Annotated in this window: 42 protein-coding genes and 1 pseudogene (1 of these 43 running past the window's edge); 28 read left to right on the forward strand and 15 right to left on the reverse strand. The window is 43.1% G+C overall.

Annotated elements, in window-relative coordinates:
* From ACT3TU_RS02750 to ACT3TU_RS02765, 4 genes and pseudogenes are all read right to left on the reverse strand, one after another.
* Positions 1–536: pseudogene (locus ACT3TU_RS02750) on the reverse strand (esterase/lipase family protein); the annotation flags it as partial.
* 257 nt (positions 537–793) lie between these two features.
* Positions 794–1915 (reverse strand): tetratricopeptide repeat protein, encoded by a 1122-nt coding sequence (locus tag ACT3TU_RS02755; RefSeq protein ID WP_192529001.1) that lies wholly within the window; start codon positions 1913–1915, stop codon positions 794–796.
* A gap of 189 nt (positions 1916–2104) precedes the next feature.
* Positions 2105–2743 (reverse strand): 2-polyprenyl-3-methyl-6-methoxy-1,4-benzoquinone monooxygenase, encoded by a 639-nt coding sequence (gene coq7, locus ACT3TU_RS02760; protein WP_225735205.1) that lies wholly within the window; start codon positions 2741–2743, stop codon positions 2105–2107.
* Between the two features lie 177 nt (positions 2744–2920).
* Positions 2921–4252 carry an MFS transporter gene (locus tag ACT3TU_RS02765; protein WP_192529000.1) on the reverse strand — a complete coding sequence of 444 codons (1332 nt, stop codon included), beginning with the start codon at positions 4250–4252 and terminating at the stop codon, positions 2921–2923.
* Between the two features lie 502 nt (positions 4253–4754).
* On the opposite strand from ACT3TU_RS02765, the gene ACT3TU_RS02770 reads away from it, so the two are divergent.
* Together ACT3TU_RS02770 and ACT3TU_RS02775 are read left to right on the forward strand one after the other, a co-directional pair.
* Entirely contained in the window at positions 4755–8372 is a 3618-nt protein-coding gene (locus ACT3TU_RS02770) for a BamA/TamA family outer membrane protein (RefSeq protein ID WP_192522459.1), read from the forward strand.
* A gap of 124 nt (positions 8373–8496) precedes the next feature.
* Entirely contained in the window at positions 8497–13491 is a 4995-nt protein-coding gene (locus tag ACT3TU_RS02775) for a translocation/assembly module TamB domain-containing protein (RefSeq protein WP_192522460.1), read from the forward strand.
* A 93-nt stretch (positions 13492–13584) separates the two neighbouring features.
* Here ACT3TU_RS02775 and hemP read toward each other — a convergent pair whose 3' ends face one another.
* On the reverse strand, positions 13585–13743 hold the full coding sequence (gene hemP / locus ACT3TU_RS02780; RefSeq protein ID WP_227672156.1) for a hemin uptake protein HemP: 159 nt from the start codon (positions 13741–13743) through the stop codon (positions 13585–13587).
* Positions 13744–14028: 285 nt separating this feature from the next.
* Here hemP and ACT3TU_RS02785 point away from each other — a divergent pair, with 285 nt between their 5' ends.
* From ACT3TU_RS02785 to ACT3TU_RS02875, 19 genes are all read left to right on the forward strand, one after another.
* Positions 14029–15177, forward strand: a complete 1149-nt coding sequence (locus ACT3TU_RS02785; RefSeq protein ID WP_192522461.1) for an NUDIX domain-containing protein — start codon at positions 14029–14031, stop codon at positions 15175–15177.
* Positions 15178–15629: 452 nt separating this feature from the next.
* On the forward strand, positions 15630–16823 hold the full coding sequence (locus tag ACT3TU_RS02790; RefSeq protein WP_192522462.1) for a lipocalin family protein: 1194 nt from the start codon (positions 15630–15632) through the stop codon (positions 16821–16823).
* Positions 16824–17177: 354 nt separating this feature from the next.
* The gene (locus ACT3TU_RS02795) at positions 17178–18623 is read left to right on the forward strand and encodes a glyceraldehyde-3-phosphate dehydrogenase (protein WP_192522463.1); all 1446 of its coding nucleotides are present in this window, start codon (positions 17178–17180) and stop codon (positions 18621–18623) included.
* 331 nt (positions 18624–18954) lie between these two features.
* Positions 18955–20178 carry an Obg family GTPase CgtA gene (gene cgtA, locus ACT3TU_RS02800; protein WP_192522464.1) on the forward strand — a complete coding sequence of 408 codons (1224 nt, stop codon included), beginning with the start codon at positions 18955–18957 and terminating at the stop codon, positions 20176–20178.
* Between the two features lie 70 nt (positions 20179–20248).
* Positions 20249–21421, forward strand: a complete 1173-nt coding sequence (gene proB, locus ACT3TU_RS02805) for a glutamate 5-kinase (protein ID WP_192522465.1) — start codon at positions 20249–20251, stop codon at positions 21419–21421.
* A 235-nt stretch (positions 21422–21656) separates the two neighbouring features.
* Complete coding sequence (gene hemE, locus ACT3TU_RS02810) at positions 21657–22793, forward strand: uroporphyrinogen decarboxylase (protein ID WP_192522466.1); 1137 nt, start codon at positions 21657–21659, stop codon at positions 22791–22793.
* A gap of 55 nt (positions 22794–22848) precedes the next feature.
* Positions 22849–23916 carry an N-acetyl-gamma-glutamyl-phosphate reductase gene (gene argC, locus ACT3TU_RS02815; RefSeq protein ID WP_192522467.1) on the forward strand — a complete coding sequence of 356 codons (1068 nt, stop codon included), beginning with the start codon at positions 22849–22851 and terminating at the stop codon, positions 23914–23916.
* A 103-nt stretch (positions 23917–24019) separates the two neighbouring features.
* Positions 24020–24886: a hypothetical protein gene (locus ACT3TU_RS02820; RefSeq protein WP_192522468.1), complete on the forward strand. Its 867-nt coding sequence runs from the start codon at positions 24020–24022 to the stop codon at positions 24884–24886.
* Positions 24887–25034: 148 nt separating this feature from the next.
* Positions 25035–25442 (forward strand): ATP-dependent Clp protease adaptor ClpS, encoded by a 408-nt coding sequence (locus ACT3TU_RS02825; protein WP_192522469.1) that lies wholly within the window; start codon positions 25035–25037, stop codon positions 25440–25442.
* Between the two features lie 612 nt (positions 25443–26054).
* Positions 26055–28652: an AAA family ATPase gene (locus ACT3TU_RS02830; RefSeq protein WP_444784001.1), complete on the forward strand. Its 2598-nt coding sequence runs from the start codon at positions 26055–26057 to the stop codon at positions 28650–28652.
* Between the two features lie 142 nt (positions 28653–28794).
* Complete coding sequence (locus ACT3TU_RS02835; RefSeq protein ID WP_444784002.1) at positions 28795–29532, forward strand: uracil-DNA glycosylase; 738 nt, start codon at positions 28795–28797, stop codon at positions 29530–29532.
* Positions 29533–30123, forward strand: coding sequence for a tRNA adenosine(34) deaminase TadA (gene tadA, locus ACT3TU_RS02840; protein WP_192522472.1), 591 nt, complete (start codon positions 29533–29535; stop codon positions 30121–30123). It begins immediately after the preceding gene.
* A 172-nt stretch (positions 30124–30295) separates the two neighbouring features.
* The gene (cmk, locus tag ACT3TU_RS02845; protein WP_192522473.1) at positions 30296–31066 is read left to right on the forward strand and encodes a (d)CMP kinase; all 771 of its coding nucleotides are present in this window, start codon (positions 30296–30298) and stop codon (positions 31064–31066) included.
* A gap of 326 nt (positions 31067–31392) precedes the next feature.
* Positions 31393–33081, forward strand: a complete 1689-nt coding sequence (gene rpsA / locus ACT3TU_RS02850; protein ID WP_192522474.1) for a 30S ribosomal protein S1 — start codon at positions 31393–31395, stop codon at positions 33079–33081.
* Positions 33082–33365: 284 nt separating this feature from the next.
* On the forward strand, positions 33366–33671 hold the full coding sequence (locus tag ACT3TU_RS02855; protein WP_192522475.1) for an integration host factor subunit beta: 306 nt from the start codon (positions 33366–33368) through the stop codon (positions 33669–33671).
* Positions 33672–33787: 116 nt separating this feature from the next.
* Positions 33788–34198 carry a LapA family protein gene (locus tag ACT3TU_RS02860; RefSeq protein WP_192522476.1) on the forward strand — a complete coding sequence of 137 codons (411 nt, stop codon included), beginning with the start codon at positions 33788–33790 and terminating at the stop codon, positions 34196–34198.
* A gap of 76 nt (positions 34199–34274) precedes the next feature.
* Positions 34275–34973 (forward strand): orotidine-5'-phosphate decarboxylase, encoded by a 699-nt coding sequence (gene pyrF / locus ACT3TU_RS02865; protein WP_444784003.1) that lies wholly within the window; start codon positions 34275–34277, stop codon positions 34971–34973.
* Between the two features lie 119 nt (positions 34974–35092).
* On the forward strand, positions 35093–35893 hold the full coding sequence (locus ACT3TU_RS02870) for a metallophosphoesterase (protein ID WP_192522478.1): 801 nt from the start codon (positions 35093–35095) through the stop codon (positions 35891–35893).
* 125 nt (positions 35894–36018) lie between these two features.
* A complete protein-coding gene (locus tag ACT3TU_RS02875) occupies positions 36019–36855 on the forward strand; it encodes a histidine phosphatase family protein (RefSeq protein ID WP_192522479.1) in 837 nt (278 codons plus the stop codon).
* Between the two features lie 132 nt (positions 36856–36987).
* Here ACT3TU_RS02875 and rpsT read toward each other — a convergent pair whose 3' ends face one another.
* Positions 36988–37254 carry a 30S ribosomal protein S20 gene (rpsT, locus tag ACT3TU_RS02880; protein ID WP_192522480.1) on the reverse strand — a complete coding sequence of 89 codons (267 nt, stop codon included), beginning with the start codon at positions 37252–37254 and terminating at the stop codon, positions 36988–36990.
* Positions 37255–37912: 658 nt separating this feature from the next.
* Between rpsT and ACT3TU_RS02885 the strand changes: the two genes are divergently transcribed.
* Positions 37913–38614 (forward strand): NAD-dependent epimerase/dehydratase family protein, encoded by a 702-nt coding sequence (locus tag ACT3TU_RS02885; RefSeq protein WP_444784004.1) that lies wholly within the window; start codon positions 37913–37915, stop codon positions 38612–38614.
* Between the two features lie 152 nt (positions 38615–38766).
* Positions 38767–39282 carry a ribonuclease E activity regulator RraA gene (gene rraA, locus ACT3TU_RS02890; protein WP_444784011.1) on the forward strand — a complete coding sequence of 172 codons (516 nt, stop codon included), beginning with the start codon at positions 38767–38769 and terminating at the stop codon, positions 39280–39282.
* A 207-nt stretch (positions 39283–39489) separates the two neighbouring features.
* On the opposite strand, the gene ACT3TU_RS02895 is transcribed toward rraA, so the two are convergent.
* Positions 39490–41124, reverse strand: coding sequence for a BCCT family transporter (locus ACT3TU_RS02895; protein ID WP_444784005.1), 1635 nt, complete (start codon positions 41122–41124; stop codon positions 39490–39492).
* 314 nt (positions 41125–41438) lie between these two features.
* Between ACT3TU_RS02895 and mfd the strand changes: the two genes are divergently transcribed.
* The 3 genes from mfd (at position 41439) to ACT3TU_RS02910 (ending at position 47541) form a co-directional block, all read left to right on the forward strand.
* Positions 41439–45146, forward strand: a complete 3708-nt coding sequence (gene mfd, locus ACT3TU_RS02900; RefSeq protein ID WP_444784006.1) for a transcription-repair coupling factor — start codon at positions 41439–41441, stop codon at positions 45144–45146.
* Between the two features lie 228 nt (positions 45147–45374).
* Complete coding sequence (locus ACT3TU_RS02905) at positions 45375–45806, forward strand: HIT domain-containing protein (protein ID WP_192522485.1); 432 nt, start codon at positions 45375–45377, stop codon at positions 45804–45806.
* 313 nt (positions 45807–46119) lie between these two features.
* Positions 46120–47541 carry an adenylate/guanylate cyclase domain-containing protein gene (locus ACT3TU_RS02910; RefSeq protein WP_192528995.1) on the forward strand — a complete coding sequence of 474 codons (1422 nt, stop codon included), beginning with the start codon at positions 46120–46122 and terminating at the stop codon, positions 47539–47541.
* A gap of 167 nt (positions 47542–47708) precedes the next feature.
* On the opposite strand, the gene fdx is transcribed toward ACT3TU_RS02910, so the two are convergent.
* The 8 genes from fdx to ACT3TU_RS02950 all read right to left on the reverse strand — a co-directional run bounded on the left by fdx (position 47709) and on the right by ACT3TU_RS02950 (position 54832).
* Positions 47709–48047: an ISC system 2Fe-2S type ferredoxin gene (gene fdx, locus ACT3TU_RS02915; protein WP_192522487.1), complete on the reverse strand. Its 339-nt coding sequence runs from the start codon at positions 48045–48047 to the stop codon at positions 47709–47711.
* Positions 48048–48130: 83 nt separating this feature from the next.
* Entirely contained in the window at positions 48131–50011 is a 1881-nt protein-coding gene (hscA, locus tag ACT3TU_RS02920) for a Fe-S protein assembly chaperone HscA (protein WP_444784007.1), read from the reverse strand.
* A gap of 120 nt (positions 50012–50131) precedes the next feature.
* A complete protein-coding gene (gene hscB, locus ACT3TU_RS02925) occupies positions 50132–50713 on the reverse strand; it encodes a Fe-S protein assembly co-chaperone HscB (RefSeq protein ID WP_192522489.1) in 582 nt (193 codons plus the stop codon).
* 147 nt (positions 50714–50860) lie between these two features.
* Positions 50861–51181 carry an iron-sulfur cluster assembly protein IscA gene (gene iscA / locus ACT3TU_RS02930; protein ID WP_025653020.1) on the reverse strand — a complete coding sequence of 107 codons (321 nt, stop codon included), beginning with the start codon at positions 51179–51181 and terminating at the stop codon, positions 50861–50863.
* Positions 51182–51411: 230 nt separating this feature from the next.
* On the reverse strand, positions 51412–51828 hold the full coding sequence (iscU, locus tag ACT3TU_RS02935) for a Fe-S cluster assembly scaffold IscU (protein WP_192522490.1): 417 nt from the start codon (positions 51826–51828) through the stop codon (positions 51412–51414).
* 150 nt (positions 51829–51978) lie between these two features.
* Entirely contained in the window at positions 51979–53205 is a 1227-nt protein-coding gene (locus tag ACT3TU_RS02940; RefSeq protein ID WP_192522491.1) for an IscS subfamily cysteine desulfurase, read from the reverse strand.
* Positions 53202–53711, reverse strand: coding sequence for an Rrf2 family transcriptional regulator (locus ACT3TU_RS02945; RefSeq protein WP_192522492.1), 510 nt, complete (start codon positions 53709–53711; stop codon positions 53202–53204). Before ACT3TU_RS02945 ends, ACT3TU_RS02940 begins: the two co-directional genes overlap by 4 nt.
* 476 nt (positions 53712–54187) lie before the next feature.
* Positions 54188–54832 (reverse strand): hypothetical protein, encoded by a 645-nt coding sequence (locus tag ACT3TU_RS02950; RefSeq protein ID WP_444784008.1) that lies wholly within the window; start codon positions 54830–54832, stop codon positions 54188–54190.
* A gap of 528 nt (positions 54833–55360) precedes the next feature.
* On the opposite strand from ACT3TU_RS02950, the gene ACT3TU_RS02955 reads away from it, so the two are divergent.
* Positions 55361–55633: an HU family DNA-binding protein gene (locus ACT3TU_RS02955; protein WP_045445077.1), complete on the forward strand. Its 273-nt coding sequence runs from the start codon at positions 55361–55363 to the stop codon at positions 55631–55633.
* Positions 55634–56012: 379 nt separating this feature from the next.
* Positions 56013–57671: the 5' portion of a SurA N-terminal domain-containing protein gene (locus ACT3TU_RS02960; protein ID WP_444784009.1), read on the forward strand. 216 nt of this gene lie beyond the right edge of the window; 1659 of the gene's 1875 nt are visible here — the first part of the coding sequence; its start codon is at positions 56013–56015; its stop codon lies beyond the right edge, outside the window.

Below are 57671 nucleotides of genomic sequence, written 5' to 3' on the forward strand. Positions count from 1 at the left end.
TAAAACAAATAGGTATAACTGTACTTGATCGCATCAAACAGCCGTTCTTGATAACCAGTGAGACAACGGTTGTTTTTTTCTTCTTGGGTTTTGGCTTCAGCATCGTCTAAAGGCGCATTGGCATAATAAGGATCAATTGGTGGTCGGGCAAGGGCATTGCGGCAGTCTTCAGAGTCTTTAAGCTGGCGAGCCTTGGTGTAATGAAGCTCTGAGAAAACAGCCAGTGCAGGACGATAGTGTTCATTTAAAATACTGTCGGTAAGCTGAGTCAAGCATAAGTCAAACTGCTGCATACAGGCTTGTTCATTGAGCCCTGCTGATAATAACGCCGATTCCGTGTCGCTGCTGAGTTTTTTGCTAGTGACGATGTTGCCACGCTGCGCCGTAATGGTTTTCGCTGATGCCTGTTTATTCACCGATACCGTACTACAGGCAGGCAATAACGTGACCGCCGCTATCAAGGCTATGGAAATGATAGAAGTAGCGTTATTCTTGGCAGGCGTCGCCATACTTTTAATGGGGTTAGCGAAAGTCATAGGTCAGTCCAGTAAATAATAGTCGTAAAACCATGATTGATTGAATCAGCAATTGGAAAGAAAGAGTGTAGCGTAACTTTTAATATTAAACTATTTAACAGGCACAAATTAACAGGCACAAAAAAACGCCTGTCTTCTATATTGAAATAATATCCATATAAAAGAAAGACGCTCAGAGCTTTTGTTTTAAATGCTGCGAATTATCCTATTTTATCACCATTTTAAAATAAGAACACGCTCTAGTAAATAGGGTACGTTTACGCACTTGGTTTAATATCGATGTCAGGCGCAGGGATATCCCAAATATAGAATTTGCCTTCTTCAACAATTTTGATTTGCTTAGGAATGATTTTATTGTCAGGATGCTGACCTTCGAGGCGACGCAGACGCTCCAAAGCTTCATCACGACGATCACTCAACAAGTCTGACTGAGCCAAGCTTTGCTCGGCTTCGGTGTAGCCCATAGACACTGCACGGTCTAGGTACTTTTGACCTTCTTTAAAGCCGCCGCCTTCTGATAGCATCAAACCATATAAAAAGTTGGCTTCACCACTATCTGATTGTAGCTTAATCGCTCGGTCAATATACCTTCCGCCGCGTATAGTATAGTCTGAGCCCAAATCTAGATTACGTCCCATGCCATTCAGTTTGGCTGCACGAAGTAGTACATCGTAAGAGGCATTTGGCGATTCAGCATAAGGCTGGATCCATTCGGCCAATACCTTGATTTTTTCACGTGTATAGTGGCGCTGCGAGCGGTTAGGGAAGTTTGGCGGATAATGACGGGCGTTAGGTGATACTTCTTTGATGAAATCATCAAGTAAGCTTACGTCTAGCTTATCGATGCTGCCGCCGGTTTGTTGTGGAATCAATGTTGTCGGTACAAAACTCACGTCAGATAGTTCTAGCTGCGGGGTTGGGATATTAGTCAGTTGACCACTACGCAAATCTACGCCAGTCGCCGTCATCGGACCACGCTTATAAACGTGAGTCGCTCCTTTAAATTCAGGCGTTGATGGGACTGATTTGAGCGTTTGCGGCTGCGCTGTACTCATAGGAGCACGGTTTTTCTGAGATTCACTCTTTTGAGTGTTTGTTTGTTCAACATCCTTATCATTTTTCGGTGCATCGTTTTGTTGAGTATCGGCCGTCGTATTAGCTTTAGGGCTAGCACGGCGAATCACACGCTTGCTTGAATCTGTGGCACTAGGGACAGAAGATGTGGTGACGGCATCTTCTTTTGTAGTATCAGTTTCAGCAGCATTTATAGGCGCAGACAGCAGCATGGTACATGCCGCGGCCAATGCTGTTAGCGTGGCAAACTTGGGCGACTTGGTAGATAAATGGCTAGAGAGAGTCGATTGGTTAGTGGCTTTCATAAAAGGTGTTACCTTATTTCGTCATTACTTATTAATGGATAATTATGCGGTATTGTGGCTGCAAAATCGTACAAATTTTTAATACCTTAGCAAAGTAAGCCAAACGCTATCAGTAGTAGGAATGTTAATAGTAAGAATTAATCACGCCCAATCGTATAGACAAAGTGACCAAAGATACATTATCTACCGTTACAAATGATAGGCGGTGGCTTTCATACGATTGGCCATCCAGCGCATGGTATAACGTACAGGTGGTGATAATGCCGCGCCGCCGCTCGCCAGCGCCAGCTCACGATGGTGTAATTCTTCAATATCCATTTGTGCCAGTATTTCTTTTGAGCGCTGATCGTGTTCGGGCAATTGCGTGATATGGTCTTGCAGGTGTTCGCTGACTTGGGCTTCCGTCTCGGCTACGAACCCCAAGCTAAACTCGTTAGAGATAGCGCCAGCTACCGCGCCAAGACCAAAAGACATGCCGTACCATAGCGGGGTAAATACACTGGCATGGCTGCCAAGCTCGTCTAATCGAGTCTCGCACCAGACCAGATGATCGACTTCTTCTTCAGCAGACTGTTGCATGGCTTGCTTGACGCCGTTGTCTTTGGCAGCAAACGCTTGACCATGATAAAGGCCTTGCGCGCATACCTCGCCAGTATGATTGATACGCATCAGTCCAGCGACATGGCGTGACTCAGTGATGGTCAGCTCAGGAATCTCATCGTTACTGACTGGTAAAGGACGGGTACTGGGGTTTGAATGCGGTACGACAGCTCGTAAAGCCTTGTCAACTCCAAGTAATAACTGATCGATTTTGGATAAGGGACGCAGGGCCATGATTCACTCCTGATGGCTTTATGGACAATCAAAAAAAGCTATTTAGAAAATAAGGTTGTTTAGAAAATAATATTATTCAGTTTGTGAGGCAATATAATCGCAGTTTCTATACTACAGCCACTGCCTCACAAACATCACTATAGCAAACAATCCAAATTATCGGCACGAATATTATTGACTGATTTCATCATGCGTTTGGATAACCGCTTTTTTGATATGTTTGTTGAGCTTGATGTATAAAAAGGCACCGAAGACAATATTTAACAGTCCCGTTACCAAAAATAGCTGTGGCAGCGTCAGCCCGAAAGTATTTAAAATCACAATGGCAAAAATCGCTGAAGTGACCATAAATATCGCATTAAAAATATTGTTGGCACCAACAATGCGCGCGCGATGGCTTTTGGGCGCATAGGCCTGCATAGACGCATATAACGGCACGATATATAGACCGCCACTAAAGCCCAAAAAGAACAAGTCCGCAAAGACGCGCCAGCTACCGCTCATCCCAAACAGGTCGCTGATGCCAAGTAGCGTGTCACTACTGACATTGATATTCAACCCTGAAAGCGAAAAGTATAAGTCGATAGCGAAGATGCTTAAGCCGGCAATACCAAAAGGCAGCAGGCGTAGACTCACTTGGTTTTTAGTCAACGATTTACATAACAACGAGCCAATCGACACACCAACAGAAAACAAGGTCAATAAGAAAATGACCACCGACTCATCACCATACAAGATTACCTTACTGAACTCTGGTGTTTGGGTCAAAAACGTCGCCCCATAAAACCAAAACCAGCTGTTGCCAAGGATGACAAAGAATAAAAAGGGCAGAGAGTATAGATAGCGTACAGTCGCTAGACTGGTGGTAAAAATATTCCAATTAATATTTAAATTGGGCTGCATCGCGGGCATGTTGGGTATCGATCGTGCGACAAAATAACCCAATACAGCCACTATTAATACGGTGACGCTAATCCAATACAGCGGCTGCGTTATCTGGGTTAAGAACCCTGCGATAATCATCCCGAGCAAGATAGCTAAGGAGGTGCCCATTTGGAATAAACCATTAGCACCAACCAATTCGTCTTCCCTCATCGCTTGTGGTAAATAGGCATACTTAATAGGTCCAAAAAAGGTGGATTGTGTGCCCATGAGAAATAATGCGACAAATAATAGGGCATACCACTCAAATACAAACCCTACTGTCGCAATCACCATAATGGCCAGCTCAAGTAATTTGATCAATCGCGTGAGTTTTGATTTTTCAAACTTATCTGCAATCTGACCTGCCAATGCCGAAAACAAAAAATAAGGCAAAATAAATAACATCGCGGCCAAGTTATTTAAAATACTCACTTCCATACCCAACTGACTGGCAGCGGTATAAGTCAAAACTAGAATGAGTGCTTGTTTAAAAATATTGTCATTAAACGCGCCCAAAAACTGGGTAAAAAACATGGCGCTAAAACGGCGGCGCTTAAATAACTGAAACTGATTGGCCATGAAAATTCCTACAGATGGGGCGCAGCTGGTAGATTAAAGCGAGACACTGAACGCCGCTTTGAAAGTAAAGGTAGCGGTCGACATGATTCTTGAGCCAACGCTTGTTATAATTATCAATAGTATCAAAAACTTAATAGAATATAGCATAGGTTTTATCATTATTAAGCCGTATAATAGCAAGGCTTTGGTAAAAATACATGCGCTCGACGCTATGATTTCATAATTATCTAAGTTATGATTTGTAAATTTTAAATGCTTGTGTCTCAAAGTGTGGGCGACGGCAAACGCTTTCTAGCACTTAAGACTGTCTGTATATGCTACGATTCCATTATTTGAAATTGCGCTTGAATGGGCGCTGTGATTCGTCCTACAGACCATCGTTATCATAAGTATGATAGTAAATTATTAATCCCAGCCAACTGCTATACGTTTATTCACCGGTGAGATTTAACCATCATTATCGTCAATAATAGTGTGCCGCGTGAGGTGATAGGAAACCAACATGAAACAGCAACCTACAACCCTAGCGCACGATGTAGCGGTTAATAAAAAGCATAATACTGTCAATATTTTTGATGGTATTAATACTGAAAATATTCATCGTCATGCCCCGCGTACTCATTTCACGCGTTCAACACTTTTTACTGCGCTAGCGACCAGCTTGGTAGGTTTTGGTATTGCCCCTACGGCGGTGGCTGACACCGTCAATCAATCAGGTGTCGTAGATGACACTATCAGCAACCAAATCGTTGTGAATGAGCCATCTGCCAGTCAAGCCTCTACTGAACGAGCCCCTGCGAAAAAAACACCTACTAAACAATCAGCCACACTTTCGGAGGATGATACTCAGGTTGATATCGCCTTAGATGCCTTGCGTCTTAAAAAGGCGGTAGAGCAAGGCCTCATCGACCAGTCCGTATTGGATGATTATAGTGAGGAAAGTCTAGGGATTAAAAATTCTAATGCTCAAAAAACGCCTGCTTCTCAATCAAATCCTAATGCCAATGTTGATGCTAGTGTCGATACCAATGTCGATGCAGATTATAAAGATAATTCAGATAGTGTGAATGGTGCTGATAGCAATCCGTCCGATATGCCTGACACCACCAATGAGGATTTGTTGCAGCAAGCGACAGCGATACAGCAACAAGGCTATCAGATGATGACGCCTGAAGAGATTGATCGTGAGCTTGCTGAGCTGGATAGACAGAATGCCGAAGAATTTGATGCTATCAATAATAGCAACAACGCTAATGGCAACGAAATTAGTGCCAATGGCAATGTTGACGACAATATTGACAGTAGTGTTAACGATAATATTAACGACAGTGACTTTGATGCGCCAATCGCGACGCTAGGCAGTACAACCGTACCGATGGGTTTAGATACCGATCTAGATGCCACCAATTTGCCCACCCCTAGTAACCTTGACACCTTAGGTAAGAACGAAACAGCAGCCAAACAGGCCGAAACGTCTGAGGTTGCGTCTCGTCCAGTTAACGTCAGCGACTCCGTCAGTAGTGGGCGTGTTGATGACGTTACAGATAGTAGTGATGATCTTTCAGCGAATGCGAATGAGGCATCAGACAATCAGGATGAGTCGGCGTCAAACGTCATAGATCCCGATGAATATTTGCCAGATTATCAGACAGACAATCAGCCCGTCAGCGAAAGTGTCGAGCAAGCCAGTAAACCTAAGCCGCTGGCTCGCAATAAAGGCAATATCGTCAAGCGCCTTTATAATCGTTTGTTTAAAGGTGGCGTTAAGGCATTACCGCATGTAGAAACGACAGTGTACATGCAAGAAGCCGCTGCTGAAGACACCATTGATGGTAAGCCTAGAATAACCAAAGCGGATGACGATGTTCAGCCAATGAAAAATATCAAAGCCGCTCTTGATGACACTACCGTTCAATCGGTCGTTGACTTTACCGCGGCCTTACCACGTCTACGCCAAACGGCATTAGATGCTGCCAATGCAGTCGGCTATTATGACGTTACTTTGCGTCTGCGTCAGCCTAACAGAGACACCATCGATGTGGTTATTGAAGCATTGGGCGAACCTGTGCTTGTGGACAGCCGTGTTGTCGAAGTTCGCGGTGCAGGCAGTGAGCAACCAGAATTTGTAGCCTTAGAAAAAGAGTTGCCCCCAGAAGAAGGTGATATCTTCAATCATCGCACTTATAAAAACAGTAAAGCGGCACTCGAGTCACTAAGCAGTACTTATGGGTATTTTGACCAATATTGGCTCAACAAGTCTGTTGGTATCATCTTACCAGACAACATAGCGGATGTGTCCTTGGTCTATAATACTGGCGATCGTTATGAGTTTGATGATGTTGTCTTTTTTACTTATGACCGAGAGTCCAACACCTTAACTCGAGATCCTGAAAAGCTGCCTGTTGAGTTGCCTTTGTTGCAGCAATTACTCGATTTTAAACCAGGGGATCCGTTTTATCGCCCAGCCATCACCAAATTTAGTAATGATTTATCAGCGACTCGTTATTTTAATACGGTCAACGTTGAGTCAGTATTACCACCAGATGAGCGCAGTGAAGCCAGTACATTGGCTTTTGATAATGCACCAACTAACGACAATGATACGCCAGATGATGATAGCGATAATGTTAATCTTGATAGTGCTACTCTTGATAATGGTGACATCGAAGAAAGTAAAAGTGACATCGAAAATAAAAGTGGCTCGGAGGTTGTTAGTGATGATGCCAGTAATAAAGTCGATGATGGCGAAATCGATGCAGAGAGTGAAGAGAGTCTCAATGCTGATAGTGGAGAGTCAGTCAATGACGCTGACATTGCCGCAATCGAGTTTGAGGTTGATGAAGAAACGCTCGATAAACTGCAAGCTGTCAAACAAAAAGCAGATCGCTTAAGTCGCTTGCCAAACGATCGTGTATTGGATGAAAAAGACCAAAAAGCAGATAGTGTTTTAGGCAAAATTAGCGACTCAATCAGTAATGTTGCGCAAAAAATCTTCCCTGATGAAGAGACTCTAATTTCTGATGAAAACTTCGTGCCACCGACGCTCGAAGGACGTAAAACACCGCAGCAAGTGGCAGAGAGTAAAAAAGTACCATTGTATGTCTTTGTATCTTCTGATAAACCACGCGATGCTCAAGTCGGTCTGGGTTATGGGACGGATACGGGTGTTCGTGCCACGGCAAAGGTAGATTATAACTTACTCAATCGTAAAGGTTATCAAGCGGGCGTAGAGACAGAGGTGTCCAGAATCACTAAGAATGTGGCCGTCTATGCGAGCCGACCCTGGAAACATCCTCTCAATGATACCTTGGATGCCCGTCTTAGCTATGAAGAAGAGGTGATCGACCAAGGTAAAGGTAACTTCGACTTGTCGACCAAAACGCTAAAAGCAGGGCTGGCACGCAATATTCGCCGTGAAAGTGGTTGGAATCGTGTTTATTCCATGCGCTATCGGTTGGATGAGCTCGAAACGGGCGTTGATAAAGCGGACTTGGACGATTTGCCTATTCGCTTTGTCTCCTCTAAGCCCAAGCAACGAGCGCTGTTATTTGGCTATGGTCTCAATAAGGCAGACGTGGATAGTGCGACCAACCCAACTCGCGGTATACGCCAGTATTATTCGGTCGAAGCAGGGGCTGATAAAGCACTTAGCGACACTGATTTGGCAATCGCTCGCGCAGGTGTTAGCGGTATCTATAGCTTTGGCGAGGACAAAAAACATCAATTACTGGGCAGTGTAAATACTGGCTATATTTGGGCGGATGATTTTAATGAAGTGCCTTATAAATTACGTTTCTTTGCTGGTGGTGATCAAAGTATCCGTGGCTATGACTATGAGAGCCTATCACCAATAGACAAAGGCTATCTAACCGGCGGGCAAATACTGGCTGTCGGTAGTGCAGAGTATAACTATGAGTTTAAACCAGGCTTCCGCGGGGCATTCTTCACCGATGTGGGTAATGCTTACGACAAAAAATTTGAGACTGACACAAAGGTCGGCGTCGGCGTCGGTATCCGCTGGGCATCTCCTGTAGGGGTGGTGCGCGTCGATGTCGCGGCTGGTGTGACAGAAAGTAGTATTCCAGTTAGACTGCACTTCTTTATTGGCTCGCCTTTATAGTTGCTTAAATTAGTGACTTAAATAAATAGCTTAAAGTAACCAATTAGACCCATCGCTTGATTTGTTCCATGTATTATTTATCATACCGATTGCTGGTAATCATTCTTTAACGTAGTTGAGTGTCATGCTGACAAAAAATACCCCGCCCAATAACTCATCAGATGAAGATCCAGCACAACGCGATGCCCGTGCAGTCAAACGTTGGTATCCGCTGTCATTTTTGATCAAACTGTCTGTGCTCATTCTCATCGTATTGGCGATTATGTTCGCCATATTTTTGTATGCGGCTGGGACAGAATCAGGCACCAAGTTTATCCTAGAGAAAATTAGTGTCGAGACGGGTATCGACTTCAAATACGGGCGCGGTAACTTGCGTGACGGTATTTGGGTGTCTGATATCGACATCAAAGCGACCGAAGATCTTGAAATATTGGTCGATAAAGCCTACGTCAAGATAGGCTGGCGCGCCGTATTTGCTAAAACAGTGCATTTGCGTGATGCCGATATACAAACCATCGAGATTATCAATAATGCGCCACCGACAGGTGAGCCGTTCGATTATAAAACGCTACAACTACCCGTCAACTTGCGTTTCGATCAAGCCAAAATCAAAAATATCACTTATAAGCAAGTGACTAAAGAACCTGTCGTTGTCCATGATATTGTTGCCCGTGATTTGGCATGGGTGGGTACTGAAGTCACGGTGGGTCGCGGTAATTTACAGTATGCCGATATCGTCAAGATCAACGCCTTAAAGGGTAAGATTGACTTACAAGGCGATTATCCGCTGGATCTGAGCGCCATTGTAGAAGTTAGCGCACTAGAAAAAGCCTACGTTGACCCACTGAATATTACCGCAAAAGGTACGCTAAAACGCACCGTCGGCAAGGTGCGTAGTCGTTATAACGACAGCGATGTCAGCGGTGATTTTGTGGTGCAAGGATTGGATGACGATGCACCATTTAGGGCAAAGTTGCAATGGGATGACATCCTTATTCCTTATGCCGACAGTCAAGATATTCGTCTAAAAAGTGGTACCGCGACCGCCACTGGTGTCATCTCTGAGATACGTCTGCGTATCAACACCGAGCTGACAGCCAAAGACATTCCGTCAGGTCATTATCAAGGCCGCGCTATCATTGCCAACAGCCAGTTGCGCGTTGATCGCTTAGATGCACAAGTTCCAGCTGGAAACTTGGTACTGCAAGGTATTTTAGATTGGAAAGACAGCTTTGATGCAAAAGTACGAGCGACAGGCAGCAATTTTGATGTTCGCCGAGCTATTCCTGATGAGTACGCCGATTTTAAAGCCTATGCCCCGCAAAAGTTAAATGGTCGACTGTCAGTACATTATCAGCAGCAAAATCTTGCTGGTAATACAGAGATTGATGCGGATTTGCGCCAGCGTGATGGCGAGCATATCAATGCTAACATTGCTCAAGGTAAAACATCAGCGAAGTCTAAACAGGTGGCACCTTGGTATATTGATGCAAAATGGCAAAATCTTATCCGCCGCGATGTCCCTAATATTGGTAATATCGATAGCCCGAGTGGGCAGGCAGATGTCATCGTTCGTGGGTCACGATTGTCCGTTGATGCCAATGCAGTGATTAATGAGCTCAATGCCGCACCCAAAGGCAACTATGATGTGCGCGTGCGCAAAGCAGGTGATGTCATTGGTATTAACCGCCTTGATTATAATGGGATAGTGGGTGATTTATCGGGTACTGGGCAGATTCAACTGGCGAGTAACAAGCGTCCTTTAACATGGCAGGTTGACGCTCGTACCAATGGCTTACTACCCAAACAGTATCGCAGTGACTTACCGCTTGAGCGTTTGACAGGAAGTGTCAGCGCGCGCGGGCGTTTGCTAAATATCAATAAAGGCGGCATCAGTGGTCAGCGCCATATTATTACCTTGAATAATACTGACTTGCAGGCACAACTTGATGCCTCGCAGGATGGTCGTAAGATCGGTTTGACCGGTGGCGGCGATGCCAGTGTTGATATCGTTGGTGGTGAGCTATCGGTGTTCGATGCGCGCTTTGATGGGCAAGTCGATACTGCTGATGTGCCAAAAGGACAGCTAGCTATCGATGCTGCTGGTACGCCAAAGCTTATCAGTATTCGAAAATTAAATTATAACGGTGAAGCCGGCGCAGTGAATGCGAAAGGTGTTATCGATTTGCGTAAAAATATCGGCTGGACGGTAGAGGGTCGTTTTGATAAATTTAATCTAGGTTATTTCTTACCCAATAATCCAGCGATTATTACTGGTGATCTGAAAACCAGTGGTGCATGGCAGAGCGCACCTAAAAATAACACCAATGCGAAAGGTCAGCTTAAAAACTTTGCCGTAAACTTCGATGGCGTATTAGATGCTGAGCAATTGCCAGCAGGTAAGCTGACTATTAATGCCAGTGGTGATGCCCAGCTGATTCGTATCAAGCGCTTACGTCATGTAGGTGCGGCGGGCAGTATCGATGCCAAAGGCACCGTCGATGTCCGCCAAGGTATCGCTTGGGATATTGATGCGGTGATGGATCGCTTTAACGTTGGATATTTTCTAAAAGACACCCCAAGTCTCATCACCGGAACACTCAATACTGATGGGCGCTGGAGCGACTCGCAGCAAATTGTTAATATCAAAAAAATTGACTTAAGCGGTATGTTAAAAGGCAAGCCACTGAGTGCAAAAGGCAGCTTGGCGGCAAAAATGCGTCTGCCAAAAGACTTGGCAAGTTACTTTCAACGTCTACAAACGCAAGATGCTCAAGCGCAATACCAACAAGTCAATGCCTTAATCGATAGCTTAGATGCTGATAATTTAGTACTACGCTGGGGTGATAATTACCTCACGGCTAATGGTAACGCCAAGCAATTACAAACCAAAATAAATCTTACCAGTCTAGATCAGCTATCAGATAAGCTCGCTGGTAAAGTCTCTGGCGGTGCGACGTTATCACAGCCAGCAGGTCAAGCGTTACCCACTATTTATATCGATTTGGTCGGTGAGCGTATTGCGCTGCCAGGCTTTATTTTGCGCCAAGGTCGAGTGCGCGGCAAGCTGGTTAATTTGGCAAATAGCCCCAGTCAGCTTATCGTTACGGCTGAAGGCTTAGATGCCGCTGGGCAGACATTCAAGAATATCAAAGCCTCGTTTAATGGTACTGAACAGGCGCATGTGGTCAACCTTGACGTCGCCAATGAGCAGCTCGATATTGCGGCACGTCTAAAAGGCGGTTTCGATCGAGATAAGCTTAGTTGGTCAGGTGTGATTGGTAAGGGGCGCATCAAATCTAAATACGCTACCTTGAATCAATTACAGCCAGCGCAATTAATTGTGAATTTACCTAATGAGCAAAATGGCAATAGTAACGATTTAAAAGTACAATTGGCAGCGCATTGTTGGCAGGCGACCGACCAAACTGGCAAACTGTGCTTACGTGAAAACTTGGTCGCATCACCAGATAAAGGTGACGTCAATATCGCTTTACAAAATATAGATACTTCATTGTTTTCAGTGTTTTTACCCAAAGACATCGATTGGCATGGCAAGATTAATGGTAAAGCTATTGTCGGCTGGCAACGTGGGCGTCCACCGACCATTAACACCACGCTATATTCGGATAATGGTAAAATTGGCTTAATCCAAGAAGGGGATAGTGCGCCAGTCACGCTGCCGTATAAGCGTATCTCGCTCATCGCTTTATCAGTCCCTGAAGGTATCAAGTTACGCTCAGATATTAATACTGGTCGCGGCGCTCGTGGTTATGCTGAAGTTGTCGTTGATCCCTACAAAGCACCTAAGCCTATTTCGGGCGCGTTGGTACTAAATGAGCTGAATCTAGCGATATTTAAGCCTTTCTTCCCAGGTATGCGCGTATTAGAAGGTAACGTCACGATGGCAGGTGGACTGGGTGGCACCTTGGACAAGCCGCAGTTTTATGGTGATGTAAAGCTCGCTGACGGTCGTATCGCTATGCTTGACTTGCCCGTAAATCTAACCAATGTTAATACTGAAGCCAAAATCCGAGGTACGCAAGCGACTATTGATGGGACATTCAATAGTGGTACGGGGACGGGTAAATTGGTTGGTTCGGTCAACTGGCAACAAAAGCTACAAGCCAAACTCAGCGTTATTGGCGAGCGCTTGGTCATCACCCAACCGCCATTACTAGTGGCTGAAGTGAATCCTGATATTGACATTATTGTGCGCCCAGGTGACCGTTATGTCGATATTAAAGGTGCTGTCAGTGTGCCATCAGCGACCATCCGTCCACCAGAAGCCAGTGAAGATATCATTACCCAAACCGAAGATGCGGTCGTCCTTGATCGTCGCCTCATTGGTAATATCGATGAGGTATTGGCTATCTCAAAACCTTGGTCGATCAACGCAGATGTCGGTGTAGACTTGGGTGACGATATTAATTTCCGAGGGTTTGGTGCGGTTATTCCTCTGGCGGGTGCGATCAATATCAATCAAAATGGCACTGGTATTATGCGCGCTAAAGGGGTGGTGCAAGTATCGCGTCGTACCAACGTCAACGCTTTTGGACAGAGTTTAGAGCTGAACTATGGTCAAGTACGCTTTAATGGCGACGTGATGAAACCTAACCTGAGTATTGAGGCGGTCAAAACTATTGATGGCAAAACAGTGGGCCTACGTGTCAAAGGCAGTACTGAAAATCCAAATATTATCGTCTTTAATAATGCTGGATTGACCCAGCAGCAAGCGATGAATGCCTTGGTGACAGGTCGAATCAATAATAAGGGCGCCACGCAAATCAGTGAGCAAGGGTTTAAATCACAAGTCACCAATAACTTAGCAGCAGCAGGACTGAGCTTTGGGCTTAGTGGAACCCGCAGCCTAACCAATCAAATTGGTCAAGCTTTCGGTTTGCAAAGCCTCACCGTTGATGCCTCAGGTAGCAGCGAAGACACCAATGTCAATGTCACAGGTTATGTGACCCCTGACTTGTATATTCGCTACGGCGTAGGGGTGTTCAATGCTCAAAACAGCTTGTCGATTCGTTATCAGCTGACACGCCGTATCTATGTCGAAGCAACCTCAGCGGCAGAGAATGCCGTGGATGTGGTCTACAGTTGGCAGTTCTAGTAGATGAATTCTATACAGCCCCTAGTCAATCCCATAAAAAACGCCTTGTAATGAAGGCGTTTTTTTATAGATAGGACGGTTCTTAATTTTAATTTATTTGGTCAAAATTAAGCGGTTGTTGCGCGTTAGGCGTAGACGGTATTCTTCGCCTTCATGCTCGATACGTACCTCTTTGGTTAGTGCAAAAAGATGCTGTGATTGTAGAGTAGGCAGACGGTTTTCACGGCAGTTCAAATAACGGGAGATAACCATGCTCATAATAAATTCCTTTTGATGAAATAATTAAACAGTAAAGAGTGACAGCAAACAAGCTATTAACGATAATAATTATCATTTAGATTAAGTGCTTTTGCAAGCTAATTAATAAAATGAATTGCAGTCATTATGTAAATTTAACTAAAGCAGGCGTTATAAAGTAAATATATTAGGGCGTGTCTTCATTTAGTTGCTTTCGTTCAGATTGAGGACATGCTCTATGTCCTAGAAACATTCAGCATGCTTTAATACCTAAGTTAAAAAATAATAAAGGACAATCTCATGTCAAGCCAGTCAGTCAATCCCGCCAAAAAACAAGCTGAAAACCAAGCCACAAATGAAAAAGCAACCATCGTCAATGTTGCGGTGGCAGTTATTCATTATAAAGAGCAGTATTTGCTTGGTTTTCGCAACGCGGCGCAGCATCAAGGCAATCGCTATGAGTTTGTAGGCGGCAAAATAGATGCCAATGAAAGTGCAGAGCAGGCATTGATACGAGAAGTCGCGGAAGAGACAGGGATGGCAATCAGTGGCAATACGATCGTCAAGCTTGGGCGTCTGCATCATGATTATGGTGACAAGCAGGTCAGCTTACAGGTATATATAACAGAGCTGACAACGCTGCAATACGAGAAATATAAGTATTGCCAGCATGGTTTAGAAGGGCAGGCGCTGACATGGGTAAATAAGGATGAGTTATTAGCAGGGCAGTATTCTCTGCCGGCTGCCAACAAGACGATTCTTAAATGGTTGGCTTTGCCTACACAGATAGCGATTACCTATCCGTTAGCACATTTCAACGCGCATCCTAATCCAGAATTGGCATGGCTACAATATCATCAACAGAATGTAGCGCCAGAATCTTGGTTATATATTCGAGTCAAAGAAACTTGTGCCGATAGTATCGCTGCACGATTAATAGAGGCACGACCAGATATCCATGTGATTGTACCCTGTGCTGTTGACAGTCAGCCTTTAGATGTTAAGGCATTGCCAGTGGCTCAAGAGATGGCGGTTAATAGCCAACCCATCAATCAAATCACTGACCGAATCGTCGCCCACCATCTGACTCATCAGGCATTGATGCAATGCTTTAATAATAACGATGAGTTTGTATCCAGCCCACTGCTATCACAAGATTTTCCGTTGATAGTCAGTTGTCATGACGCCACTAGCATTGATGCTGCCAATCAACTGGCCAATACTCGGCTACAACAACAGCTACCACCAGTCATTGGTGCTTTTTTATCGCCTGTTTTAGCCACTCAAACACATCCTGATGCTACGCCGCTTGGTTGGGAATCATGGTCAGCGCTGGCGCAATTGGCTGACATGCCGATTATCGGTTTGGGTGGATTGTCACCCATGATGATTGACCAAGCTTTACAATATGGTGGAGTTAGTATTGCTGGTATTCGTCAGTTTTTATAAGGATAAAAGCCAGCATATAACCGCCGCTAAAAGTTCTTACAAAACCTATATTATAATAGTTGTTTATCGAGTTTTTTTATGACAAACAATTGATTTTAAATCTATTTATCCAAACAGTAACTATGTGTTTGTTCTCAAGTATAGACACATAGTTACTTACAAACCGTTGCGTTTTCCTACATTGCGACACTGTTTTAATAGTCGAGTTGCCCTTAATATATATTATCGAATTAAAGAGTATCTACTCTGCTTTTTATAAGTGAATTGCTTGTAAAAACCTTGTAAAAAGAGAAAGCTGCTCTATTAGATAAAATTTAATTTTTCGTCGCATTAGCTTTCATATTGAAAGTGTGGTTTTGAATTGATTTTAAAATTGATAATGCATAGAAAGTTGAATCATATTGAAGGCATGTATAATAAATTTTAACAACACTATTAACAATGGTATTCCTATGAAAACCAATAAGTTACCTCAATCAGCATGGTCTGATTCACAGGAAGCTGGTTCTCAACCTATGCGGACCAGCCAGTCGAGCAGCTATTATCCAAATGATAGTAAGCCGCAGACAAGCTATGCTAGCAACGATGCTAGCTACAACCATGAAAGCTCGAACGATGAATGCTCAAAAAACATCTCCTTGCAAGACAGTTGCTTTGGCTACAAAAGCGCCGCTAAAAGTCCTGTGAAAATAAAAGAGTCTGCTATGATTGATCATGATAATGCAGAAAATGACGACTTGAAGTATAGCGATATAAATGGCTTTGATGACACAAACGATAGCAGTGCGGGTGGGTATAAAAAACCACAGAAACCTGTCAAAAACCAACCGCTAATGTCAGAGTTTTTGAATGATCAGACAGACGCTTTAAAACACAGCACTCAAAAGCATGGCACTGAAAAAGAGGCCTTTGAAAAACAGGATTCTGAACAAAACACCCTCTCATCATATAAAGAGATACCGGAACGCGTATTTATGAATGGCCTTATCAAGCATACGGGTATTGCCTTAGCGATTATTATACCGTTAGCCGCATTTTCAGCTTACGCGGCAACGCCACCCGTTCAACCAACGGCTGCCCCTACTAATAATACCACCACAGTAGAAACGCTGTCTGTTGACCCTAGCACTATTATTCATAAGTCTGCAAATACGCCAACCACAGTTGATAGTGTTGATCTCAAAAAATACGCTGGTACGTGGTATGAGATAGGTCGCTTACCGATGTATTTTCAGCGTAACTGCGCCAGTGACGTCACGGCTAATTACACCGAAAAAACGGATGGCTCAGGTATTATCGTTACCAATAAGTGTGCAGATAAAGACGGTTCTGGTATTGTTGCTGAGGGTTTAGCGAAGCCAGCTGACGACACCGGTAGTAAGCTGAAAGTCACGTTTTTGCCGTCATGGATTCGCTGGATACCAGTCGGTCGCGCCGACTATTGGGTATTGGCACGCGACCCTGATTACAAAACTGCTTTGGTAGGGACGCCGGATAAAGACTATCTATGGTTATTGTCGCGCTCGCCAAATATCAGTCAAAAAACTTATGCCAAATATCGTCAAGTTGCACAGCAGCAAGGCTATGAATTAAAAGAATTTAAGTTAACCCCGCAAACCAATCAAACGGTCAGTCTGATTCCTTAATGATTGATGCTTAATACTTATTTTTAATGTGGATATGCATAAAGTGGAAATGCATAAATAAGATGGCAGCATCATTGGCTGCCTTTATTTTTTATCATCACTTTTTATCATCACTGATGTTTTTTACAATCACTGGTATATTGCCATTAAATCCCATATAAGTATTAGCAGTTCGGTTATCACTAGCAAAATAGGCCGTTTTAAGCTAAAATCTAGACGATCTAAATACTCTATTGCGAATAACCAGCACCGTTAGTGTCTGGTTGGCACACTAGAGTGACTGCTTAGACCACATATACCTATCTAATTTAACTCTCTTTATACTTTACTGATCATACATTACTGACCATAAGGATGTTTCTCGTGAGCAACGCTGATACCTTACGCCAATTACATCAAGACCACTTGAGCAATTATAACAATCAAGAGCAACAAGCGATTGAGCTAATGGGTCTATTGAACAAGCTCTATAATGAGCAAGACGTGCAAGTGACTTTATTCGGTGACATGCTAGATACCACCTCTGTTGGTCAAATATTGGCATTGCATCAAAAAGTAGCACTACGTGAGCAAGGCGCAAAATCTATCGATATCGCTGATACGCTAGCGATGGTCAAAGTTTTGGCAGAAAACAAAGACCTTCAAGCCACTCGTATCGATGTGGGCCAGCTGATCGCCAATGACAGTGATATTCAAGCAGCATTACAATCTATCGATAATACTAAAGCGTCTATCAATGGTGCCACAGATGTAGTGCTATACGGATTTGGCCGTATTGGTCGTATCTTAACGCGTCTGTTGCTGTCGCAAGCCTCAAGCTCGAAAGGCTTACAATTAAAGGCCATCGTCGTACGTCCAGCTGCCGCAGGCGATTTAGCCAAACGTGCCTCATTGCTAGAGCGTGATTCGATTCATGGCAGCTTCGCCGGTGGCGTAGTTGTTGATGATAAAAACAATGGTTTAATTATTAACGGTCGTTTTGTGCAAGTTATCTATGCCAACGATCCAAGCGATATCGATTATAGCGCTTATGGTATTAACGATGCACTCGTGGTGGATAATACGGGTATCTGGAAAGACGAAGCGGGCCTTGGTAAGCATTTGCAATCTACTGGTGTGAAAAAAGTACTATTAACCGCACCTGCTGGCGGCGATATCAAAAACGTCGTGTATGGTGTGAATAACGATACGGTTGGTGATGATACGATCGTTAGTGCAGCGAGCTGTACTACCAACGCGATTACCCCAACGCTTAAAGTATTAAATGACGAGTACGGTATCGAAAACGGTCACGTCGAAACGATTCACTCGTTTACCAATGATCAAAACCTCATTGATAACTACCATAAAGCCGATCGCCGTGGTCGTAGTGCCGTATTGAATATGGTCATTACTAGTACTGGTGCGGCAAAAGCAGTGGGTAAAGCACTACCAGAGCTTAGCGGTAAGTTGACGGGTAATGCTATTCGTGTGCCAACGCCAAACGTTAGCTTGGCGATTTTGAATTTGAATCTGAAAACAGCCCCAGACAGTGCCGACGCGCTAAATGATTTTATGCGTAAAATTTCTAATAGCAGCCAGTGGCAAACACAAATTGCATATACCGATTCTACAGAAGCGGTATCAACCGATTTTGTCGGCGACACTCATGTGGGTATCGTAGACGCACAAGCCACTATTTTGACTGATAATCATGCTATTGTTTATATTTGGTATGACAACGAAGTAGGCTATAGTACACAAGTATTGCGTTTGGCGACGCAAATGGCCGGTATCAGTTATACTCAGATTCCAGCTTAAAACTTCTATAAAGCCGTATCGACTTTTTAACCGTACTCTTATGAAAAGAGTTATTTCTTAAGAGCCAATTCTTAAAGGTCAGTTACAGCATTTATAGATAAATGTGATTTTGAAAGTAATACAGTTTAAAGTTAGGATAGACAGCACCCGATAGTCCGATTGGTTATCGGGTGTTATTGTCATCATGAAAGCAATGATGCAATAAAATATAGAGATAAATCTTTAAGATTTTTAAAAGATAGCTATTTAAAAGATAACTATAGGCTTAAAACGCGGTCGATGATCTCAATTATGGCTTATAAACCAGAGTGTAAATAAAGGAACGTAAGAAATGCGATTTATTGATGAAGCCGTCGTAACGGTAAAAGCAGGTGACGGTGGTAACGGAATCGCCAGTTTTCGCCGAGAAAAGTACGTCCCGCGCGGTGGCCCCGATGGTGGTGATGGTGGTAGTGGCGGTGATGTGTACGTCATTGCAGATGATAACACCAACACCTTAGTTGACTATCGCTATACGCGCCGCTATGACGCGATGCGCGGTGAGAACGGTCATAGTAAGAACTGTTCAGGTAAAGCCTCTGATGATATTTACTTATCGGTACCTATTGGTACGACCGTGGTTGATACTGAAACAGATGAAGTCTTGGGTGATTTGATTGAGATTGATCAGACATTACTGATTGCCAAAGGTGGTGATGGTGGTCTGGGTAACACTCACTTTAAAAGCTCTACCAATCAGGCACCACGCAAAGCCACATCAGGGTTTGAAGGTGAAATAAAGATTCTTAAGTTTGAGCTAAAAGTAGTAGCTGACGTGGGTTTGGTTGGTTTGCCAAATGCGGGTAAATCTACCTTTATCCGCCAAGTTTCTGCGGCTAAGCCAAAAGTTGCCGACTATCCATTTACTACCCTAGTACCTAATTTAGGAGTGGTCGATATCGGTCGCCATCGCTCATTTGTTATGGCTGATATTCCTGGACTAATTGAAGGCGCATCAGAAGGGGCTGGACTGGGCATTCGCTTCTTAAAGCATGTCGCTCGTACTCGCCGTCTGTTACACTTAGTCGATGTAAAACCTGTCGATGGCAGCGATCCAGTAGAAAATGCCCGCGTTATTTTAAATGAGCTTGAGCGTTTTTCACCTGAGTTGGCCAACTTGCCACAGATTTTAGTATTAAATAAAATCGATCAGGTCGCTGACGAAGATTTGAATGCACTTTGTACCCATATTGTCGCGGAACTTGGCTGGACAGGTATTGTCTTTCGCACCGCAACCCTGACAGGCGAAGGCGTCGACGCGGTCAAATATCATTTGATGAACGAAATTGAACTTGAACGCGAACGTGAATTAGAAGATCCTATTTTCGCTGAAGCACAACAAGAACGCTTTGAACGTTTAGAAGCAGAAGTGCGTCTTAATACTGAAGCACAGCGTGAAGCCTATCGTGCGGCTCGCAAAGCACAACGCGAAGGGTTAGACTTAACCGACGACGCCAGTCTAGATGATGATCGTGATGATGATGAAGATGGCGTTGAAGTGGTTTACGTCCCTTAAGTTGATAGATGCTTGTGCGTATTTTTAAATTAATCCCCTTAATCAATTTACATTAGCAACAGGAGTTTATATGGCAGTTGACATAGAGAACACGACAGAAGAAGCAAGGTTTGTTAAGCAAACTCGTAACTTTGATATTCAGCGCGTTATTGTCAAGATTGGCTCATCGTTACTAACCAATAACGGCCGAGGGCTGGATCGAACTGCCATTTATGGGTGGGCAAAACAGATTGCAGAGCTGCATAAGCAAGGGGTTGAAGTACTATTAGTATCCTCCGGTTCAGTCGCTGAAGGCGTGGTACGTATGAACTTAGATGAGCGACCGAAGAAGTTGGCTGCTCTACAGGCTTGTGCCTCTATCGGCCAGATGGGCTTGATTGAGACGTGGTGGTCAGCACTTATTCAGCACGGTATTCAAAGCTCGCAGTTGTTACTCACCCATGACGACTTATCTAACCGCAGCCGTTACTTGAATACCACCAGTGCGTTAACTCAGCTGTTAGAATGGCATGTACTGCCAGTGATTAATGAAAATGACACCATCACTATCGATGAGATTAAGTTTGGCGACAATGACACCTTAGGCGCGATGGTAGCAGCGATGGTTAATGCTGACTTATACATTATCTTAACCGATCAAGAAGGTGTGTTTACAGGGGACCCTCGCAACGACCCTAATGCCAAAATGATTCGTCAAGAACGGGCGATGGAAGACTATTTATTTGATATTGCAGGCGACGGCGGTAAGCTTGGTCGCGGCGGTATGCTGACCAAAATCCGTGCTGGTCGCCTCGCTGCTATGGGCGGCTGTCCAACAGTCATCGTCAGTGGTGCTATCGAAGATGTCATCACTCGTGTGGTATCAGGTGAAGCGGTCGGGACGTTGCTCACAACCAATGATGAAGACAAAATAATCGCCCGCAAACAGTGGATCGCTGCGCATCTGCGCATGGAAGGCGCGCTTATTGTGGATGCAGGGGCTGCTAAAGCGGTGGCTGAACACAACAAAAGCTTGTTACCAGTCGGCGTAGTAGATGTACGCGGTAATTTTGATGAAGGTGATGTGGTAGAAATTATTCATCAAGATACGGGTGAGCGTTTAGCGGTCGGTCAGGTTAATTTCTCCTCTCGTGATGCGTCGCGCGTTGCGCGTGAGCGTACCGAGCAGTTCGATAAAATCCTTGGCAGTAATGAAGAGCGTGTGGTCATGGTACACCGAGATAATTTAGCGTTAACGGTATAATACTAGGGTGTGTCCTCATTTTTAGCCCATTTAGCTGGCTTCGTTCAGAGTGAGGATATGCCCTAACGACATACCTTTACCTAGTCTCAAGTTTTATTTGGTCAATGACAGTTAACATAAAGTTTAGCTGTCGCGGCCTATAAGTTATTAGCGTTTAGTATTCCCTTATTCAATTTATTTTATCCGGTACTGTTTATATATTTATTAAATACAGTGCTGCTTTGGAGATTTGTACATGAGTGCTTCAGACAATAATAGTGCGCTTGAGCAGAACTTTGCGCCTCTAAAAAACGACAGATTGCTACGGGCACTCCGCTTTGAGCCAATAGATACCACGCCTGTATGGATGATGCGTCAAGCGGGTCGTTATTTACCAGAGTATAAAGCCACTCGCGCTGAAGCAGGTGATTTTATGAGTCTGTGTAAAGATACCGCACGTGCCACTGAAGTGACTTTGCAGCCGTTACGTCGTATGGATTTGGACGCGGCTATTTTATTCAGTGATATTTTGACCATTCCTGATGCTATGGGGTTGGGCTTATATTTTGAAACTGGGGAAGGACCGAAGTTTAAGCATCCTATTCGTAAGCAAGCAGATTTGGATAGATTGCCTGTGCTGGATGTCAATGACTCTCTTGATTATGTCATGCGTGCGGTGACCAGCATTCGTACCGCGCTAAATGGACAGGTACCGCTATTTGGTTTTTCTGGTAGTCCGTGGACACTCGCCACTTATATGATTGAAGGTGGCAGCTCAAAAGACTATCGTTATACTAAAGGCTTCTTATATAGCAATCCTGAGTTTTTACATCAATTACTAGATAAATTAGCAACGTCTGTCATTGATTATTTGGATGCGCAAGTGGTTGCTGGTGCTCAAATATTACAGATATTTGATAGCTGGGGCGGCGCGTTAGCCCATCGTCAGTTTATCGATTTCTCTCACGCTTATAACAAGCGTATTGTCGCTGAGCTAAAAGTACGTCATCCTGAAATACCGGTGGTATTATTTACCAAAGGTGGTGGCGTTTGGTTAGATGTGCAAGCGGATAGTGAAGCAGACGTTTTGGGTCTAGACTGGACAATGCCGATCGATCGTGCCCGCCAAGTATTGACAGAAAGTCAGCGCCAATTGACCAAACAACATAAAAAACTACAAAGTAGCAAAGCCATTCAAGGTAACTTGGATCCAGCGACTTTATATGGTTCACCTGCGACTATCCGTGCTGAAGTAAACGCGATGCTCGATAGCGCTTATGCGAATGGCGAAAAGACTGGCTACATCGCAAACTTAGGTCATGGTATTACCCAGTGGGTCAACCCTGATAATGCCAAAGTATTTATCGATGCGGTACATGATTATAAAATCTAAAGCTTATAATCTATAAAGCCAGATGTTTACTAAGTAACAGAAAAAAGGATGTCTTATGATTTCAGCAGCGATTGTCGGTGGCACAGGTTATACAGGTATTGAGCTCATTCGCTTATTATCTGCTCATCCTGAGGTATCTATTGATTTGCTAACCTCGCGTAGTGAAGCGGGTACACGAGCTGATGAGATATTTCCAAGCTTACGCGGTATCTCAGATATTGTTTTTAGCGACTTGGGTGATGATACGCTTGCAGCGCTGCAAAAGTGCGATGTGGTGTTTTTTGCGACACCGCATGGCGTGGCAATGAAGCAGGCTGAAGCGCTGACGCAAGCAGGCGTCAAAGTCATTGATCTTGCTGCTGATTTTCGTCTGCAATCATTGACGGATTTTGAGCACTGGTATCAACAGTCACATGCTTGTCCTGAGCTGCTAAAAACAGCTGTATATGGTTTACCTGAAATCAATCGTGATAAGCTTGCTGATGCTTTAGTCGTTGGTAACCCTGGTTGTTATCCAACCACTGCTATTTTGGGCTTAAAACCGATTATAGAGGCGCAAAATAAACAAGCCGTACAGCTTGTTGAATCGCGTATCGTTATCGATGCAAAATCTGGTGTTTCTGGTGCTGGACGTCAAGCCAAGCTTGCACTTAATTATGCTGAATCCACAGACAATTTCAAAGCATATAGCGTTGAAGGCCATCGGCACCTGCCCGAAATTGAGCAAGGCGTTGCGCAGTTATTGGATAGTAAATTCACCCATCGTATTCGTTTTTTACCGCATCTGGTGCCGATGATACGTGGCATGCTTAGCTCTATTCATATGGAGCTAACGGATGCTGGGGCTGCTATTGATTGGCAGCAAGCGTTTGAAAATGCCTATAGGTCAGAGCTGTTCGTTGATGTGATGCCAAAGGGTATCTACCCAGATACGCGCAGCGTGCGGGCCAGTAATCGGTTGCGTATTGCTGTTCATCAAGACAATGAACGCGCTGAGCTGACGGTTATCGTTGTTCAAGACAATTTGGTGAAAGGGGCAGCGGGACAAGCAGTGCAGAATATGAATGTAATGTTTGGTTTCGATGAATCAATGGGGCTAAATTTTGCGCCTATCGTTCCTTAAGAGAGATTTACTAAGGAAAAAATCCTTCATATTTATGGCGCTAGGTATTGATTATGAATTCCGCTATAATAACTTGCCCTTCCTGTTAAGAGATACTGTCTAGATGCGTGTTAAGCTCGTACTACGCTTTTGCTCACGGCCAGCACGTTTATCGTGTCAGGCTTCTGTTCCAGATAATGTGGGACGTAGACTGTATTCTCCTAAAGAATGTGATCGCTTAGTCAATAATATTAGTAGCACACAACGAGGGGCGTCTACGCTGGTATTGGCACTGTTTGTTGTGGCCATATTAGTGACCGCAGTGGTGGGGTTGATATTTGGACATAAAATCGGCTATCAGCGCGGATTTCATTCCATAGAAACCGAAACCAAGCAAGCAATGATTAATAGTAGCGAGGCCGTCCAAGAGCTTGAGGACTTACGGATCAGTAATAAAATCGCGACTAATCAAGCCAGCACTGCTAAACAAGAGCTGGCCATTAGTTTGGCGAATCTGGATGAGCTTCGTGAAAATCAGCAAGAACTGACAGTGGAAAACAAACAAGTCTCACAGCTCAATGAGCTATATGCTGAATTTCTGAGTGAAAAGGGTGGTATGCCATTACATATATTGGGTGCCAAAATTCAACCCTTGCCTGAAAATGCGTTCGAATATGGTTTTGATATTGCGATGCTTAGTGAAGATGGTAAAGCCAAGCGCCTAACACCAGTACTAACATTGCTCAACGATGATGATTTTGTAGAAGTACCGCTAGATCCTTCCTCTTATACGATTGAAGGTATCGTCCGTATTCGCGGCCGCTTTACGATGCCGTCAGGCTTTAAGCCGCTACAAGCAAAAATCAGCTTACAAGCTGGTGGGAAAAAGATAGAACAGCTGTATGATTGGAAACTCGGTGATCGAGTTGATAATATGCCGCTCTCGCTTTTAGACTTACCAGAAGTCGATGAAAGCCCGATTGCGCCTTAGTCGTTTTAATGGTTGTTGGCTCTGACAGTCTATAGCTTTTGATGATCTAGAACCGCGATGTCCAACCAATCTTAGTATTATTTCTGCCAATCTATTTTAATAGCGCTTTATCCTATTATAAATATACTTATTAATTTGTATTCTAACTATGATAAAACAAAAAAACCTACAAGCGATGCCAGCCGTATCTGATTGGCACTTCCCAAATATGCCTGCTCACCGTGCGCAAGACGGTGATACAGATGGCGAAACGTCGCCACAAGCAGATGTATTGGTGGCAGAGCCAGAAGTGGCCAAGCCGCCAATGTATGCCGTTATTATGTACAATGATAACTATACGCCGATGGAGTTTGTCGTCTATATTTTACAGTCAGAATTCCGTCATAGTATGGATTCTGCGGTTGAGATTATGTTGACGATTCATCATAGCAATAAGGGTATTGCGGGTATTTATCCTAAGGATATTGCGGAAACCAAAGCCAAGAAAGTAAACAGTCTGGCTCATCGTGAAGGCTATCCATTATTAACTCAAATAGAACCACACCAAGGTGAGTAGCAGGGTCTTCTTGATTATGAGGTTTTCTTGATTGTAATGCTAGGTTCTAGGCTCGATTTTTGATTCTTTTGCTTTACAGCTTTCTCTGTTTTACCCTTTCAAACCGTCTGCATATGTTATGAATATCACCCTCATAGCGTGAGCCTGGCAGATATTTTTAGCCAATAATTGCCTAAAAAACTTCTCTTAAACGATGTCGATGGTTATTGTTTCAACCTTGATTTTTCTACAAAGAAGCCCCACATATTATACTACACCGTCAAATAGTTGTTTGAAGCGTGTGTTGTCTATCATCTATATCTTCGTTCATTATTTTACTGCCAACCTCTCTTTTATTTGCCCAGCCCTAATATACTGTTATTTCTGTGCTTATCGATAAGCAGCATGCTTTGATACATTTTAGACTGCGTTAATAGATTGACTCTTCTTAAGTATCGTGTTGAGATAAAGAAAAGCTGAAAACAACACTCAAGTCATGGATGCGGTCATTTAGTAATGTCTCTTAATAATAAATTATTGCCCTTGAACAATCCATCTATCGCCCTGATTTACTTACTAACTCATTCATAAAGCTATCAATTATAAAGATAGGTATAACCGTAGGAAGTCGTTATGTTAAGTCGTCATCTTGAAGTTTCTTTACGTTTAGCAATGACACTTGCGCGTCAAAAATCGCATGAGTATCTCACTGTTGAACATCTATTACTGGCCTTATTAGAAAACACCCATGCGGCAAATACATTGACTGCCTGTAATGCTAATGTTTCAACGCTGCGTAGCGAGCTTGAGGCCTATATCAACAAGCACACACCAACAGTCGACGTAGATACAGAGCAGTCGCCGCAGCCAACCCAAAGCTTTGATCGTATCCTGCAACGCGCTATTTTCCATGTACAGTCTATTGGTGGTGGTCGCCTCGTCGAAGGTTCAGATATTTTGGTCTCTATGTTTTCAGAGCATGATACTTATGCGGTTTATTTGCTTAAAAAGCAGGGCATTAGCCGCCTTGAGCTGACCCAATATCTATCACATGGTCAAGATAAAGACGAATCATCTGAGCCACGAGTTTCTATGACGGGTGAGCGCCGCAGTGCCTCAGAAAAAACCAGTAAAGACCCATTAGTCGAGTTTGCAACCAACTTAAATCAGCGCGCGGCTGAAGGCAAAACCGACCCATTGATCGGCCGCGGTCCTGAAATTGAGCGCGCTGCACAAGTTCTGTGTCGCCGCCGCAAAAACAATCCGTTGTTGGTCGGTGAGCCTGGTGTGGGTAAGACTTCAATCGCTGAAGGTCTAGCATGGTTGATTATCAATGAAAAAGCACCAAAGCCGCTGAATGGCTGTGTGATTTATAGTCTTGATATTGGTTCGTTGATTGCTGGCACTAAGTATCGTGGTGATTTTGAAAAACGCATGAAATCACTGCTCGATGCACTCAAGAAAAAGCCCAATGCAATTTTGTTCATTGATGAGATTCATATGATTATTGGCGCAGGGTCGTCGATGAGTAGTAATATGGATGTATCAAACTTGATTAAGCCCGCACTTGCTAATGGCGAGCTGCGTTGTATTGGTTCTACGACATTTACCGAGTATCGTCAGGTTTTTGAAAAAGATCATGCATTGTCACGCCGTTTCCAGAAAATTGATGTCAAAGAACCTAGTGTCGATGACAGCATCGATATTTTACGCGGTCTCAAACCACGTTACGAAGAGTTCCATAATGTTGAATATACTGATGAGGCCTTGGTAACTGCCGTTCAATTATCAGCCAAACATATTCATGAGCGCTTTTTACCAGACAAGGCGATTGATGTCATTGATGAAGCGGGTGCTTATAAGCGTTTAGGCGTGATTCCTGATGCGGATGATATCGATGCAGAACAAAGCTTTATTGCTGATTTAGAGCAAGATTTTGATACACAGATTGATGCTGACGAAGAAGGTGTTGATAGCGATAATGCTGATAGCACTGTAGGTAATGAAGCTATTGATAACGAGATGCGGGATGAGGCCAATACGGCAAAAGCCGATGACCGTGCCAAGTTAGATAGTGAGTCAGATGATAAATCAAAAGTGTCGAAAACCAAAAAGAAACCACCGATGAAAATCGATGTGGCAGACATTGAAGCGATTGTTGCCAAGCTTGCGCGTATTCCACCCAAATCAGTATCGAGTGATGATAAGAGCATTCTTGAACACTTAGATCGTGATCTTAAACATTTAGTGTTTGGTCAAGATGAGGCAATTGAAACTTTAGCCGATGCGATTAAGCTATCGCGTGCGGGTCTAAAAGCACCAGATAAGCCTATCGGTTCGTTTATGTTTGCTGGGCCTACAGGCGTGGGTAAAACAGAAGTCTCACGTCAGTTGGCAAACCTACTGGGCGTTGAGCTAGTACGCTTTGACATGTCAGAGTATATGGAAGCGCATACTGCTTCACGTTTGATTGGTGCACCCCCAGGCTATGTTGGCTATGATCAAGGTGGTTTGTTGACCGAAAAAATCAATCAGCATCCACATTGTGTCGTATTGTTTGATGAAATCGAAAAAGCGCATCCCGATGTCTTTAACTTGTTGCTACAAGTGATGGACCACGGTACGTTGACCGATAATAATGGTCGGGTTGCTGTCTTTAAGCAAGTGATTGTCATTATGACCACCAACGTCGGTGCTGAGAGTATCAGCCGCTCGTCTATGGGCTTTACTCAGCAAGATCATAGCCGTGACAATACTGAATCGCTCAAACGTGTCTTTACCCCTGAATTCCGTAACCGTCTCGATGCGATTATCCAGTTTAATCCTCTTGATACGTCAGTCGTTGTATCTGTAGTCGATAAATTCTTGGTTGAGCTACAAGTCCAGCTAGATGATAAGCAAGTGACCTTAGAGATCGATGATGATGTCCGTGATTACTTGGCTGAAAAAGGTTATGACCGTCTAATGGGCGCACGTCCAATGCAGCGTTTGATTCAAGACGAGATTAAAAAACCATTAGCGAGCATGATTTTATTTGGTGACTTAGTGAATGGTGGTGTTGTACACCTCACTTTAGAGCCAGAAGAGGTCGATGAACAAAATAGTGACGCTGTGAAGCTAGATAAATATAGTGAGAAAGCTTCGGATAAAGGTTCAGCGGACAGTCGCATTATCTTGACGGTCGTTGAAACTCATGAGCCTCATCCAGACTCTGAATCATTAGCCAGCTAATTTTTAGCCTATGTGTTATAAAAACGGTTATCCTATTATTACGGTAGCCGTTTTTTTATTGCTACCATTCGTTTTAAGATGAGTCGTGATGTACTAATATAAGATATTCTCTTCTCCTATAACAAATAAAACAGGACATATTATGGAATTGTTCGATGAACAGCCAGCAAAGACACAAGCGCAAAAGCAAGTGATTTTAGACAATGTGCGCCTGCCAGAAGACTGGAAAGAAGCGTTAGCGGAAGAATTGACCTCTGATAATATGGATAGCCTGCGTGCGTTTTTAAAAGAAGTGTACCAATCAGATGATAGTATTTATCCACCAGCGCCGCTGATGTTTAATGCCTTTAACCTAACGCCTTTATCACAGGTTAAAGTCGTGATATTGGGGCAGGACCCTTATCATCGACCAGGGCAGGCGATGGGCTTATCCTTTTCTGTACCCAAAGCGATCCCAAAGCCACCGTCTCTTAACAACTTATTGAAAGAGATGGCAGATGATATTGACACTAGCTATTCAGCACATGGTGATTTGACCTATTGGGCAGAGCAAGGCGTTTTGCTATTAAACAGCTCATTGACGGTAAAAGAAGGCGAGCCAAACAGCCATCAAAATAAAGGTTGGGAGCAGTTTACCGATGCGGTGATTGATGTGGTTAATGAGCAAACAGAGCATACCGTATTTATTCTGTGGGGCAGTAAAGCTCAGAAAAAAGGCAAGTATATCGATGCTGATAAACACTTAATTCTGACTGCGGTACACCCATCGCCATTAGCTGCTAACCGTGGTGGTTTCTTTGGCTCTAAACCATTCTCTAAAACCAATGATTATCTAAAACAGTATGGTCAAACACCCATCGATTGGCAGTTACCGCAATAAATGATAAATTCTCTACATCACCAATTGCCGCCTTATTATTTATCAGATAGCTTATCCATCGATGGAACGTTCATAAGCGAGCAGCTTAAAACCAGTACATTCTGGTCGGTTGACGATGTTAAATGGATGCAACAAGCGCTGAAACTGGCTAAAAAGGGCGCTAAGTATGGGGAAGTTCCTGTAGGAGCGATACTGGTGCATCAGCAGCAAGTCATTGGCCAAGGCTTTAATGAGCCAATTGGTCGCCATGATGCAACGGCTCATGCTGAAATTGTGGCGCTGCGAGATGCCTGCGCACGTCTAAAAAACTATCGCTTGCCGCTACAGACGACCCTATATGTGACCTTGGAGCCTTGTACCATGTGCATAGGTGCACTGATTCATGCAAGAGTCGATAGGCTAATCTATGCAGCGAGTGAGCCGCGCGCTGGCATGGTTGGCAGTCAACTGAATCTGCCTGAGCAACCTTTTTATAATCATACTATCGAAGTACATAAGGGCTTGTGCGGCGAGCATAGCAGCCAGATGCTCAGAACGTTTTTTCGTGAGCGCCGAAAAGTGGCAAAAAATAAAGCCAGTATGCCTCATTAACAATGATATCAGTCTTGCTGCTAGTGATAGGCAGGTTTCTTTGCTATAATATTGCCCTATTTGATGGTGAAGTGGCTAAGTCGCTGTCAAATGTTTGATATATAAGTAAATATTGCTTTGTTATTAATATGCAAAAAGCCATACAAGTATCGCCTACTATTAAGTGAGTATTATGACTGTCTCTACTACTGATCGCTCTACACTTAATAGTGACGATGACCGCCAGGCTCAAATAGTGCGTTACCCTGTTATCTGTATTGACGGCCCAAGTGGTGCAGGCAAAGGCACAGTCACGTGGCGTTTAGCACAGACCTTAGGGTATCAGTTGCTAGACTCAGGGGCGTTATACCGTATTGTCGGACTCAAGGCGTTTGAAGCGGGGTTGATTACAGCAGATGCTAGCCAAACAATTGACGAAGCCGCGCTATTAGAATTGACTCAAAGCTTGCAGATTGTATTTGAGCCTAATACTGATTCAGGGCGTGTCGATATTGTTGTGAACGGTGAAGCAGTCGGTGAGCAAGTTCGCAACGAAACCGTTGGTGGTTATGCCTCACAGGTGGCGGTTTATCCAACAGTACGACAAGCGCTGTTAGCTTTGCAGCAAGATATGGCAACGCGCTCAGGGTTGGTTGCTGATGGTCGTGATATGGGTACGGTAGTGTTTCCAGATGCTGATGTTAAAGTGTTTTTGACTGCCAGCGCCCAAGCACGTGCTGAACGTCGTGTATTACAATTAATAAAAGCAGGTCAACAGGCTAATTATCAGGCAATTTTATCAACCATTAAAGCCCGTGATGATCGTGACGAAAATCGTCAGACGTCACCTTCTAAACCTGCAAAAGATGCTTTGCTACTTGATAGCTCAACATTAGATGCTGATACTGTTTATGAGCAAGTTAAAAGGCACTGTCAGGCGAAAGGTATTTGTTTTAATAGTTAATAAAAACAACATAGTAAGCACTAAAAAGCTTACAATGAGGATGGGTTTTAGTATAATATTATAGTAGTAATAGTTTGATAGTCTTTAGGTAGGCATCAAAGATGCTATCTAAAAGGCTCTGTTTAAAAAGTATAAAGATTAAGAATATAAAATTTTTTGATGTAAAACCATTGTTGCTAGTGAGTTTTCTGAACCATTTGCTTATTACCAACAATCGTTTTTATATATGATTGCATAAGATATAAAACCAGTATTCTCGTTTTATGCAGTCATAAATTTGATCCGTACTGTGCTGGACAGGATACGGCTATACAAAGGTAGACATAATGGAATCATTTGCTGAACTATTTGAAGCGAGCATTGAAGAGCAGGGTCTGGATATCGAGCGTGGCTCGGTTATTACAGGTGCTGTTGTGGCCATCGATAACGATTGGATCACAGTAGATACTGGTCTTAAATCTGAAGGTATCGTCGCTCGTGAAGAGTTTTTAAGCGAAGAAGGCGAACTTGAAGTTGAAGTTGGCGATAGCGTTGATGTCGTGGTTGAAGCGGTTGATAACGGTATGGGTCAAACCTTACTGTCACGCGAAAAAGCCAAACGTGTTGAGACCTGGAATATCCTTGAAAAAATCTCTGACAATGATGAGATCGTAAAAGGTATTATCTCAAGCAAAGTTAAAGGCGGTTTCACTGTAGATATCGGTTCAGTACGTGCGTTTTTACCAGGTTCATTAGTAGATGTACGTCCTATTCGTGATACGACGCATCTTGAAGGTAAAGAGCTAGAGTTCAAAGTTATCAAGCTTGACCAAAAACGTAATAACGTTGTGGTAAGCCGCCGCGCTGTTATGGAAGCTGAAAACTCAGCTGAGCGCGAAGAGCTACTGAACAAGCTTGAAGAAGGTATCGAGATCGAAGGTATCGTTAAGAACCTAACTGATTACGGTGCGTTCGTTGACCTTGGCGGTATTGATGGTCTATTGCACATCACTGACATGGCATGGCGTCGTATCAAGCACCCATCTGAGGTGGTTGAAGTTGGTCAAGATCTAAAAGTTAAAGTATTGAAGTTTGATCGTGAGCGTAACCGCGTTAGCCTAGGTCTAAAACAACTTGGTACTGATCCTTGGGACAACGTTGGCGGCACATACCCAGTAGGTAGTGTTGTTAAAGCACGCGTTACTAACCTAACTGATTATGGTTGCTTCGCTGAAATTTCTGAAGGTATCGAAGGTCTAGTACACGTATCAGAAATGGATCATACCAACAAAAACATCCACCCATCAAAAGTAGTTCAAGTGGGTGATGAAGTTGAAGTAATGATTCTTGATATCGACGAAGAGCGTCGCCGTATTAGCTTAGGTATCAAACAGACTCTAGCCAATCCATGGGATGAGTTTGATAAGAAACATGAGCGCGGTGATAAAATCACTGGTACGATCAAATCAATCACTGACTTCGGTATCTTTATCGGTCTAGACGGTGGTATCGATGGTTTGGTTCATCTATCTGACATCTCTTGGAACGAAACTGGCGAAGACGCTATCCGTAACTACAACAAAGGCGACACCGTTGAAGCAATGGTATTGTCTGTAGATGCAGAAGCAAACCGTATTAGCCTAGGCGTGAAGCAGTTAAGCTCTGATCCATTCAACGAATACCTAGTCGGTAACGACCGTGGTGCTATCGTTAATGGTAAAGTAAAAGAAGTAGACGCTAAAGGTGCTACTATTGAGCTTGCTGATGAAGTTGAAGCGTATCTACGTGCCTCTGAGATCCAACGTGACCGCGTTGAAGATGCAACTAAGCATCTGAGCGTTGGTGATGACGTTGAAGCTAAGATCATCAGTGTTGATCGTAAAACACGCAACATCAACTTGTCTATCAAAGCGAAAGACGAAGCTGAAGAGCGTCAAGCGATTAAAGATCTAGGCGGCGCAGGTACTACTCCAGCTGCAGGTTCTGATGCACAGCCAAAAACCATTGGTGACTTGATCAAAGAACAAATGCAGTAAGTTATTGATATAAAAGTAATATAAAAAAAGCGACCCCGGTCGCTTTTTTTTATGAGTGAATTTTGATATTGCTATTAGGGTTTTGCCCAAATGGGTAAACTCTTATTTCCATTTACACTAATATCCGCTATCATTTACAACATCGAGTAACGAGATGTACACCTGAATTTGAATCATTATAAGTTAATAATTGGCTTAACGAGTAAACTTACCGCTGTTAGCATAATTTATGTGGTTTGGACTCAAAATGATCTTATCCATCAATCAACAAGGCAAGCGTAATAATGCAGCAAGCGATTAATAAGTCCGAATTTATTAGTAATTTGAGTGCGAACTGTGACAACATAACGGATACCGTTGTCGATGATGCAGTGCGTGAAATATTAAATTTGATGACCCATACTTTAGCCAATGATGGTCGGGTAGAAGTGCGTGGGTTTGGGAGTTTTTGTCTCCATCATCGCCGTGCTCGTTTAGGGCGTAACCCTAAAACAGGGGAAAGCGTCCCCGTACCCGCCAAGGCTATCCCACATTTTAAGCCGGGTAAAGCGCTACGCGAAGCAGTCAATGATACCGTTGCAAATAGCTAGTGTAGCCATAAATCATAGAGTGAGTAAGCGTGCTCTATGAAATGATTTGTCAGCTATCTTTGTGACCGTCCTGCTCTTAAAAGATTAATAATATTTCAAACCGAGGTATACGTCTCATGCGCTTTTTACTATTTGTATTACTGTTTTTGAGCTTTGCTTATTCTCTGGGTTTGGTATTGGCAAATAATACGGAAGTCGGCGTGAATTTGCTGTTTTCGCAAGCACCGACGATGAACTTAGGGTTGCTACTGATCCTCTGCCTGATACTTGGCATCGTCATTGGTATTTTATTAGCGTTGCTCATTTTCCGTGTTTTACAAAACAAGTGGGAAATTTCGCGTTTACAAAAGGCGAACGCCAATTTGCAAGAACAGATAAACCAAGCCAATGTCGTTATTGATCGTCAAGCGAATTCGCCAACAGTAGACGAAGCCGTCTATGGCGCCACGGCTGAAAACGTACAGAATGGCATAGCAGATAATAATGACGAAGGTGCAAGCTTAACCAAGAAAAAGCGAGATTATTGATTGGGTAAATAGTCAATCTGTTGCTGATAAATCGTCTTATAATTATGTGATAAACCTGATATAAAGTGGCATAACCATGAACAACACAATTAGCTCTCCAGTCATCGTCGCATTAGACAATATGACTAAGGATGACTCTCTAGCACTCGCTGACCAATTAGATCCGGCGTTATGCCGATTAAAAGTAGGTAAAGAGCTCTTTACCCGCTGTGGCCCTGACATAATCAAAGCATTACATCAGCGTCGGTTTGAGGTGTTTTTAGATTTAAAGTTCCATGATATCCCGAATACCACAGCGCAAGCAGTATTAGCAGCTGCTGAGCTGGGAGTATGGATGGTAAATGTCCATGCAAGCGCCGGCTACGATGCGATGTCATTAGCAAAGCAGCGTTTGTTAGATGGAAACTTTGAAACACTGTTGATCGCAGTCACCGTATTGACTTCTATGGATAACGAAGCACTCATGCAAACGGGTATCACTGACGGTCTAGATGCACAAGTGAGCCGCTTAGCTCAATTGACTAAGCAAGCAGGTCTTGATGGCGTGGTGTGCTCAGCACAAGAGGCAAAAACGCTCAAGAAATTGTGCGGTGATGATTTTAAACTGGTGACCCCAGGTATACGCTTGCCTGATGACAAGACAGATGACCAAAAGCGCATTTGTACTCCAAAACAGGCATTAAGTGATGGTTCTGATTATCTGGTGATTGGGCGTTCAATTACTCAAGCTGCAGACCCTTCGGCTAAATTGCAGACGATACTTAAAGGTATTTAATACTTCATAATGCACCAGGAAAAGTAAAAATGACAGCCTAAGCCGCTGTCTTTTTTACTTTTTGCGGGTAGGTAAAAAAGTGCTAAACTATTTGGGTTTATTTAAGAATATTGGAACATATGAAATTACAGATTTTGAGTGACTTACATATTGATAGTTATGCGCGTCAGTCACATCCGATGGGACACATCCCCAAAACCGACGCAGATATCGTACTAGTGGCGGGAGACACTGCCAATAGTGATAGTGGTATGCCGTGGCTACAAGAGCAAGCAGAGCGCTTACAAGTCCCTCTTATCACCATTGCTGGCAACCATGAGTATTTCAATGAAGATGTACTACATTTCGATAAAAAGCTGGCGACTTGGGACAATTATAATGCTGAATCAAAAACTGGCGTTCGCGTTTTGCAGTGCCAGCATATTGATATTGGCGAAGTAAGAATCTTAGGCTGTACACTTTGGACTGACTATCAGTATCAAGCTAATGAAGACACTATGGCAGTTGTTACGCGGTTTATGCGTGACTATAAGCAAATCTATGCTGGTAGCGAGTTATTTTCACCTGAAGTATCTATGCAGATTCATGCTAAGCACCGTCATTGGTTAAAACAAGCATTAATAACCGCTAAAGAGTTGGGCAAAAAAACTGTAGTCATGAGTCATCATAGTATTAGCCCGTTATCTGTATCTGAGAAATTTGCTGACTTACCGAGTAATGCTGCTTTTGTCAGTGATTTTTCTGCATGGATGCATGAAGATTGGGCACCAATATTATGGGTACATGGTCATACCCACGAAGCATTTGATTATCAGATTAATAAGACACGCGTGATCGTCAATCCACGTGCTTACCCCAATGAGGTTAGCAGTACGGCATTAGCGTTTGCATGGGATAGAGTGATTGATATTGGCGAATAGGGGACTTTTTGAGGACGTGCCTCAATTTCTCTGCTATTAGAGCGTGTCTTCCATTCAGCTTGCTTATATTGCAACTGAATTTATATTTAGTTCATTACTCTCAGAAAATCTGCTAGTCTTGTGTCATGAGTAAAACTTCTAATAACCCCTTATCAAAACCATCTGTTGAGAGGCTTGGGAATCACATCCCAAGTGCGCCAGCACCTTCTCACCTGCCTGATAGCATGATTTCTTCGGTCAGTTTATTGCCTAAAGATAAGCGCCTTATTTTATTTACTAGGCACTCTCTACGTGAGCGTTCTGATGGTAATGGCTTTGCCAGTTATCAGTTGCCACTGACGCCTAGAGGTCGTGTGCTGGCAAAATCTTGGGGCCGTTGGTTATCAGGACATCTGCCGTATTCACTCGATGTCGATAGTATCTCAAGCCCAATAGGGCGCTGTATTGATACTGCACAGTTGATGCAAGAAGGAGCAGGGCTGCGTCGAGATATTGCGCATCAGTCGTTACTGGTCGAACCTGGCAGCCTCGTGACCGAACCTGATATAGCCAATCCAATCTTTAAAGAAATTGGTGTGCTCAACTTTATTAATCGATTCTTACAAGGCAATCTTGAAGGCACTAAAAATGCCTATCAAGGGGGACTTGATATTTTATCGCTATTTTATCAAAATCAGCCGCAAGACGGGCATCTCATGTTGGCTGTCAGCCATGATACCTTGTTGTCTGCATTCTTAGCAGTGATGTTTGATGTGAGTGAGATTGACTGGAACGATTGGCCAAAGATGATGGAAGGGGTGTTTTTGTGGTTTGATGATAAGCCATTTGAACAAGCCAGCGCCTACTTTGTCTGGCGCGGTGAGGTTTATGTGCGTCCGATTCATACTTTGTTGGATGGTTACCGCGCGGCTGGGTTTCATCCTAACAAGTTGCTATTGCCACCAGAGGTTAAGTGGACATAAAATCTTTCTATTATGTGCTGAAAGGGATATTTTTGAGCAGGCATAAAAAAACCTTGCCCCAGTATTAGAACCAGTGACAAGGTTTTCGTCATGATGCTCTCAAAGCATCATGGGGTCCAAACAATACAAATCTTAAGCTTGTAGGCCTTTGATTGTTTTATTTAGGCGGCTCTTACGACGAGCAGCTTTATTCTTATGAATAATACCTTTGTCGGCCATACGATCAAGAACCGGTACCGCTTTTTTGTAAGCTTCGGTAGCCGCGTCATAATCTTTAGCAGCGATAGCCGCGTCAACACGTTTTAAGTAAGTACGAACCATAGAGCGTTGTGACGCAGAGTCCTGACGACGTTTGGTGTTTTGACGGGCGCGTTTACGAGCTTGTGCAGTATTAGCCACGCGTATCTCCTTGATAAAGACAGATAAAAATATGAATGTTGATTACAATAATGGGTTTAACAATCATCGGTGACGAGCAGCCGTCTCGTCAAACATGATGTCGATGTCTAATATTAAAGTATCTAATATCAATAGGAACATCGCAAGCGCCAGAACTGTTTGGAATAATTAAACAGCGTTGACGTGTAAAGCCGGTTATCTTAGCAAATTATCGCGCTTAGAACAATATATTTGATGATTAATGCTTAAAGAAGTTGTGTCCCTATATGGATAACTGTTTTTTAGGGTGTTTATTGAGCCATTCTTTGTATCGTCGATACTAAAATAACGCTGATACTAAATAACATAGGTACATGATGTTAGACGTGCGACTGGTATAGATTGTTCTGGCTTGCTGTGCCTACGCTGCAAAACCTATGTCTTAAATGAAAGCCTTCCAGTCCCGCAGTGTTTTTTTATATCGAATAGGTTGTCATTATGGTTATAAAAAATAGTGTTGGTTCAATAAGCCTCATTACTGATAAAATCTCTTACAATAAATTCTGTAGAATAGCGTCAGTCTTCTGTTAATTTAGGTATGATACTAAATCAAGGATTTTCTAACACCCCCTCTTCTCATCTTGGTAAAGTTCTCCAACACTATATAAATGGGTAGGATATGCAGCGAAAAGCAATTGTAATTGGCGCGACAGGACTGGTAGGGCAGCATCTTGTTAAGCAGCTTAGTGAGCTTTATGATACGTTAATTGTGATTGCACGGCGACCGCCACGCTATATCAATGCCTGCATGCGCTTTTATCAGGTGAACGATTTTGAAAACTTGGCTGAAATATTTGCAAATGTTGGTGTTGATCGAAATACGGATGCTTTTAGCTGCCTTGGCACCACAAAAAAACAAGCGGGTAGTGATGAGGCTTTTCGTAAAGTAGACCACGACTATAATGTAAATTTTGCCAAATTGTGCCAAGATAAAGGCGTTGAAAACTTCTTTTTATTGTCCTCAATGAATGCCGAGGCCGAGAGTCGCTTTTTATACAATCGGGTAAAAGCTGAAACTGAACGTACTATTATGGCGTTAGATTTTGCACAGCTAGTCATTTTTCGCCCTTCATTATTATTGGGTAAGCATAAAGGTCGGCCACTGGAAAGTATGGGTCAAAAAGCCTTTCAGCTTATCTCGCCGCTGGTGTCTGAATCGCTTTCACTGCACCCCATTTCTGCGAAACGTGTTGCCAATGCCATGGCTATGAGCGCGCATAGCATTTATGAGCGCAGTAAGTATCGTACCGAACCGATGATTAGAACCACGGAGATTATCGAAAATAAACAGATGCTTGCGATGACCCGAGTAAAACATTAAGCTATCAATGAGCCTGGGTTTTGAAATGGCTTAACCCACTAAATAGCCTAATCAAGAACGATGTTTCCATAGTTAAAAGTAGGATTAAATTAAAAGTACGATTAAAAACATAATTAAAGACAAGGAGTCTAACCATGCCAGAAGCAACAACGATGAATAAAGAAAACTTTGTAACTTGTGATTTGTTGGATGCCAACCCTGAATCACAAGTGTGCTTGCCCAATATTGAAGGTAAGTCGTTTTATAGTTTTGGCGGCAAGGACAAGTTTTGCGGTGAAATTGTGACGGTTAAATGCTTTGAAGATAACAGCCGTGTCAAATCACTACTAAACAGCAATGGCAAAGATAAAGACGGCGATGGCAAGGTTTTGGTCGTCGATGGTGGCGGCTCTATGCGTTGCGCGCTGTTAGGCGACATGATTGCCCAAGCAGCCATTGATAATGGCTGGGCGGGTGTAGTCGTATATGGATGTGTTCGTGATGTCGATGATATGGCACAGATGGATGTTGGCGTAATAGCATTAGGCTGTATCCCGCGCAAATCGACTCGTCGCGATGAAGGTCAGACTGATATTGAAATCAGCTTTGGTGATTTAGTATTAAACTCTGGTATGTTTGTTTATGCAGACAATAATGGCGTTATCGCTAGCGACAAACCTTTAATATAAGGGTGAAGCGAAACTTGGTTTTTTAAGGGGTTGTTGTTAGCCCTATAGAATAAACCACTACAAACACAGCCAATAAAAAATCCCAGCCTGTCAAAAGCTGGGATTTTTGCGTTTAAATAACTGATAAGTTTCTAGTTTTTGCAGGCTTTTAGAGAGTCGTTTTTAAATATGACCACTTCTAAACCTAGCTACTTTCAAACTCTGCTATCAATACTTTTCTAATTCTGAAAGCATCTGTTCACGAGCCTTGTAAATACGGCGTAACCCTAACCATAGACTGATACACATGATAATCAACAGAAAGGTGAAGGGTAGACCGGTACTAACAGAGCCTGCTTGAATGGTGGTTAGCGCCTCAGTACCGCCACCATAAAGTAGGGCAATGGCAATACAGCCTTCGGCAATCGCCCAAAATACGCGCTGCGACATCGGTGATTCAAGCTTGCCGCCTGCCGTGATAGTATCGATGACCAATGATCCTGAGTCTGATGAGGTCACAAAAAACACCATCACTAAAATAACAGCAATCAATGAGGTAAAGGTAGCCAATGGCAAGTTATCAAGCATCTGAAACAAGGTTAGCGAAGCATCGCTAATGCCACCTGATAATTCACCCATTTGATTGGTATATTGACTGAGGCCTGTTTGTCCAAATACGGTCATCCAAACGATAGTGACGATAGTAGGCGCTAGCATTACCGAGATAACAAATTCACGTACCGTACGCCCTTTAGAAATACGCGCAATAAACATCCCTACGAATGGTGACCAGCTGATCCACCAAGCCCAATAAAATATAGTCCAAGTATGGAAGAAGTTACTGTCGCTGCGGCCTACAGGGTTGGATAAGGGAATGATATAGCTGATATAATCAACCGCTGTTGCGCCTATTTTAACGAGTAATCCTAAGGAGTCGCCGACAAAAAAGACAAACAATAATAGCAAGGCCGCTACGATCATATTGATATTACTTAAAAACTTCACCCCGCCATCGATACCGCGTGCCACAGATATGGTTGCCAGACCGGTCACCAATATAATGATGATCATCTCAAGAGTATTGCCGGCAAAGTCCCAGCCAAATAGGTAGTTCAATCCGCTCGCCGCTTGTTGGGCGCCTAGACCAAGAGACGTTGCTAAGCCAAAAATAGTAGCCAATACAGCCATCACATCAATAATATGCCCCGGCCATCCCCAGGTTTTTTCTTTTAGTAGAGGATAAAATACCGAGCGCATGGTCAAAGGGAAACGAAAGTTATAGGCGAATATGGCCAATGACAAGCCAACTACTGCATACACAGCCCATGGGTGTAGCCCCCAATGGTACATGGTCGCGCCCATTGCCGCTCTAAAGGCTTCGGGGCTATCGGCTTCGACACCAAGCGGCGTACCCGCCCAGCCACTGGCGTATGCTAAAGGTTCAGCAACGCTCCAAAACATCAGGCCAATGCCCATACCCGCCGCGAACAGCATGGCCAACCATGAACGTCGGTTAAAGTCGGGTTTGGCATTAACACCGCCAATCCGAATATTGCCATAGGGTGAGACAATGAGTAACAGGCAGAATACCACCATGATGTTGGCGGCGCTGATAAAGAACCAATCAAAACTATTTACCACCCAATTTTTAGTACCATTGAGCCATAATTTAGAGACATCGGGAAGGATTAAGGTGAATAATACAAAGGCAATAACCGCAAGAGCGGTGACGAAAAATACTGGGTTATGTAGCTCCAACCCAAGAATATTAATATTGTTTTCGCCAACCTCATGCTTGGTGGTATAAAGCCTACGTTGGAATTTATCGAGTAAAACTTTGGGGATTTTTTTGTGCTCTTTCATAGGTAATAAAGATCCTGATTTTAGCGAAGGGGCACTTTTTTAGGCGCAGATATAACATCCTGTGTTGATATATGAACTTTTTTGTAAAAAAGCAAACTATGTTAACAAAATACCTAGCCTTGTCAAATGAGCACGCAACCCTGTTATGGTGGCTATAAATCTCAGTGGTCAGAAAGAGTAATCCGTTGTCAAATAATCAGCAGGCGGATGACAAGGCAATAGACTAAGTGACAAACCGTTACGGCATAAATTTTGGTAATTGCTAAAATATTCGTATAATAGCTTTCTGACTCTTAACGTTGACCCTATCCTTTATGCCTATCACTGCTTTGACTGACGCTTTTGACCCTATTAACCAGCAGTTATTCCCTATCCAAAATGCCCAGAGGCGTTGGCTAGCACCTGTGCATGGTGCGGTCAGTAGTTTGTGGCTGGCAAGCTTGGTGCAAACACCGATATGGGATATTGCTGATCGGCTAAAGGTCGTGGTAACCCGCGATCAAAATCAGCTTAATCAAATAGAAACAGAGTTGGCATTTAGTGGGGTCGATGCTTATGTGTTTCCTGATTGGGAAACGCTGACTTATGATGAGCTGTCACCGCATCAGGATATCGTCAGCGAGCGTATCAACCTACTAACTGACATGCCCACCTCAGGCGTGTTGCTAATATCAGTACAAGCGCTGATGCATCGCGTGGCACCGCCCAGCTGGCTGATTGGACAGCATTTTGATTTAAGTGTGGGTGATCGATTTGATATTAATACCCAGCGTACATTACTAGCAAAGGCTGGCTACCGGGCAGTAGAAAATGTCTTTGAGCCGGGTGAGTTTGCGGTACGGGGTAGTATCATTGATATTTTTGCGATGGGGCAGCCGTTTCCGTTACGTCTAGATTTGTTTGATGACGAGATTGAAACGATTCGTTTTTTTAATCCGCAGACCCAGCGCACATTAACCGTTGACGACCTGAAAACCATGATGAGTGGCAACGATAATAGTATGGGCAAAGAATCACTGTCGCTACTGCATAAACTGCCAGATATCTCAAAACCCATTCAACAATTCCAAATACTACCGGCAAAAGAGTTTCCACTCGATGAAGGGCGTGAGACGTTCCGGACAAATTTTGCCGCGATGTTTCCTAATGCCAGTAGCCGTAAGTTTGAGCTGCACAAAGATGTGATGGCGGGTATCGCGAGTAGTGGACTTGAATACTATCAGCCATTATTTTTTGATTTAAAAGATTGGGAAAACGAGAGCAGTTTGTTTTCTTACTTGCCAAGCGATGCTTTATTTATTACTGATGAATTGATTAACGAAAAACAGGCAGATTATTGGTCACAAATCCAGCGCCGCTATGAAGAGCGTCGTCATGATATTGATAAACCTATCGTTGCCCCTGAGTTATTATATTTATTGTCTAATACGCTTAATGAACATCTCAATCATTATCCACGCGTGATACTTAGTGCGCGTGATGAGCTAGCGACAATGACAGATGTCGCCGCGATCGATAGTGACGATTTATCATTAGAGCTTGAGCAACAACCAAATAAACAGCAAGGTTTAGTGACGCTTAGTGCTCAAGAACCACCTCAGCTAGCAGTGAACCATCAAAAATCTGAACCTCTTACGGAGCTATTGGCATTTTTAGAGCTACAAGCACAAACCGCGGCACCAGTATTGGTGGTTGCCGAAACAGCGGGTCGCCGTGAGATTCTTATTGAGCTGTTTAAAGGCAAAATTGATATCAAAGCCTATGACAGTTTTGAAGCGTTTTTAGCCGCTGATAAAACGCGCGCGCTTAACGATAAAAATTTACCACAGGTTGGTCTAACCGTTGCACCCATTGAGCGCGGGGTATATGTCCCTGAGCGCTTGGTGCTGATTAGTGAGACACAATTATTTGGCCGGCAAGTACTGCAAACACGCCGTCGTCGCCAAAGCGGTGTGTCAGAAGAGTTCTTAGTTAAAAGCGTGACCGAAATAACGGATGGCAGTCCTGTGGTCCATATCGAACACGGTATTGGGCGTTATAACGGTTTGATTACGCTAGATGTCGGTGATGGTGAGCAAGAGTTTATTCATCTAAAATACGCTGATGATGCCAGTATTTATGTGCCAGTCGCTAATTTGCAAATGATTAACCGCTATAGTGGCGGCGACCCTGCGCTTGCGCCATTACACAAAATCGGTAGCGGCAAATGGGATAAGGCTAAGCAAAAAGCGTTAGAACAAATTCACGATGTTGCCGCTGAGCTTCTCAATATGCAAGCACGGCGCGAAGCCAAAGTAGGCATTCATTTTAAAATAGACCCATCGCAATATGAGTTATTTGCCAGTCAATTTGCTTTTGAAGAAACGCCTGACCAAGCCAATGCCATCCATGCGGTTATGGAAGACATGAGGCAAAACCAACCGATGGATCGCCTTATCTGTGGCGACGTGGGTTTTGGTAAAACAGAAGTTGCGATGCGCGCAGCTTTTATTGCGGTCAGCGCCGGCTATCAAGTGGCTGTATTGGTGCCTACGACATTGCTAGCAGGTCAGCATGAAGACAATTTCCGCGATCGCTTTGCGGATTGGCCAGTACGTATTGAAACGCTCTCGCGCTTTGGTGGCAAAAAGCATCAGGAAACGGTTTTAACAGACCTCGCAGCAGGCAAGGTCGATATCGTTATCGGTACGCATAAACTATTACAACCTGACGTGAAGTTTTCTAACTTAGGTTTGATGATTGTCGATGAAGAACATCGCTTTGGCGTGCGCCATAAAGAGCGTATCAAGGCGATTCAGACCGATGTGGACAGTATGTCGATGACAGCGACCCCAATCCCTAGAACGCTGAATATGGCGCTCTCTGGTATGCGTGATATGTCGATTATTGCTACGCCACCTGCCCGTCGCCTTGCGATTAAAACCTTTGTGATGCAAAAAACAGAAGCCTTGATGAAAGAAGCTATTTTACGTGAGCTACTGCGTGGCGGTCAGGTTTACTTATTACATAATGATGTGGCCAGTATCGAACGTATGGCAGAAACTATCCGTGAGCTGGTTCCTGAGGCACGAGTAGGGGTCGCTCATGGGCAAATGCAAGAGCGTCAACTAGAACAAGTCATGCAGCAGTTTTATCATAAAAAATTCAACGTACTGATATGCTCAACCATTATCGAAACCGGTATCGATGTGCCCAATGCCAATACGATTATTATTGAACGCGCTGATAAATTTGGCTTGGCGCAGTTGCATCAGTTACGTGGCCGCGTGGGTCGCAGTCACCATCAGGCCTATTGCTATCTACTCGTACCGTCTATTAAAGGACTTAAAGGCGATGCCAAACGTCGATTGCATGCCATTGAGCGCGCTAATACCCTGGGTGCAGGCTTTATGCTGGCCAGTGAAGATTTAGAGATTCGCGGTGCCGGTGAGATACTCGGTAAGCAGCAAAGTGGTAATATGCAGGCGATTGGCTTTAGTTTATATATGGACATGCTGGAGCGGGCAACAAAAGCAATCAAAGCGGGTAAGGAGCCTGATTTAAGCACACCACTGTCGCTCACCAGTGAAATTAACCTGCACAGCTCTGCGCTGATACCAGAAGAGTACTTGCACGATGTGCATCAGCGTTTATTATTTTATAAACGTATTGGTAATGCCGATGATAAAGAGGCGTTGACCGATATTCGCACTGAGATGATTGATCGCTTTGGTACACTACCTGATCAAACCAAGCATCTTTTTGCCATTCACGGACTGCGCATACAAGCAGAGCCGCTAAAGATTAATAAAATTGATGCCAATAGTAGTAGTATGACGTTAGAGTTCGCACCAGATACCCCAGTCGATGCTCTAGCTATTATTAAATTGATTCAATCAAATGGGCAGAACTATCGTATGAATGGCGCGTCTGGTATTCGCTATCAAGATGGCGATAAGCTTGAAACACCGCAGCAACGTGTGACCGTTATTCAGGAGTTGTTACACTATTTTAGCGAGCATATGGTGGCGGAGTCCGCTTAGCGATAAACCAATCATCGTGGTTAGATAAGACTAAGGTAATGAGTCGTGGTGCTATTTTATCGGCTGGATAACTGATAAAATAGTGATATCGTATTTTAAGCCTTTATTTTCAGCACTATATTGTTTTTAGCACTATGTTTTCAGAACTAAATCGTTACTTATTCATGTTTTATCCTTTTAAGTTTTTACCTTCTTTTATCTAAGCGTCATAACAAGAGAACCGTTATTATGTTCCAACTTCATCATAAACTTGCTGCCGATAGTTTTTTAGTGGGTGATTTCCCATTATCAACCTGTCGTTTAATTAATGATTGTCAGTTTCCTTGGTTGATATTGGTACCGCGCGTATCGGGTATCAAAGAATTGTATGAATTATCGGAGGCAGATCAAGCGCAGTTTTTGCGTGAATCGAGCTGGTTATCAAGCCAGCTAGCCAAAACTTTTCAAGCCGATAAAATGAATGTGGCAGCCCTTGGCAATCAAGTGCCGCAGCTACATTTCCATCATATCGTTCGCTATCAAAATGACATGCAATGGCCAAACCCAGTATGGGGCGTGCCTGCTGTTCCTTATACCAAAGAAGTGCTGGCACAAATGCAGCAAACTTTGATGATGGCATTACGTGGTCATCATCAAATGCCATTTGATTGGCAAATGTAATAAAGTTGAAGCAAAGGTTAAGGTATTTGACTGTTTCTGTCCTATACTGAATAGGTTTAGGAGCTATGAAAAGCCAGATAAGTATTATCTGGCTTTTCTATTTTTAGTTTAATTTTTGCTATTTGAACATGCTTTTAGTCAGGTTGTATGACAGGTGGTATGCTTTTAGTTATCAGTGACCTAGGTTTTATTACCTTTAAAACGTATAATATTGATTAGATAATCTATACTGTACTTATCATGAGAGGCCGTTGCTGAAATTATGTTCTCTTTATTTTTTTGATAATCTGTTTTGCTTAAGCGAACATCTCATATGCCTTTTTTAGATACGTTGAGACCGAAGCTACCTTCAGTAAATGAAGGCAGCTATCGGTTTGACTATCCGGAAGTATTTGTCTTAATCCTCACGGTCATACTTCTCGCTGTACATTTCAATTTTAATCCCCGCTCAATGGCACTTCTTGTCATTGTTTGCCTGCCAAGTTTAATGATCCTGATTTATAATTATCGACGCCAAAGCAGTTTTTGGACCTCTAATATTGTCGTTATTTTATTGGCAGTGGTGATAGGGTCGTTACAGTTCTGCGCTGTGATGTCTATCAGTCTAGCCGCCTTAATCAGCCTTCGCGTCATTATCAGCAATTCTGAGAACCAGCTTAAGCTCATTACTGTGTCGATAGTGACGGTTATTGCTTTTTATTATGTCAGTGTGACCTTAAACGGTCCCAATATGGACTGTTATGAAGGCTGGCTACCCTCTGTAGTACTATTAGCAACTATAACTGTCATTTTATACCAGTTTCGCTATGTTTATAGGGAATATATCAATCATGAAGCACGTGCTCATCAGGCAGTAGGGCGGCTAAGTACCATGGTATCGGTCATCAATAAATTGACGCGCTTTGTACCACCGCAGGTCTGGGAGCCAATTGTTAAGGAAGACATTCCCGTTAACGTTTCTAATAAGCGTGCCAAGCTGACCATTATGTTTTCAGACATTGTTGGTTTTACTGAACTTTCTGATAGCCTAAGCCCTGATAATTTGGCGGATATTTTGAATACCTATATGCATTGCATGACTTTGATTGCCAACAAGCATGGCGCCGTTTTGGATAAGTTTATTGGAGATGGCATGGTGTGTTTTTTTGGTGAGCCAGATAGCCGCGGTGCGCGCCAAGATGCTTTAGACTGTATTGCAATGGCAATAGATATGCGCCGTGAAATGCGAACTTTGAGGCAGAAATGGCGGTTGATGGGCTTTGAGGGGCTGTACATACGTATTGGCATCAGTACAGGCTATTGTCATGTTGGTAATTTTGGCAGTAACAACCGTCTTAGCTATACATTGATTGGTAAAGAGGCCAATCTGGCGTCAAGACTAGAGTCTAGTGCGGGTAAAGATGAGATATTGGTAAGCGAAAGTACTTATGATTATATTTGCCATAATTATGAGTGCCAGCATGCTGGCGCGTTTCAGCTAAAAGGATTTGATAACAAGGTAAACGCCTGGAAAGTATTTGATCCTGATACGCATAAGGGACATTTATCAAAGTGGGTTGACCACACGCTACCAGGGTTTAACTTGCATCTGAACTTTAAAGATATGAGTGACAGTGATTATCAGGATATCAGAGCGCGATTAAATTTTGCGCTTGAGCGTGTTGAGCAGGAGCAAGAAAAGGTAGCCACTGATATAGAAGCAGAAAGTAAACGTAGCGATAGCAACCCTAATTAAGCGCTCAAGAAATACTGTTTTTTAAGATGGGATGCACTATTTGACTTGTATTTCTTTTATTTTGGATTGACGTACATAAATACGTTTAAGTGGAAAAAAGCCAGCTATCATATGATAGCTGGCTTTTTTAATATAACAACAAACAAATTTATGACACACCCTAGTGTTTAATGGTTTTCTTTGGCATGGTTAAGGGTATATTTAGGAATCTCGATGGTTAAATCGTCTTCATCAAGCATTACCTGACAAGATAGGCGTGAGTCAGGCTCTAATCCCCAAGCGCGATCCAATAAATCTGCTTCGATATCGTCCATCTCTTCTAGGCTATTGAAACCCTTACGTACTACCACATGGCAAGTAGTACAAGCCTTTGACATCTCACAAGCATGTTCAATTTTGATGCCTTTTTCTAGCAGCGCTTTACAAAGGTTCTCACCAGACTCTAGCTCAACTTCGGTGCCTTCAGGGCAAATTTCGTGATGGGGTAGTACGGTAATCTTTGGCATAAATATTTTATCCGATGCTAATCAATTTAAAAAATGAAAAATCAGCTTAGTAAAGGTGCTAAGCGGTAATTTTAACGTATTTGTTACCAGTCTTGGGCGCTAGTACCTGCCATGCTGGTTTTGACGCTTTGATTCATAATACGAGCGGCAAAAGCATCACTATGGGGTTTAAGCTTGGCTTGCTGTGCTTCGATAAGCGCTAAGTCATCAGTGCTGAGTACGGTTTGTAGCGCTTGTATTTGCTCTGCTAATGCTTGCTGCTCTTCAGGCGATATTAATGAGGCAAACTCTTTAAGGGCAGACTGTAGTGCCAATACTTCGCGCTCAGCCTCTACTTTGGTCTCGATTAAAGAGCGTGCATTTTTATCTTCTTCTGCATGCTTGAATCCTGCCACCAGTAATTGTTCTTTTTGCTCATCTGATAAACCATAAGCAGGTACAATTTCAATTTTGCTTTCTGTCTTGGTGGTGGTCTCTTGAGCACTGACGGTAAGCTGCCCATTAGCATCAATACTAAAAGTCACTTCAATGCGCGCAAATCCAGCCTTCATTGGCGGGATGCCATATAGCTCAAAACGCCCAAGTGAACGGCAGTTTTCCACGGTTTCGCGCTCGCCCTGTACTACATGAATCACCATACCTGTTTGACCATCTTGATAGGTCGTAAATACTTGGCGTTTTTTGACAGGGATTGGAGTGTTGCGTGGGATAAGCACTTCAACCAGACCGCCCATCGTTTCAAGACCTAGCGATAGTGGTGTTACATCTAATAATAGTAGATTGTTGTCACTGTCGCCATTGATCAATTGATGCGCCGTTTGAGCAGCGCCTAAAGCGACTACTTCATCTGGATTAAGACGACAAAGTGGTTCTTTGCCAAAAAAGTCTGTCACGACTTGCTGTACAGCAGGCATGCGTGTAGAGCCACCGACCAAAATTACTTCGTCTAATTCTGAAGCAGACAGTTTGGCGTCGCGTAATACTTGCTCGCATACACTTAGTGTACGGCGGCTAACTGGTTCTGCGATAGCCAGTAAATCTTTGCGGTGTAAGATACCTTGAAAAGATTGCTCATTGACAGTGATGTTGATAGCAACTTGCTCAGCATCAGTCAATGCTTGTTTATACGCTTTGGCTTGTTGCGCAAGTATCGATTTGTCATGACGACTCACGTCTTTAGGGTCGATGTTTAATTGTTTGATAAGCCAGTTGGTCATAAGACGGTCTATATCATCACCACCCAAGGCACTGTTACCGCCGGTCGCCAATACTTCAAAGACGCCATCAGTCAGCTTTAAAATAGACACGTCAAAGGTACCGCCACCCAAATCATAGATTAAATAATAGCTTTCTAACTCATTGCTTTGTGTTGTCTGGTCGAGACCGTAGGCAACGGCAGCAGCAGTGGGCTCATTCAAGAGACGTAAAACATTGATACCTGCCGCTTGCGCCGCATCTTTTGTCGCTTGACGTTGAGCTTCATCAAAATAGGCTGGAACGGTAATGACCGCGCCTTCGATGCTATCTGCAGGCAATGTACTTGCAGCACGTTGCTCAAGCGCTGCTAATATACGTGCTGAGACTTCGACCGGAGAAACATCCCCTTGGCTGGTCACGAATGCTGGCATATCGTCTTTGTTGCCACTCAACTCATAAGGATGAGAGAACTTAATATCCGCTTGACTACGGCCCATAAACCGCTTAGCCGAGACGATCGTATTTTTTGGATCATCCGCTAAATGGGCTAGGGCATCATAGCCAACAAGAGGCTTGCCTGTACTGGGATAATAAACAACAGAAGGGAGTAAGGTATCTGTACTTGTGCCTGCTTCTAAGACCTGCGCTTTGCCTGAACGTACCACTGCCACTAATGAGCGTGTGGTACCAAGATCGATTCCCAGACCAAAATGATGCTGGTGAGGTTGAGCGCTTTGATTGGGTTCGGCAATTTGCAATAAAGACATAAGATAACTCAGAGATAAAATGAATAAGTGAAATGGAGCAAATACAACATACGCACTACCGCAGCTATCTTACTATAGAAACAGAAAAGCCGATCGGTTAAGAGTGCTTAAAATAAAATATTAAACGTATAAATCATCGTCATCTGAATGTTCAGTAGTAGCCACTTCATCAAGTCCTGTGGTTACGTCAGCATTCAATTTTACTAAAAACTTGAGTTTTTGGGTCGCATCGATCGCTGTTTGCCAGTCTTGATTTTGGTAGGCACTACTAAAGCGTTGAGACTGTTTAGCCAGACGTTCAGTAATCTGTGGATGTAGCTGTTGTAAGGTTGAACGATTTTTATCGTCAATGGCTTCATCTAAATCAATCCGCATCTGCATCGCATCTTCTAAAAAATCTAAGTCTGCGATAGAGTGCTCCACATTCTGTGCTTGGCCTGCCATATCTAATAGGTAGCTTGCCCGGCTATCGGGGGCGCTTAATGCTTGATACGCTTGGTTGATTAGCGCAGAAGCTTGCTCAGATTGCTGTTTCGCTTGTGCAGCATCTGTGCCGTTTTTGACGACATTGTCAGGGTGATAACGTTTTTGTAGCAGACGTAAATGTTGGTCGAGGTTGTCTTGATTGACTTCAAATTGTACAGGCTGCTCAAATAGGGCAAAGAAGTTATCAAACTGTGCTTCTTGAGTAATATTTGTCATGTCATGCGCCTTACTTTTTTATTTGTTTTTTAAGTTTTTCAGACTAAGGACTTGTTTACGACTGGGTTCATTATACCGTTGTAGCTGTAATAGTTCATCGCTTGAGCTTAAATTACCAGCTAAGCTTAAACACAAAGTACGAAAGCCCTAGACTGTAAAGGACTCACCGCAACCACATTCACCCTTTTGATTGGGGTTAGTGAACTTAAAACCTTCGTTTAAACCTTCTTTTTCATAGTCCATTAGTAGCCCGTCTAAATATACTAGGCTTTTAGGATCAATAAAGATACTAACATCGCGGCTTTCATAGCGCGTGTCATTTTCGTCAGGCGTATCGACGAACTCTAAAACATAGGCTAAGCCTGAACAGCCAGCCGTACGAATGCCCACTCGAATGCCTTCACCTTTGCCGCGGTTGTCCAAAAAATCTCGAACATGCTGGGCGGCGCGTTCTGTCATTTCAATCATGCCAACTCCCATTGATTATCAATAATAGAGGTATTAACTTAATTAAGAAGCCATTAATAAAAAAAATATGTATTATAAAATGGTGCCGAGATAGATTCTATCTAAACTGACAATATAAAGTAAAAGGTGACAATTGCATAAGCGTCATTGTCACCTTTTTAGCGTCAGTCGCTTTCAGTAATTCGTTAACACTGTACTACCATAAAGATATAGCGCACAGGCTAAACGATTTAGCTGGTAGCTTCTTCTGTAACAGCGTCAGCTGCTGTACTATGCTTACCTTTATAGTCGCTGATAGCGGCTTTAATGGCATCTTCTGCTAGTACAGAGCAATGCACTTTTACTGGTGGCAATGCCAATTCTTCAGCGATATCGTTGTTCTTAATTTCGCCAGCTTGATCCAAGCTCTTGCCTTTAAGCCACTCGGTAACGAGCGAGCTTGATGCAATTGCTGAACCGCAGCCATAAGTCTTAAAGCGTGCATCTTCGATAACACCGTTGTCATCGACTTGGATTTGTAGACGCATCACGTCGCCACAAGCTGGGGCACCAACCATACCAGTACCGATATTTTTGGCGTTTTTGTCAAAATTACCAACGTTGCGTGGGTTTTCGTAATGATCAATAACTTGGTCACTATAGGCCATGAGGTTTTCTCCTAGTTAGATGATGAGCAATAACTGATTAGTTTGAAGTGTTATTTGCTCATCGATAATTGGGGTCAAACACGTAATTTAATTGTCTGATTAATCGTTTGATGGCTACATTTAATAGCCATGTTTATATTCTCAATAATTTTAGTGCTCAGCCCATTCGACTGAATTTAAATCAACACCTTCTTGGTACATATCCCAAAGTGGTGATAGCGCGCGTAATTTATCAACGGCTTCATGCATTTGCTTAATAACGGTTTCGATATCTTCTTCAGTGGTATAACGACCGAAGCTGAAACGTATCGAGCTGTGTGCTAATTCATCTGGGCGACCAATAGCACGTAGTACATAGGATGGTTCAAGTGTCGCTGACGTACAGGCCGAACCTGATGAGACAGCTAAGTCTTTTAGCGACATCATTAATGACTCGCCTTCGACAAAGTTAAAGCTGATATTTACGATATTAGGTACACTGTTCTCTAAATCACCGTTAAGGTAGATCTCTTCGATATCTTGTAGACCGTCCCACAGTTTTTGACGTAGTTTCGCTGCGTGAGCATGGTCTTCTTGGTAACGCTCATTGGCTAAGGCAAATGCGGCACCAATACCAACGATTTGATGGGTTGGCAAGGTACCAGAACGCATACCACGCTCATGACCACCACCGTGTTGTTCGGCTTTCAAACGAATACGAGGCTTACGGCGAACAAATAGCGCACCGATACCTTTAGGACCGTATGCTTTGTGACCTGAAAAACTCATTAAGTCGATTTTCATTTCTTCGAGATTAATCAGCACTTTACCTACAGACTGTGCGCCATCGACATGGAAAACCACACCGGCTTCACGAGTGATATCGCCAATAGCAGCCACATCAGTAATCGTACCAAGTTCGTTGTTTACCATCATCAGTGAGACTAAGATAGTGTCTTCACGCAAAGCATCTTTAACTTGTTCTGGTAAAATCAAACCAGTGCTTGGCTGTGGCTCAAGATAAGTAATGTCAAAACCTTCTTGCTCAAGCTCACGGCAAGTATCTAATACTGCTTTGTGTTCAATTTTACTGGTAATGATGTGTTTGCCACGAGACTGATAGAAATGTGCTGCGCCTTTAATGGCTAAGTTATCAGACTCTGTTGCACCAGAAGTGAAGACGATTTCGCGTGGATCAGCGTGGATCACTTCAGCCACTTGCTGACGCGCTGTTTCTACCGCTTCTTCTGCTTGCCAGCCATAGCCGTGCGAGCGCGAGGCTGGATTACCAAAGATGCCATCTACAGTCAGATACTCGCTCATTTTAGCAGCTACTGACTTTGCAACTGGCGTGGTGGCGGCATAATCTAAGTATATAAGGTTGTTATGTTGGCTCATGCTGGGTTTGCCTCGCTGTTCGATAGGGTAATAGTATTGATATCTTTTATAGAAATACTTTTAGTGGGTGTGTGCTGACGTTCTGAGACTAATTGCACATTTTCCATGTCTAGTAATTGCGCTAATGTTATATTTTTCAAGTACTGTTCGATATGATTGGACAATGCACACCATAAATCATGGGTTAGACACATTGTACCACCTTGACAGTCACCGCGTCCTTCGCACTGCATTGCATCAACTGATTCGTCGACAGCAGAGATGATGCTCATGACATCTATCTCGTGCAATGGTTTTGCGAGGTGATAGCCACCTGCTGCACCGCGAATACTAGTAACGAGACCACGTTTACGTAGTTTAGAGAATAGTTGCTCCAGATACGAGATAGAAATCGATTGCCGTTTGGCAATATCAGATAATGATACTGCACTGTCTTGTTGACTGGTTTGTAGTGCCAAATCCAATAATGCAGTAACGGCGTATCTGCCTCGGGTAGTCAAACGCATGTGTTATCTCCAAACTTTTATGTTTTTTATATTTAACAACGATCTTAACGAGAGGGTATCTGTAGGCACTATTGAAATAACATGAGAGTGGCCTATCAGAGTATCTACATATCTACCGCTAAATTGTGTTCTATCGTCATTAAACAACAGATGGTGCACCCGATGTGTGTAACGATTAATCCAATTATACTTAATCCCGAGTAATTTAGTCAAGATTAAAATGTGGTTGAATGGTTAATGCAGCTTATAACTGTGATTGATAAAAACAATGTGATCAATAGTGTTAATAATAAGGGCAATAAAAGAGGGGGCAGTGCGAGAGGAATGTTGATGTTTAGAGCAATTGGCATATGAGTATAAAAGCCGAACAAAGCGTTTAATATCTTATTACAGGCATTAAGCGCTCAATTCATCAAACAATATAATAGTTGCAGTTAAATGTATTTTTAGTATTGCCGAACTCGGCATTGCCTAAACTAATTCATTAATAATGTGATGATTGATCCAACCATAACAACGAGCGCGACCACCGTCACGATCATGAATGTTTTTTGCTTGCTTTGTAATTCTTTAACCGTGGTTTCAAGTTCGCGGTTTTTGATGGTCAAGGTATTGATTTGAGTTTGTTGTTCTTTAATGCGTAGCTTATAGCTTTCCTTCTTATCTGCCATTTCAGCTTCTGTAGGTTTGGATTTGCCTTTGCCACCTTTTATCTTTTTAATCAAGCCTTGGATTAAGCTACCAAGACCGAGTTGCATAATAAACTGCTTGACTAGCTGTACCTGAACGGACTCCCCACGCATCTGTAGCTTTTCCGTGGTTTCGCTATCGTGAGTGGTAATCGCGTTGATTACTTGAAGACTATAAGCATTGATGACGACGTCAGGCTCGCTACGCCCGATGGGTAAATTGGAATCGAGCAACACACCTTTGGTACTAAAAGTGGCGAAAACCTCTACATGTGGTAAATATAAGCGCAGAGCCACGACAGTACCTTGCTTGGCAAGTGGATAAGCGGCTTTACGTAGCTCGGGGTCTAGACGTAACAGTAGGGTCAGCGCCGACTCGATGAACACCAGAATAATATTGAGAAAAGAGTGAGACAACGTAGAACGCTTCATGTAAGTAATCCGTTTTTTATTTGGCAAATCAGAGGCAAAAGACAAACAAGAGTCGAAACCCATCCAAGATGTGCAGTGATATTTTGCTTATATTAACGTCTTTATAATAAAAAGTAACGCTAGTTTCTATTAATTCGCTACCAGTGGGTAAATTATTACCTTACAATTCGGCAGTCGATAAAGACACTGGTATTAATGACTGGTAATGTATTAATATTGCCTGGCAACGGCTGAAAACCATAAATCGACACAGTTCGGCTACGTAAGCCGAACTCATAGTAAGCTAAAGTGATGAGTAGTTAGAACCGTTGCAGATGTTTTGCGTAACATTGAGTGTCAAATACGTAGTACAGTACACAAAAATATGTAAAATCGCTTGCGCTCCCTATGCTGCCTTGATATAAAGACGATAACAAAGTGAAACTCGTTAATATGTGGGTCAGGTAGTTTTTATTGCTTAAGTGCTATGAGAGCGTTACAATACTTGGCGTGAGCATTTATTATCCCCTTAAACTTGAAGGAAATTTTATGAATAAGTCAGAATTAATTGATAGCATCGCAGACAAAAGTGGTCTAAATAAAACCCAAGCTGGTGATGCATTGAATGCTGTTATGGAAAGTGTTGGTGAAGCGTTAGAAGCTGGTGATAGTATCTCATTGGTTGGCTTTGGTACTTTTAGCGTAAAAGACCGTAAAGCCCGTACAGGCCGTAACCCTAAGACTGGTGAAGAGCTTAGTATTCCAGCAAGCAAAGTACCAAGCTTCAAAGCTGGCAAAAACTTAAAAGAGCGCTTAAACTAAGAAAGTTTATTTCTATTATAGATAAGCGCTATATAATGAACGTGATATACGAATAAAAATAGCGTTTGTTAGCAGTAAAATAATAGACAGTCGCTCATAGCGTAGTTCACAATAGAAGCGATAAAAAAGCACCTAATATTTAGGTGCTTTTTTAGTGCTATAGTTTGCATCATATAACGTGAATATTTTGAGTCTGCATTAAAAATCACGTATCATAGGGCGCGCGATAGACGCATTGTCAAAATCAGGTTGCTGCAACACAACCTATATAACATGTACATGTTCTTACTCTTACCATTGCCTGCTTAGATAGCATCGATATTAATAATAGTATTACAATGGTTTTTCATCAATATAGGTTAATAAAGTAGAGATAACTATGGATAAATTGCGCGATTTTTTAAAAAGCTGGCCAGGTCGCATTTTATTGATTTTATGCCTATCGCCGCTCGCTCTATTGGGTGTCGAAAGCTATTTTGGCGGTGGCGTTGATCCCAACCAAGTTGCTCAGGTGGGTGAAGCAAGTATCGGGCTGTCAGAGTATCAGACTGCCGTGAATAACCGTCGTACCGAAATATTAGAGCAGGTTGATGATGCCAGTCTATTAAATGAAGATGTACTGCATGAGCAAGTATTAAAAGGGCTTATTGATCGTACCTTGTTAGAGCAGCAAGCGGGCAAGCTTGGTATGACTGTTTCTGATGACACGATTAATCGTCTGCTGCGTCAAGAAGAGATATTTAAAGATGCAGAAGGCAACTTCTCTAACGATCAGTTTTCGAACTTTTTACGTCAACGTGGCATGACCAAAAATCAGCTGTTTGCTGAATTTCGTAATCAATTAAGTCTCGACCAGCTCAATGCCAGTATCGTTGGTACCGCTATTTATCCGATGCAAGCGGTCAGTCAATTAATCGACCTACAGCTTGAGTCGCGCAATATCTGGCTACATCGCTTTCATTGGCAAGGCTATCAAAACAAAGTAAAACTGAGCAAAAATGACATACAAGCATATTATGATGGTAATAAAGAAACGCTGAAAAGTGCAGCAATGGTCGATTTGGCTTATCTGCAATTGAGCCCGCAAACCATTGAAGTGAGCGACATTACTAAAGAAGATTTACAGCAGCAATATGAAGCTTATAAGCAAGGTCTTGCGATCACTGACGAGCGTAAAGTTAGCCAAATCCTATTAACCGGTGATAACGCTAAGGCTCGTGCTGACAAAGTGAAAACGCGTCTAGATAAAGGTGAGTCATTTACCAAGCTTGCTAAAGCAGAGTCTGATGATCCATCAGGAGAAACGGGCGGTGATATCGGTCGCTTTAACGCGGCAGTATTTGGTAATGACGCCACTGCCGTTGAAAAGGCGCTAGAGGGTCTAAGTGTTGGCGATGTCACGGCACCTATTAAGACCAGCTTTGGCTATCAAATATTTACGGTCACCGAAGACAATGGTAGCAAAACGCCAAGCCTAGAAAGCATGCGTGACGAGCTGACGGTTAAAGCAAAAGAATATAAGCGTCAGGAAATCTATGCCGATAAAGTGACATCGATTAATGACTTGGCCGCAGATGGTTTTAGTATCGAAGATATTGCTCAGCAAGAAAACGTGACGCTCAAGCATATCAAAGATTACCGTAAAGAAAACAACCAATCGGTACTGTCTCAACCAGCAGTAATCAAGCAAGCGTTTGATGAATTTACGATTCAAGATCAAGCAGTAACTGCAGGTATAAAAGTTGGGAATGGTACAGTATGGGTACAGCCGAGTAATTATCGTCCGACTAAAGTATTAACCTTATCAGCGGCTACACCGATAATCACTCAAGTATTACGTCAACAAAAAGCCACGGCGTTGGCGCTAAAAGATGCTCAAGCAGTTGCTGCTGGGATTAAAACCACTGCTGATATCAGTAAGCAACCAGTCAGCTTTCAAGCATTGGGTGATGTGAACCGTCAGACCACAGTATTGACAGAAAAAGAGCGTGGGCTAGCGTTCAGTAAGCAAGCGGCTGAAAATGCTGTCGTGGCCGTT

Source organism: Psychrobacter sp. AOP3-A1-26, assembly GCF_052378235.1.
Taxonomy (GTDB): Bacteria; Pseudomonadota; Gammaproteobacteria; order Pseudomonadales; family Moraxellaceae; genus Psychrobacter.

Coding starts and splice junctions, on each gene's coding strand:
- ACT3TU_RS02785 (WP_192522461.1), top strand. CDS start 14,029: ATGTCAAGCCAGTCAGTCAATCCCGCCAAAAAACAAGCTGAAAACCAA.
- ACT3TU_RS02855 (WP_192522475.1), top strand. CDS start 33,366: ATGCAGCAAGCGATTAATAAGTCCGAATTTATTAGTAATTTGAGTGCG.
- cmk (WP_192522473.1), top strand. CDS start 30,296: ATGACTGTCTCTACTACTGATCGCTCTACACTTAATAGTGACGATGAC.
- ACT3TU_RS02895 (WP_444784005.1), bottom strand. CDS start 41,124: ATGAAAGAGCACAAAAAAATCCCCAAAGTTTTACTCGATAAATTCCAA.
- ACT3TU_RS02945 (WP_192522492.1), bottom strand. CDS start 53,711: ATGCGTTTGACTACCCGAGGCAGATACGCCGTTACTGCATTATTGGAT.
- ACT3TU_RS02875 (WP_192522479.1), top strand. CDS start 36,019: ATGAGTAAAACTTCTAATAACCCCTTATCAAAACCATCTGTTGAGAGG.
- ACT3TU_RS02860 (WP_192522476.1), top strand. CDS start 33,788: ATGCGCTTTTTACTATTTGTATTACTGTTTTTGAGCTTTGCTTATTCT.
- hemP (WP_227672156.1), bottom strand. CDS start 13,743: ATGGTTATCTCCCGTTATTTGAACTGCCGTGAAAACCGTCTGCCTACT.
- hscA (WP_444784007.1), bottom strand. CDS start 50,011: ATGTCTTTATTGCAAATTGCCGAACCCAATCAAAGCGCTCAACCTCAC.
- ACT3TU_RS02820 (WP_192522468.1), top strand. CDS start 24,020: ATGCGTGTTAAGCTCGTACTACGCTTTTGCTCACGGCCAGCACGTTTA.
- ACT3TU_RS02765 (WP_192529000.1), bottom strand. CDS start 4,252: ATGGCCAATCAGTTTCAGTTATTTAAGCGCCGCCGTTTTAGCGCCATG.
- rraA (WP_444784011.1), top strand. CDS start 38,767: ATGAATAAAGAAAACTTTGTAACTTGTGATTTGTTGGATGCCAACCCT.
- ACT3TU_RS02830 (WP_444784001.1), top strand. CDS start 26,055: ATGTTAAGTCGTCATCTTGAAGTTTCTTTACGTTTAGCAATGACACTT.
- ACT3TU_RS02825 (WP_192522469.1), top strand. CDS start 25,035: ATGATAAAACAAAAAAACCTACAAGCGATGCCAGCCGTATCTGATTGG.
- ACT3TU_RS02835 (WP_444784002.1), top strand. CDS start 28,795: ATGGAATTGTTCGATGAACAGCCAGCAAAGACACAAGCGCAAAAGCAA.
- ACT3TU_RS02870 (WP_192522478.1), top strand. CDS start 35,093: ATGAAATTACAGATTTTGAGTGACTTACATATTGATAGTTATGCGCGT.
- ACT3TU_RS02775 (WP_192522460.1), top strand. CDS start 8,497: ATGCTGACAAAAAATACCCCGCCCAATAACTCATCAGATGAAGATCCA.
- mfd (WP_444784006.1), top strand. CDS start 41,439: ATGCCTATCACTGCTTTGACTGACGCTTTTGACCCTATTAACCAGCAG.
- rpsA (WP_192522474.1), top strand. CDS start 31,393: ATGGAATCATTTGCTGAACTATTTGAAGCGAGCATTGAAGAGCAGGGT.
- ACT3TU_RS02940 (WP_192522491.1), bottom strand. CDS start 53,205: ATGAGCCAACATAACAACCTTATATACTTAGATTATGCCGCCACCACG.
- iscU (WP_192522490.1), bottom strand. CDS start 51,828: ATGGCCTATAGTGACCAAGTTATTGATCATTACGAAAACCCACGCAAC.
- pyrF (WP_444784003.1), top strand. CDS start 34,275: ATGAACAACACAATTAGCTCTCCAGTCATCGTCGCATTAGACAATATG.
- ACT3TU_RS02770 (WP_192522459.1), top strand. CDS start 4,755: ATGAAACAGCAACCTACAACCCTAGCGCACGATGTAGCGGTTAATAAA.
- ACT3TU_RS02885 (WP_444784004.1), top strand. CDS start 37,913: ATGCAGCGAAAAGCAATTGTAATTGGCGCGACAGGACTGGTAGGGCAG.
- ACT3TU_RS02795 (WP_192522463.1), top strand. CDS start 17,178: ATGTTTCTCGTGAGCAACGCTGATACCTTACGCCAATTACATCAAGAC.
- tadA (WP_192522472.1), top strand. CDS start 29,533: ATGATAAATTCTCTACATCACCAATTGCCGCCTTATTATTTATCAGAT.
- ACT3TU_RS02910 (WP_192528995.1), top strand. CDS start 46,120: ATGCCTTTTTTAGATACGTTGAGACCGAAGCTACCTTCAGTAAATGAA.
- cgtA (WP_192522464.1), top strand. CDS start 18,955: ATGCGATTTATTGATGAAGCCGTCGTAACGGTAAAAGCAGGTGACGGT.
- hemE (WP_192522466.1), top strand. CDS start 21,657: ATGAGTGCTTCAGACAATAATAGTGCGCTTGAGCAGAACTTTGCGCCT.
- ACT3TU_RS02905 (WP_192522485.1), top strand. CDS start 45,375: ATGTTCCAACTTCATCATAAACTTGCTGCCGATAGTTTTTTAGTGGGT.
- ACT3TU_RS02790 (WP_192522462.1), top strand. CDS start 15,630: ATGAAAACCAATAAGTTACCTCAATCAGCATGGTCTGATTCACAGGAA.
- iscA (WP_025653020.1), bottom strand. CDS start 51,181: ATGATTGAAATGACAGAACGCGCCGCCCAGCATGTTCGAGATTTTTTG.
- proB (WP_192522465.1), top strand. CDS start 20,249: ATGGCAGTTGACATAGAGAACACGACAGAAGAAGCAAGGTTTGTTAAG.
- hscB (WP_192522489.1), bottom strand. CDS start 50,713: ATGACAAATATTACTCAAGAAGCACAGTTTGATAACTTCTTTGCCCTA.
- ACT3TU_RS02955 (WP_045445077.1), top strand. CDS start 55,361: ATGAATAAGTCAGAATTAATTGATAGCATCGCAGACAAAAGTGGTCTA.
- argC (WP_192522467.1), top strand. CDS start 22,849: ATGATTTCAGCAGCGATTGTCGGTGGCACAGGTTATACAGGTATTGAG.
- fdx (WP_192522487.1), bottom strand. CDS start 48,047: ATGCCAAAGATTACCGTACTACCCCATCACGAAATTTGCCCTGAAGGC.
- ACT3TU_RS02755 (WP_192529001.1), bottom strand. CDS start 1,915: ATGAAAGCCACTAACCAATCGACTCTCTCTAGCCATTTATCTACCAAG.
- ACT3TU_RS02950 (WP_444784008.1), bottom strand. CDS start 54,832: ATGAAGCGTTCTACGTTGTCTCACTCTTTTCTCAATATTATTCTGGTG.